51 protein-coding genes, 2 tRNA genes, 1 pseudogene and 1 riboswitch are annotated in these 56164 nt (G+C 69.7%); of the genes and pseudogenes, 31 read left to right on the top strand and 23 right to left on the bottom strand.

What is annotated here, in order from left to right; translation table 11 throughout:
* The 3 genes from CLM62_RS00890 to CLM62_RS00900 form a co-directional block, all read left to right on the top strand.
* Positions 1-888, top strand: an 888-nt coding sequence (locus CLM62_RS00890; protein ID WP_143658890.1) for an AIM24 family protein, incomplete at its 5' end; no start/stop codon positions are given.
* Positions 889-893: 5 nt separating this feature from the next.
* Entirely contained in the window at positions 894-1571 is a 678-nt protein-coding gene (locus CLM62_RS00895; RefSeq protein WP_095747958.1) for an AIM24 family protein, read from the top strand.
* A gap of 19 nt (positions 1572-1590) precedes the next feature.
* Positions 1591-2343 carry an AIM24 family protein gene (locus CLM62_RS00900; RefSeq protein WP_095747959.1) on the top strand — a complete coding sequence of 251 codons (753 nt, stop codon included), beginning with the start codon at positions 1591-1593 and terminating at the stop codon, positions 2341-2343.
* A gap of 69 nt (positions 2344-2412) precedes the next feature.
* Here the strand turns inward: CLM62_RS00900 and CLM62_RS00905 are convergent, their stop codons facing one another.
* On the bottom strand, positions 2413-2928 hold the full coding sequence (locus CLM62_RS00905; RefSeq protein WP_095747960.1) for an NUDIX hydrolase: 516 nt from the start codon (positions 2926-2928) through the stop codon (positions 2413-2415).
* A complete protein-coding gene (locus CLM62_RS00910; protein WP_095747961.1) occupies positions 2925-4403 on the bottom strand; it encodes a zinc-dependent metalloprotease in 1479 nt (492 codons plus the stop codon). Before CLM62_RS00910 ends, CLM62_RS00905 begins: the two co-directional genes overlap by 4 nt.
* Positions 4404-4595: 192 nt before the next feature.
* Between CLM62_RS00910 and CLM62_RS00915 the strand changes: the two genes are divergently transcribed.
* From CLM62_RS00915 to CLM62_RS00930, 4 genes are all read left to right on the top strand, one after another.
* The gene (locus tag CLM62_RS00915; RefSeq protein WP_095747962.1) at positions 4596-5708 is read left to right on the top strand and encodes an SDR family oxidoreductase; all 1113 of its coding nucleotides are present in this window, start codon (positions 4596-4598) and stop codon (positions 5706-5708) included.
* A 107-nt stretch (positions 5709-5815) separates the two neighbouring features.
* Positions 5816-6277: a molybdenum cofactor biosynthesis protein MoaE gene (locus tag CLM62_RS00920; protein ID WP_095747963.1), complete on the top strand. Its 462-nt coding sequence runs from the start codon at positions 5816-5818 to the stop codon at positions 6275-6277.
* Positions 6278-6436: 159 nt separating this feature from the next.
* Positions 6437-6601, top strand: coding sequence for a hypothetical protein (locus CLM62_RS49640; protein WP_179381884.1), 165 nt, complete (start codon positions 6437-6439; stop codon positions 6599-6601).
* Between the two features lie 52 nt (positions 6602-6653).
* Complete coding sequence (locus CLM62_RS00930; RefSeq protein WP_095747965.1) at positions 6654-7748, top strand: PDZ domain-containing protein; 1095 nt, start codon at positions 6654-6656, stop codon at positions 7746-7748.
* 56 nt (positions 7749-7804) lie between these two features.
* Here CLM62_RS00930 and CLM62_RS00935 read toward each other — a convergent pair whose 3' ends face one another.
* Entirely contained in the window at positions 7805-8347 is a 543-nt protein-coding gene (locus CLM62_RS00935) for a PPA1309 family protein (RefSeq protein WP_179381885.1), read from the bottom strand.
* Between the two features lie 163 nt (positions 8348-8510).
* Here CLM62_RS00935 and CLM62_RS00940 point away from each other — a divergent pair, with 163 nt between their 5' ends.
* The 4 genes from CLM62_RS00940 (at position 8511) to CLM62_RS00955 (ending at position 13817) form a co-directional block, all read left to right on the top strand.
* A complete protein-coding gene (locus CLM62_RS00940; RefSeq protein ID WP_095748021.1) occupies positions 8511-11459 on the top strand; it encodes a UPF0182 family protein in 2949 nt (982 codons plus the stop codon).
* Positions 11460-11503: 44 nt separating this feature from the next.
* Positions 11504-11577, top strand: a tRNA-Met gene (locus CLM62_RS00945).
* Positions 11578-11804: 227 nt separating this feature from the next.
* Entirely contained in the window at positions 11805-13631 is a 1827-nt protein-coding gene (locus tag CLM62_RS00950) for an SEL1-like repeat protein (RefSeq protein WP_095747966.1), read from the top strand.
* A gap of 112 nt (positions 13632-13743) precedes the next feature.
* Positions 13744-13817: transfer RNA gene (locus tag CLM62_RS00955), tRNA-Met, on the top strand.
* Positions 13818-14072: 255 nt separating this feature from the next.
* Here CLM62_RS00955 and CLM62_RS00960 read toward each other — a convergent pair.
* Positions 14073-14290 (bottom strand): annotated as a pseudogene (locus CLM62_RS00960) (ATP-binding cassette domain-containing protein); the annotation flags it as partial.
* Positions 14291-14490: 200 nt separating this feature from the next.
* On the bottom strand, positions 14491-14907 hold the full coding sequence (locus CLM62_RS00965) for a Fur family transcriptional regulator (RefSeq protein ID WP_095747967.1): 417 nt from the start codon (positions 14905-14907) through the stop codon (positions 14491-14493).
* A gap of 358 nt (positions 14908-15265) precedes the next feature.
* Here CLM62_RS00965 and katG point away from each other — a divergent pair, with 358 nt between their 5' ends.
* Positions 15266-17482, top strand: coding sequence for a catalase/peroxidase HPI (gene katG / locus CLM62_RS00970; RefSeq protein WP_095747968.1), 2217 nt, complete (start codon positions 15266-15268; stop codon positions 17480-17482).
* A 128-nt stretch (positions 17483-17610) separates the two neighbouring features.
* Here the strand turns inward: katG and CLM62_RS00975 are convergent, their stop codons facing one another.
* Positions 17611-18003 carry a cyclic nucleotide-binding/CBS domain-containing protein gene (locus CLM62_RS00975; RefSeq protein ID WP_095747969.1) on the bottom strand — a complete coding sequence of 131 codons (393 nt, stop codon included), beginning with the start codon at positions 18001-18003 and terminating at the stop codon, positions 17611-17613.
* A gap of 200 nt (positions 18004-18203) precedes the next feature.
* Entirely contained in the window at positions 18204-19004 is an 801-nt protein-coding gene (gene hisN / locus CLM62_RS00980; protein WP_095747970.1) for a histidinol-phosphatase, read from the bottom strand.
* Between the two features lie 713 nt (positions 19005-19717).
* Here hisN and CLM62_RS00985 point away from each other — a divergent pair.
* A complete protein-coding gene (locus tag CLM62_RS00985) occupies positions 19718-20326 on the top strand; it encodes a TetR/AcrR family transcriptional regulator (RefSeq protein ID WP_095748022.1) in 609 nt (202 codons plus the stop codon).
* Between the two features lie 4 nt (positions 20327-20330).
* Here CLM62_RS00985 and CLM62_RS00990 read toward each other — a convergent pair whose 3' ends face one another.
* The 4 genes from CLM62_RS00990 to CLM62_RS01005 all read right to left on the bottom strand — a co-directional run bounded on the left by CLM62_RS00990 (position 20331) and on the right by CLM62_RS01005 (position 24059).
* On the bottom strand, positions 20331-20654 hold the full coding sequence (locus CLM62_RS00990; protein WP_086600180.1) for a multidrug efflux SMR transporter: 324 nt from the start codon (positions 20652-20654) through the stop codon (positions 20331-20333).
* 201 nt (positions 20655-20855) lie between these two features.
* Positions 20856-21866 carry a ribosome small subunit-dependent GTPase A gene (gene rsgA, locus CLM62_RS00995; RefSeq protein ID WP_095747971.1) on the bottom strand — a complete coding sequence of 337 codons (1011 nt, stop codon included), beginning with the start codon at positions 21864-21866 and terminating at the stop codon, positions 20856-20858.
* 4 nt (positions 21867-21870) lie between these two features.
* Positions 21871-23226 carry a 3-phosphoshikimate 1-carboxyvinyltransferase gene (aroA, locus tag CLM62_RS01000; protein ID WP_095747972.1) on the bottom strand — a complete coding sequence of 452 codons (1356 nt, stop codon included), beginning with the start codon at positions 23224-23226 and terminating at the stop codon, positions 21871-21873.
* Positions 23227-23336: 110 nt separating this feature from the next.
* The gene (locus CLM62_RS01005; RefSeq protein WP_095747973.1) at positions 23337-24059 is read right to left on the bottom strand and encodes a M50 family metallopeptidase; all 723 of its coding nucleotides are present in this window, start codon (positions 24057-24059) and stop codon (positions 23337-23339) included.
* Between the two features lie 50 nt (positions 24060-24109).
* Between CLM62_RS01005 and CLM62_RS01010 the strand changes: the two genes are divergently transcribed.
* The 10 genes from CLM62_RS01010 (at position 24110) to CLM62_RS01055 (ending at position 34149) form a co-directional block, all read left to right on the top strand.
* Positions 24110-24925 carry an SOS response-associated peptidase gene (locus CLM62_RS01010; protein ID WP_095747974.1) on the top strand — a complete coding sequence of 272 codons (816 nt, stop codon included), beginning with the start codon at positions 24110-24112 and terminating at the stop codon, positions 24923-24925.
* Positions 24926-24953: 28 nt separating this feature from the next.
* Positions 24954-25580: an alpha/beta family hydrolase gene (locus tag CLM62_RS01015; RefSeq protein ID WP_095748023.1), complete on the top strand. Its 627-nt coding sequence runs from the start codon at positions 24954-24956 to the stop codon at positions 25578-25580.
* A 313-nt stretch (positions 25581-25893) separates the two neighbouring features.
* Positions 25894-26574, top strand: a complete 681-nt coding sequence (gene sigR, locus CLM62_RS01020; protein WP_218835531.1) for an RNA polymerase sigma factor SigR — start codon at positions 25894-25896, stop codon at positions 26572-26574.
* On the top strand, positions 26571-26882 hold the full coding sequence (gene rsrA, locus CLM62_RS01025; protein WP_095747975.1) for a mycothiol system anti-sigma-R factor: 312 nt from the start codon (positions 26571-26573) through the stop codon (positions 26880-26882). Before sigR ends, rsrA begins: the two co-directional genes overlap by 4 nt.
* Positions 26883-26985: 103 nt before the next feature.
* Positions 26986-28350, top strand: a complete 1365-nt coding sequence (locus CLM62_RS01030) for an HD-GYP domain-containing protein (protein ID WP_095748025.1) — start codon at positions 26986-26988, stop codon at positions 28348-28350.
* The gene (locus tag CLM62_RS01035; RefSeq protein WP_095747976.1) at positions 28347-29594 is read left to right on the top strand and encodes an HD-GYP domain-containing protein; all 1248 of its coding nucleotides are present in this window, start codon (positions 28347-28349) and stop codon (positions 29592-29594) included. Before CLM62_RS01030 ends, CLM62_RS01035 begins: the two co-directional genes overlap by 4 nt.
* Positions 29595-29697: 103 nt before the next feature.
* Positions 29698-30678: a hypothetical protein gene (locus CLM62_RS01040; protein WP_095747977.1), complete on the top strand. Its 981-nt coding sequence runs from the start codon at positions 29698-29700 to the stop codon at positions 30676-30678.
* A gap of 72 nt (positions 30679-30750) precedes the next feature.
* Positions 30751-31401: a peptide deformylase gene (def, locus tag CLM62_RS01045; RefSeq protein ID WP_095747978.1), complete on the top strand. Its 651-nt coding sequence runs from the start codon at positions 30751-30753 to the stop codon at positions 31399-31401.
* A gap of 289 nt (positions 31402-31690) precedes the next feature.
* Positions 31691-32776, top strand: a complete 1086-nt coding sequence (gene cyc1 / locus CLM62_RS01050; protein WP_095747979.1) for an epi-isozizaene synthase — start codon at positions 31691-31693, stop codon at positions 32774-32776.
* Positions 32773-34149, top strand: coding sequence for a cytochrome P450 (locus tag CLM62_RS01055; protein ID WP_095747980.1), 1377 nt, complete (start codon positions 32773-32775; stop codon positions 34147-34149). Before cyc1 ends, CLM62_RS01055 begins: the two co-directional genes overlap by 4 nt.
* Positions 34150-34153: 4 nt before the next feature.
* On the opposite strand, the gene CLM62_RS01060 is transcribed toward CLM62_RS01055, so the two are convergent.
* Complete coding sequence (locus CLM62_RS01060) at positions 34154-35140, bottom strand: GlxA family transcriptional regulator (protein WP_095747981.1); 987 nt, start codon at positions 35138-35140, stop codon at positions 34154-34156.
* 92 nt (positions 35141-35232) lie between these two features.
* On the opposite strand from CLM62_RS01060, the gene CLM62_RS49645 reads away from it, so the two are divergent.
* The gene (locus tag CLM62_RS49645; protein WP_179381886.1) at positions 35233-35475 is read left to right on the top strand and encodes a hypothetical protein; all 243 of its coding nucleotides are present in this window, start codon (positions 35233-35235) and stop codon (positions 35473-35475) included.
* Here the strand turns inward: CLM62_RS49645 and CLM62_RS01065 are convergent.
* From CLM62_RS01065 to CLM62_RS01085, 5 genes are all read right to left on the bottom strand, one after another.
* Positions 35388-36398, bottom strand: a complete 1011-nt coding sequence (locus CLM62_RS01065) for a ribonucleotide-diphosphate reductase subunit beta (protein WP_095747982.1) — start codon at positions 36396-36398, stop codon at positions 35388-35390. The two genes, CLM62_RS49645 and CLM62_RS01065, sit on opposite strands and share 88 nt — an antisense overlap.
* A 55-nt stretch (positions 36399-36453) precedes the next feature.
* Complete coding sequence (locus tag CLM62_RS01070) at positions 36454-38838, bottom strand: ribonucleoside-diphosphate reductase subunit alpha (RefSeq protein WP_095747983.1); 2385 nt, start codon at positions 38836-38838, stop codon at positions 36454-36456.
* A gap of 125 nt (positions 38839-38963) precedes the next feature.
* Positions 38964-39110, bottom strand: a riboswitch (cobalamin riboswitch).
* 166 nt (positions 39111-39276) lie between these two features.
* Positions 39277-40905 (bottom strand): monocarboxylate uptake permease MctP, encoded by a 1629-nt coding sequence (mctP, locus tag CLM62_RS01075; RefSeq protein WP_095747984.1) that lies wholly within the window; start codon positions 40903-40905, stop codon positions 39277-39279.
* Complete coding sequence (locus CLM62_RS01080) at positions 40902-41156, bottom strand: DUF3311 domain-containing protein (protein WP_095747985.1); 255 nt, start codon at positions 41154-41156, stop codon at positions 40902-40904. The genes mctP and CLM62_RS01080 overlap by 4 nt, the downstream gene beginning before the upstream one ends.
* 223 nt (positions 41157-41379) lie before the next feature.
* Positions 41380-42144: a GntR family transcriptional regulator gene (locus CLM62_RS01085; protein WP_095747986.1), complete on the bottom strand. Its 765-nt coding sequence runs from the start codon at positions 42142-42144 to the stop codon at positions 41380-41382.
* Positions 42145-42536: 392 nt separating this feature from the next.
* Between CLM62_RS01085 and CLM62_RS01090 the strand changes: the two genes are divergently transcribed.
* The 4 genes from CLM62_RS01090 (at position 42537) to CLM62_RS01105 (ending at position 47277) form a co-directional block, all read left to right on the top strand.
* Entirely contained in the window at positions 42537-43823 is a 1287-nt protein-coding gene (locus CLM62_RS01090; protein WP_095747987.1) for an extracellular solute-binding protein, read from the top strand.
* Positions 43824-43927: 104 nt separating this feature from the next.
* Positions 43928-44914: a carbohydrate ABC transporter permease gene (locus CLM62_RS01095; RefSeq protein WP_095747988.1), complete on the top strand. Its 987-nt coding sequence runs from the start codon at positions 43928-43930 to the stop codon at positions 44912-44914.
* A gap of 5 nt (positions 44915-44919) precedes the next feature.
* Positions 44920-45762, top strand: coding sequence for a carbohydrate ABC transporter permease (locus CLM62_RS01100; RefSeq protein ID WP_095748026.1), 843 nt, complete (start codon positions 44920-44922; stop codon positions 45760-45762).
* A gap of 9 nt (positions 45763-45771) precedes the next feature.
* Positions 45772-47277 carry a glycoside hydrolase family 3 protein gene (locus CLM62_RS01105; RefSeq protein ID WP_095747989.1) on the top strand — a complete coding sequence of 502 codons (1506 nt, stop codon included), beginning with the start codon at positions 45772-45774 and terminating at the stop codon, positions 47275-47277.
* Positions 47278-47351: 74 nt separating this feature from the next.
* On the opposite strand, the gene nagB is transcribed toward CLM62_RS01105, so the two are convergent.
* A complete protein-coding gene (gene nagB, locus CLM62_RS01110; protein WP_095747990.1) occupies positions 47352-48137 on the bottom strand; it encodes a glucosamine-6-phosphate deaminase in 786 nt (261 codons plus the stop codon).
* A gap of 468 nt (positions 48138-48605) precedes the next feature.
* Between nagB and CLM62_RS01115 the strand changes: the two genes are divergently transcribed.
* Positions 48606-50072 carry a sensor histidine kinase gene (locus CLM62_RS01115; protein WP_095748027.1) on the top strand — a complete coding sequence of 489 codons (1467 nt, stop codon included), beginning with the start codon at positions 48606-48608 and terminating at the stop codon, positions 50070-50072.
* 175 nt (positions 50073-50247) lie between these two features.
* On the opposite strand, the gene CLM62_RS01120 is transcribed toward CLM62_RS01115, so the two are convergent.
* Positions 50248-50505, bottom strand: a complete 258-nt coding sequence (locus tag CLM62_RS01120; protein WP_006142322.1) for a WhiB family transcriptional regulator — start codon at positions 50503-50505, stop codon at positions 50248-50250.
* A gap of 320 nt (positions 50506-50825) precedes the next feature.
* Positions 50826-51794, bottom strand: a complete 969-nt coding sequence (locus tag CLM62_RS01125; protein ID WP_095747991.1) for a diacylglycerol kinase family protein — start codon at positions 51792-51794, stop codon at positions 50826-50828.
* Positions 51795-51910: 116 nt separating this feature from the next.
* On the opposite strand from CLM62_RS01125, the gene CLM62_RS01130 reads away from it, so the two are divergent.
* Positions 51911-52351: a hypothetical protein gene (locus CLM62_RS01130; protein WP_095747992.1), complete on the top strand. Its 441-nt coding sequence runs from the start codon at positions 51911-51913 to the stop codon at positions 52349-52351.
* A 53-nt stretch (positions 52352-52404) separates the two neighbouring features.
* On the opposite strand, the gene CLM62_RS01135 is transcribed toward CLM62_RS01130, so the two are convergent.
* The 3 genes from CLM62_RS01135 to CLM62_RS01145 form a co-directional block, all read right to left on the bottom strand.
* A complete protein-coding gene (locus CLM62_RS01135) occupies positions 52405-53529 on the bottom strand; it encodes an RNA polymerase sigma factor SigF (protein WP_095747993.1) in 1125 nt (374 codons plus the stop codon).
* Positions 53526-53939, bottom strand: a complete 414-nt coding sequence (locus tag CLM62_RS01140) for an anti-sigma regulatory factor (RefSeq protein ID WP_004925829.1) — start codon at positions 53937-53939, stop codon at positions 53526-53528. Before CLM62_RS01140 ends, CLM62_RS01135 begins: the two co-directional genes overlap by 4 nt.
* Before the next feature lie 270 nt (positions 53940-54209).
* Positions 54210-54470, bottom strand: coding sequence for a UBP-type zinc finger domain-containing protein (locus tag CLM62_RS01145; RefSeq protein WP_095747994.1), 261 nt, complete (start codon positions 54468-54470; stop codon positions 54210-54212).
* A gap of 63 nt (positions 54471-54533) precedes the next feature.
* Between CLM62_RS01145 and CLM62_RS01150 the strand changes: the two genes are divergently transcribed.
* Positions 54534-56129: a Na+/H+ antiporter gene (locus tag CLM62_RS01150; protein ID WP_095747995.1), complete on the top strand. Its 1596-nt coding sequence runs from the start codon at positions 54534-54536 to the stop codon at positions 56127-56129.
* Positions 56130-56164: the final 35 nt, after the last annotated feature.

The following is a 56164-nucleotide window of genomic DNA, read 5'->3' on the forward strand; positions in this document are numbered from 1 at the left end:
CCGACGATCGCCCAGGGCGCGCCCGCCGCGGGAGTCGGCATCACCCCGCCCGGCACCACCCCGCCCGGCTCCCCGCCGCCGGCTCCCGCCGCGCCGACAAGCCCGCACATGTTCACGCCCCCCGGCGCGGGCCCTCAGACGTTCACGCCCCCGGGCGCCCCCGCCGCCTTCCCCGGTCAGGGACAGCCGCCCTTCCCAGGCGCCACGGCGATCGCGCCCGTGCCGCCCGAGGCGAACGTACGCGTCGTCCTGACGAAGTACGCGGAAGCCCCCGTAGGGGACCGTTGGACCGAGCAGAACCCGCAGCTCGTGCGGGCCACGCTCACCAAGGGCGCCTCCATCCTCGCCAAGCAGGGCAGCATGGTCGCCTACCAGGGCGACATCGACTTCGCCCACAAGGGTTCCGGCCTGCTCGGCAAGCTCACCGGTGCGCTCACCGGCCAGGGCATGTCCCTGATGCGCTGCTCAGGGGAGGGCGAGGTCTTCCTCGCCGATGAGGCCAGCCGGGTGTTCGTCATCCGCCTCCAGGGGGAGCAGCTCTACACCAGCGCCCAGGGTGTGCTCGCCTTCGACGAGTCCCTGGACACCGAGATCCGCCGCATCGAGGGCGCGGGGCTGCCCGGCGGAGGCCTGTTCAGCATGCTCTTCTCCGGCACGGGAGCGGTCGCCGTGAAGACACGCGGCGTGCCGGTCGTCATCCCCGTGGGCCCGGCCACCTACGTCGACGGCAACGCCGTCATCGCCTGGTCCGCCGGTGCGCAGGCCGTCACCACGACCGCGCTGAGGCTGCGCCGGTCCGGATACTCCCGGCAGGCCTCCGAGGCCGTGAACCTCCAGTTCCGGGGCGCCCCCGGCAACTTCGTCGTCGTACAGCCCTTCGAGGTGTGAGGCCCATGGACTCCCAGACTCTGAGTGCGCACCGCGCCGCTGCGACCGGCGTCCGCATGAGTGTGCACAGCTCCAAGACGCTCAAGGTCACCATGGCCACCGGGCACGACCTGCTGGCCAAGGCCGGCTCGATGATCGCCTACGAGGGCTATGTGCAGTTCGACGCGCCGCCCGGCAGCCTCCGCCGTACGGCGGAGGCGATGGTCACCGGCGAGGGCGGCAGGCTGATGCTCTGCCGCGGTGACGGCGACCTCTACCTCGCCGACTACGGCGGCGACATCATCGTCCTGCACCTGGGCGGCGAGGCCCTCTCGGTCAACGGCGCCACGCTGCTGGCCTGCGACGCCTCGCTCGAGCTGACCATCGAACCGGTCAAGGGGCTCGCCAAGCTGTCCGGCTCGGGCCTGACCAACCTCGTCGTACGGGGCACGGGCTGGGTCGCGCTGGTCAGCCGGGGCGTTCCCATGGCCCTGGACTGCGCCGAACGGGAGACGTACGTCGACCCGGACGCGCTCATCGCCTGGACGACCGGCATGGACATGAAGGCCCGCCGCACCGTCAAGGCGAGCGCCCTCATCGGCCGGGGCAGCGGCGAGGCCTTCCAGATCGGCTTCAAGGGGCAGGGCTTCGTGGTCGTCCAGCCGAGCGAGGACACCGGCGACCGATTCAAGATCCGGGGCTGAGAGGAGCACCAGGCACATCATGCACAGCACACTCTTCGCACACGTCCCGGTGGAGTCCACCGGCCGGTACACCCTGCAGAACCCGCAGCTCCTCAAGACGGACGTCACCCAGGGCAGCAGCGCCGTGCTCGCGCGGCAGGGCGCCATGGTGGCCTTCGAGGGGCATGTGGAGTTCGACAGCCAGTACCGCAACCGCAGCTGGCGCAACGTCGAACGGATGACCGGCGAGCGCCTGGAACTCATGCGCTGCAAGGGCAACGGCACCGTCTACCTCGCCAACCTCGCCCAGCACCTGCACATCATGGAGGTCGGCCGCGGCATCACCGTCGACAGCTCGTACGTGCTCGCCTTCGACGGCTCCCTCGGAGTCGGCATCGTCGCGGTCGACAGCGCGGTGGAGGTGGCCTCGGCGGGTGCCTACAACCTGGAGTTGTCCGGCTCCGGGCAGGTCGTCCTCATGACCTCGGGCGAGCCGCTGGTGCTGGAAGTGACCCCGGAGAAGAACATCTGCTGCGACGCGGACGCGGTGGTCGCCTGGTCCACGTCCCTGCGCACTCAGCTACAGGCCCCCACCTCCACGTCCGCCGTGTGGCGCCGCAGGGGCTCCACCGGCGAGGGCTGGGAGATGCAGTTCTCCGGGACGGGCCACGTCCTGGTGCAGCCCAGTGAGCTGCTGCCGCCGCAGCATCTGCGCACATCGGGGGTGCTCGGCCAGTTCGGCATGGGCAGCGGCGGCCTGCGCGGGAACTCCCTCGGGGGCAGCAACAGCTGACCGTTCGGGAGGGTCCAGAAGGCATGCGTAAGGGGCGACCGCAATGGCGGCCGCCCCTTACGCATGCCTTCAGAACCTCACGCGCGTCGCTTCCACCAGTCGTACGACAGACTCGTCCGCTACGCCCGCGACCTCGTCGTAGGCGAACCAGCGCAGGTCCAGGGACTCGTCGCTGATCGCCTCGACGGCCCCGGCCGGAGCCAGCGCCGCGTACTGGACATCGAGGTGCCAGGCGCAGGGCGTGTGATGCCGGTCCAGGCGCACCGGACCGCCGGGCAGCAGGCTCAGTCCCGCGATGCCCGACTCCTCGGTCCCCTCACGCAGGGCGGCGGCCGACAGCGTGTCGTCGCCCGGCTCGCAGTGGCCGCCCATCTGCAGCCACATCCGCAGCTTCCTGTGCAGGGTCAGCAGCACCCGGCCGCGCTCGGCGTCGATCACCAGGGCGCTCGCCGTGATGTGCCCGTCCGTGCAGGCCTTCCACATGCCGTCCGGGTGCGCCGCGAGGTGGTCCAGGTAGACCTGGCGCAGCTCTCCTAGGTCCTCGTGATTCTTCAGGACGAGGACCGTGTCGTCGTACAGGCTCACTCGGTGTCGTCGCCCTTGTCCGCGTCCTTGGGGTCCTTGTGGCCCTTGGGATCCTTGGCGCCGTCGTCCTTCTTCCTGAGGTCGGGCTTGTCCGCCGCCTCGCCGAGCATCTTGTCCAACTCGGAGAAGTCCAGCTGCTCGCGGTGCACGAAGCCGTCCGGGTCGTCCAGGTCGGACGCCGTGGGCAGCATGTCCGGGTGGGCCCACAGGGCGTCCCGGCCATCGACACCGCGCGCGTCCGTGAGGGAGGCCCACAGACGGGAGGCGTCGCGCAGGCGGCGCGGGCGCAGCTCCAGCCCGATCAGCGTGGCGAACGTCTGCTCGGCCGGGCCGCCCGAGGCGCGGCGGCGGCGCAGGGTCTCGCGCAGCGCGTCGGCCGACGACAGGCGCGGCTTCGCGGCCGCGTGGACCACCGCGTCCACCCAGCCCTCCACGAGCGCAAGAGCCGTCTCCAGACGGGCCAGGGCCGCCTTCTGCTCTGGCGTGTCCTCCGGCTGGAACATGCCCTGCTGGAGGGCGTCCTGCAGCTGCTCCGGGTTCTGCGGGTCGAACTGGCCGACCACGTCCTCCAGCTTGGCCGTGTCGACCTTGATCCCGCGCGCGTAGCCGTCGACCGCGCCGAACAGGTGGGAGCGCAGCCACGGCACGTGCGCGAACAGGCGCTGGTGGGCGGCCTCGCGCAGGGCGAGATACAGCCGCACCTCCTCCTTCGGCACGCCGAGGTCCTTGCCGAACGCCTCGATGTTCACCGGCAACAGCGCGGCCCGGCCGGCCGGGCCGAGCGGCAGGCCGATGTCGGTGGAGCCGAAGACCTCGCCCGCGAGCACGCCGACGGCCTGACCGATCTGCGTGCCGAACATGGCGCCGCCCATCGAGCGCATCATGCCGATCAGCGGGCCGGCCATGGCCTGCATCTCCTCCGGCAGGACATCGCCCATGGCGGTGCCGACGCGCTCGGCGACCGGGTCGACGAGCTCCTTCCACGCGGGCAGAGTCGCCTCGACCCACTCCGCGCGGGACCAGGCCACGGAGGAGGCCGCGCCGGACGGCAGGGACGTCGCGTCGTCCAGCCACAGGTCGGCCAGGCGGACGGACTCCTCGACCGAGCTGCGCTCGGCGGGGCCGACGCTCGCGTCCTTGGTGCCGTCCGCGGTGCCCTGGGAGACGGTCTGGCGGGCGATCTGCTTGGCCATGTCCCAGTTCACCGGGCCGCCCTCGTACGAGAGCATCTGGCCCAGCTGCTGGAAGGCGGCGCCCAGGTCGGTGGGGTTCAGCGAACCGAACATGGCAGCGAGCGGATTGTCGGCACCTGGACTGCCCGGGCCACCGAAGCCACCGGCTCCGGGCAGCCCGCCGAAACCGAACGGGTTGGCCGGGCCCTGACCACCACCGCTCTCCTGGTCCTTCTTCTTGCCCTCGTCGCCGTCGTCCGGCTCCTCCGGCGGAAGGCCGAATCCGAATGGGGTGTCACTCACGGGATTCCTCGGCTGGTAAGGCCGCCGGTAGTCTCCGACGGCGCGACTGCCCGATAACACCACCCAGCGTAGACACCATGGGCGGTTCGGGCCTCGGTGCTTCGCCGACTCTTGGCCTGCGGCAGGATGGATGCCACCTGGTACGTACGCGTCACTCGCGTACGTACTGAAGACAACCGCTGGAGACGCCCGGTGAGTTCCCCAGATCCGCAGGTTCGCGCAGCGCGAAACCAGTCAACCAGTCCCGCCGCCCGAGGGCCCGTCGTCGCCGTCACCGGCGCCGCGTCCGGCATCGGCGCGCTGCTCACCGAGCGGCTTGTCGCGTCGGACGAGATCAAGCAGGTCATTGCGCTGGACGAGCGGCGCGGTGACTGTGCGGCGGCGCAGTGGCACATCCTGGATGTGCGGGATCCGGCCATCGCGGAGAAGCTGCGCGGGGCCGATGTGGTGGTCCATCTGGCGCTCGATCTGGATCTGGAGACCGATCCCGCCGCCCGTACGGCCTACAACGTACGGGGGACACAGACCGTGCTGACCGCTGCCGCCGCGGCGGGGATCCACCGGGTCGTGCTGTGCACCTCCTCGATGGTCTACGGGGCGCTGCCGGACAACGAGCTGCCGCTGTCCGAGGACGCGGAGCTGCGGGCCACGGCGGAGGCGACCGGGGTCGGGGACCTGCTGGAGATCGAGCGGCTCGCGCGGCGCGCTCCGCGGGCGCATCCGGGACTTAACGTGACCGTTGTGCGGCCCGCGGTGCTGGTGGGGGGTACCGACACCGCGCTGACCCGGTACTTCGAGTCGCCTCGGTTGCTTGTCGTCGCCGGGTCGCGGCCGGCCTGGCAGTTCTGCCATGTCGAGGATCTGTGCAGTGCTCTGGAGTACGCCGTTCTGGAGAAGGTCGACGGGGAGCTCGTCGTCGGGTGCGACGGGTGGCTGGAGCAGGAGGAGGTCGAGGAGCTGAGCGGGATCCGGCGGATGGAGCTGCCGTCCGCTGTCGCCCTGGGGGCGGCGGCTCGGCTGCACCGGATCGGGCTCACGCCGTCTCCCGCGGGGGATCTGGCTTACACGATGTACCCGTGGGTCGTGAGTGGGAGCCGGCTGCATGACGCGGGGTGGCGGCCGCAGTGGACCAATGAAGAGGTGCTGGCGGAGCTGCTGGAGGAGGTTTCCGGGAGGCATACGGTGGCCGGGCGGCGGCTTGGCCGGAAGGACGCGACCGCGGCGGGGGCTGCGGGTGCGACGGTGGCTCTGCTGGGTGCGGCGGCTGTGGTGCGGCGGGCTCGCAAGGCCCGGCGGCGGATCTGAGGGGGTAGGCGGTGACGCCGTCCTGTAGGAGCCTCCGAACGGCCACGCGCGTGTGCCGGGTGACATCGGTATTTCCCGTGCTCCCCGGCTTGCGGCACGATGGGGGCATGGCATCCATCAGTGATCATCCCGGCGAGCAGGCCGCACAAGACCCCATCAAGCTTCTCGCCATCCGGGAGACGGCCCTCTCCTTGGACGAGGTCTTCCGGGCCGTCGGGGACGATGCCGCAGGGGGGACCGCGTTGTTCGTCGGGACCGTGCGGAATCACGACGGGGGTGCCGATGTCGACGAGCTCGGGTATTCGTGTCATCCCAGTGCCGAGGCCGAGATGCGGCGGATCGCCGAGAAGGTCGTCGCGGAGTATCCGGTGCGGGCGCTCGCCGCGGTGCATCGGGTCGGTGACCTCAGGGTCGGGGATCTCGCCGTCGTCGTCGCCGTTTCCTGTCCCCACCGTGGGGAGGCCTTCGAGGCCTGTCGGAAGCTGATCGACGACCTCAAGCACGAGGTGCCCATCTGGAAGCACCAGAAGTTCTCCGACGGCACCGAGGAGTGGGTCGGCGCATGCTGACTCCCTGGGTGTGACCTGCTGACTTCTTCGGTGCGCCTGCCGAACCCTTGCTCACCCCTCCGGTTGCGTAACCCCACCCCCGGCGTGAGCGTTGTCAGTGCAGATGACTAATCTGCTGATCAGTCAGTTGCGGTGGCTCAGGTGGGGTTGGAGGTCGGCATGGGGGCGCTCGTCTGGTTGCTGATTCCGCTTTTGGCTGCGGTCGGCGGCGGCTTGTGGGGCAGTTGGGCCAACCGGACGCGCAGGATACGAAGCGACGGCCCCGAGCTGGACGGGTATGCCCGGTTCCGCGAGGCCATGGAGAAGTCCCACACCGGCATGTGACCGGACGCCGCCCTGACGGTGTGCTGACAGGAGCGTCCCGTACTGTCGTGGCATGCCACGCCGCACCGCGACGATGCTCGCCTCCACTCTGATGCTGATCGCACTCCTGTGCGCGGGAGTGTTCATCAACGTGCCGTATGCGGAGATGTCACCGGGCCCGACGGTGAACACTCTCGGGGACCACGACGGCGAGCCGGTGCTGCAGATTTCCGGGCGGAAGACCTATGCGGCGAGCGGTCATCTGAACATGACCACCGTGCGCGTCACCAGCGCCGACTACAAGATGAACCTTGTCGAGGCCGTGTACGGGTGGCTTGCCCATGACAACAAGGTCGTGCCGCACGACACCCTCTACCCCGACGGCAAGACCGAGGAGCAGTCCACCCAGGAGAACGCCGAGGAGTTCAGCCAGTCCCAGGAGAGCGCCAAGGTCGCCGCACTGAAGGAGCTGGACGTCCCGGTGAAGTCCTGGGTGATCGTCTCGACCGTCGTCAAGGACTCCCCGGCCGAGGGCAAGCTGCACGCCGGTGACGTGATCAAGGCCGTCGACGGTACGACGGTGAAGGAACCGGCCGACGTCGCCGAGCTGGTGACCAAGCACAAGCCCGGCCAGGACGTCGTCTTCACCATCGTGCCCGCGAAGGAGCAGGCCGCCGCGGAGAAGGAGAACAGGACGGCGACCAGGACCGAGGAGGTGACCATCAGGACCGCGACGTCCGACGACGGTGGCGAGAAGCGTGCCATCGTCGGGATCTCCGCGGGGACGGATCACACGTTCCCGTTCACCATCGACATCAAGCTGGCCGATGTCGGCGGGCCGAGCGCCGGCCTGATGTTCGCGCTCGGCATCTACGACAAGCTCACCCCGGGCAGCCTAACCGGCGGCAAGTTCGTCGCCGGCACCGGCACGATCGACGACGCGGGCAAGGTCGGCCCGATCGGCGGCATCGAGATGAAGACCGTCGGCGCGCGCGAGAGGGGCGCCCAGTACTTCCTCACGCCCGCCGCCAACTGCGCGGCCGCCGCGAGCGACACCCCCAAGGGGCTCACCCTCGTCAAGGTCGACACGATCGACGACGCCCTCGGCGCCCTGAAGGACATCCGCTCCGGCGACACCGCCGGCCTGCCGAAGTGCACCACCGGGTAGTGCCGAAGTGCACCACCGGACGAGGTGCACCGCCGGACAGTCGCGCGGACCTGCATCTACTCCTCGAACGTCGCCGCCAGCGCCTCCGCCAGACCCGGCACCAGGTCGGATCCCGTGAGGACCTCCGTCGGGGAGTCCTTCTCGCGCAGCCGGAGAGCCGACTCGCGGGCGCCGTCCCGCAGTACGGCGACCGTCATACGGACCTCCTGGCGGTCCGGGTGCTCGGCCACCCACTGGGCCAGCTTCTTGTCGCTCAGCCCCTCCGGGACGGACGCCTCGGCGGACGGCGGCAGCATCAGCCGCTCCACCGTGAGCGCGCAGCCGACCACCGCGTCGGGCCAGGCGATGGTGCCGAGGAACTCGTCGAGCGGCTTGCCCGTTGGAATCTCGTCCTGCTCGATCGGGGTGAGGCCGGTGATCTTCTGCTCCTCCTCGAGGCCGAGCTGGGCCGCGAGGGCGGGTTCCTGGGATCGCAGCCGGGCGGTGTCTACGAGGGCGAAGAGGCGGGCGGGCTGGTCCCAGCCGAGGCCGGAGGCGTACTCGTCGATCTCGAGGACCGCCCGGGTCAGCGGGCTCGCCGCCATGGGAGTGTTGGACATGGTCACAATCCTGCCTCGTTCCCGGCCCGAATCGGGAACCGAGTAAAGCGTGAGTAAGTTGCATAGATGAGGGCCTACGATCACGTGGCCCACGGACGGCCCGTGACGACGCGGGCCTGACGGACCAACAGCGAACTTCGAGGTGCGCACCTTGGCTTTCCAGATGCCGGACCGCGGCGGAGGCCCGACGGGGCCACGGATCAGAGTGGGCCGCCCGTCCCGGCGTGTCCGGACCCTGCTCATGACGCTGGGCGTCCTTGCCGTTCTCGGCATGGCGTTCACCATGTTCGCGGGGTTCTGGACGGACTGGCTCTGGTACCGGTCGGTGAACTACTCGTCCGTGTTCACGACCACCCTGTGGACCAAGATCGGGCTCTTCTTCGTCTTCGGTCTGCTGATGGCCCTCGCGGTCGGCTTCAACATCTGGCTGGCGCACCGGCTGCGGCCGCCGCTGAGCGCCATGTCGATGGAGCAGCAGAGCCTCGACCGCTACCGGATGGGCATCGCGCCGTACAAGAAGTGGCTGCTGTTCGGGATCACCGCCCTGGTGGGCCTGATCGCCGGCGCCTCCGCCTCCAGTCAGTGGCGGACCTGGCTGATGTGGGTCAACGGCGTCTCGTTCGGCGAGAAGGACCCGCAGTTCCATCTCGATGTGTCGTTCTTCGCCTTCGATCTGCCCTGGTACCGGTTCCTGCTCGGCTTCGGCTTCGCCGCCGCGATCCTCTCCGTGATCGCCGCCGCGCTCACCCACTACCTGTACGGCGGGCTCAGGATCACCTCCCCGGGCGCGCGCGCCACCGCTGCCGCGACGGGGCACCTGTCGGTGCTGCTGGGCATCTTCGTCGCCCTCAAGGCGGTCGCGTACTGGCTCGACCGGTACGGACTGGCGGTGAAGTCCAGCGACTTCAAGGCCACCGACAACTGGACGGGCCTCAGGTACGTCGACGCCAACGCCTATCTGCCGGCCAAGACGATCCTGTTCTGCATCGCGGTCATCTGCGCCCTGCTGTTCTTCGCCACCCTGTGGCGGCGCACCTGGCAGCTGCCCGTCATCGGCTTCGGTCTGATGGTGCTCTCGGCGATCCTCATCGGCGGTCTGTACCCGGCGATCGTCCAGAAGTTCCAGGTCCAGCCGAACGAGCAGGCCAAGGAAGCGCCGTACGTCGAGAAGAACCTCAAGGCGACGCGCGACGCGTACGGCATCGACGACTCCAAGGTCTCCGAGTACTCGGGCAAACCCAGCACCACGGACAAGACCAAGCTGCGCGACGACGCCGCCGACGCGGCGAGCATCCGCATCATGGACCCGAACATCGTCTCGCCGACGTTCCAGCAGCTCCAGCAGATGCGGAACTACTACGCGTTCCCGACCAACCTGGACGTCGACCGCTACAGCAAGGACGGCCAGGACCAGGACACGGTCATCGGTCTGCGTGAGCTGAACCTCAACGGCATTCCGAAGAACAACTGGATCAACGACCACTTCCGCTACACCCACGGCTACGGCGTGGTCGCCGCCAAGGGCACCACCGCCGACACCGAGGGCCGCCCGGTCTTCACCGAGTCCGACCTGCCGTCCAAGGGCGACCTGGGGACGTACCAGCAGCGGATCTACTACGGCGAGAAGACCACCACGTACTCGATCGTCGGCGGCCCCCAGAAGGAGATCGACTACTCCGACGACAGCGGCGAGAAGACCTACAGCTACAACGGCGACGGTGGGGTCAACCTCTCCAACCCGATAAACAGGGCCGCGTACGCCGCGGCGTTCAGCGAGCCGCAGATCCTCTACTCCGGAGCGATCGGCGACGGTTCGCGGATTCTGTACAACCGCACGCCCAAGCAGCGTGTCGAGGCGGTGGCCCCCTGGCTGACCATCGACGGCGACGCCTATCCGGCGGTGGTGGGCGGCAAGATCCAGTGGATCGTCGACGCGTACACGACGACGAACGGATACCCGTACTCCTCGCGTACGACTCTCGGTGATACGACGGCCGACTCCTTGACCGCGACCAACAACGCGCGCGCGGTGGTGGCCCAGCAGAACCAGGTCAACTACATCCGCAACTCGGTGAAGGCGACCGTCGACGCGTACACCGGCGAGGTCAAGCTCTACCAGTGGGACACCAAGGACCCGGTCCTCAAGACCTGGATGAAGGCGTTCCCCGGCACGGTGGAGCCGAGGAGTGACATCTCGGAGTCGCTCATGGCTCATCTGCGGTACCCGCAGGACCTGTTCAAGGTCCAGCGTGAGCTGCTCACCCGCTACCACGTCGCGGACGCGGACACCTTCCTCAGCGGCAGCGAGGTGTGGCAGGTGCCGGACGACCCGACCAACAAGTCGGGCAACGCGGTGCCGCCGTACTACCTGAGCATGAAGATGCCCGACCAGGCGGCACAGGCGTTCTCGCTGACGACGACCTTCACGCCCAACGGCCGGGACAACCTCAGTGCGTTCATGTCGATCGACGCCGAGGCGGGCACGCCCGACTACGGCAAGATCAGAATCCTGAAGTTGCCGACAAGTACGACCGTCGACGGACCTAAACAGGTCCAGAGCCAGTTCAACTCCGAACAGGACATCGCCGAATCGATCAGGCTCCTGAGAGGCGGCGACTCCGAGGTCGAGTACGGCAACCTGCTGACGGTGCCACTCGACGGAGGACTGCTCTACGTGGAGCCGGTCTACGTACGCGGTGGTGGACTGAAGTACCCGCTGCTGCGCAAGGTGTTGGTGTCCTACGGAGGCAACACCGCCTTCGAGGACACGCTCGACGAGGCCCTCAACAAGGTCTTCGGAGCGGAGGGCCCGACCACCGAGCCACCACCGGACGAGGGCGAGACGACCCCTCCGCCACCGACGTCCACCAACCCGACGGTCCAAGAAGCGCTGAACGACGCCCAGAAGGCCTTCGAGGCCGGCCAGCAGGCTCTGAAGGACAACAACTGGACGGCGTACGGCGAGGCGCAGAAGGACCTGGAGGAGGCGCTGCGGCGGGCCGAGGACGCGCAGAACCAGGCCGGCGGGACCGGCGGCAGCAGCCCAAGTCCCAGCGGTAGCCCCAGTCCCGGCGGCAGTCCGAGTCCCGCCGGCAGTCCTGACAGCAGCTGATCGAAAAGCCCACCTCGCGCCGTGATACGGTTGCAGAACAACGGCGCGGGGTGGAGCAGCTCGGTAGCTCGCTGGGCTCATAACCCAGAGGTCGCAGGTTCAAATCCTGTCCCCGCTACTGAAGTCGACGACGCGTCGTACGACAGCGAAGGCCCGGATCCTGAAAAGGATCCGGGCCTTCGTGGTGTGCGAACGCATGTGCCGACGTAGGGGACGGCCGTGCCGCCGAGGGGAGTTGAGGGATCTGTGTTTGACTTGTCTCTCTGTGGGCATGTCGACAAAACGCTGAAGTGACCTCACTGGCTGCGGTATACCAGGTGTACCCAGGTTGCAGGTGGTGCGACGATGGACGTTATGGGGGACAAGGCGACTCTGTTCGAGACAGGGCGATTTGTGCAGCCTTCCCAGCAGGACGAGGCCGGGGAGGTGGCCGACGACGCCGCCGAGGAGGTCCGTCGGCGGATCGCGGCCGAAGCCGGCGACATCGAGGCGATGAGCGTCCTCGGAGCCATGCTGCTGCGCCGCGGCGATCTCGACGGAGCCGAGCCCCATCTGCGTGCCGCCACCGCCGCCGGTGACCGTGCCGCCGCCAACAACCTCGGGGTCCTTCTTCACCAGCGTGGTTACGCCGACGAGGCCGCCGGGTGGTGGCGCATCGCCGCCGTGGCCGGGTCCGCCGCGGCCGCGCACGCGCTGGGCCGTCATCACCGCGAGCGGGGCGACGAGCCCGCCGCGGAGTACTGGCTGCGCCAGTCCGCCGAGCAGGGGCACTCGCTGGGGGCCTACGCGCTCGCCGATCTGCTGGAGCACCGCGGCGACGCCGGGGCCGAGCGGTGGATGCGGGCCGCGGCCGAGCGGGGGCACCGGGAGGCGGCGTACCGCCTGGCACGCGCGCTCGATCGCCGGGCGGCGGACGAGGAGGAGGCACCCGCCTCCGGACCTGGAGCCGACGACGGTGCCTCCCTGCTGGGCGAGGCCGAACAGTGGTACCGGCAGGCCGCCGCGCGCGGACACCGGCGGGCCGCGCTGCACCTCGGGGCGATCCTGGAGAAGCGCGGCCAGCTCAAGGAGGCCGGGCGCTGGTACCTGACGTCCGCCAAGGACGGGGAAGCGCGCGCCGCCTGCGCGCTCGGGTTTCTGCTGCGGGACGCGGGAGACACCGAGAGCGCGGCCGTGTGGTGGCTCAGAGCCGCGCAGGACGGGGACGGCAACGCGGCCAACGCGCTGGGCGCGCTGCACGCCGAGCGCGGTGAGCCGCAGACCGCCGAGCGGTGGTACCGAGCCGCGATGGACGCCGGGGACGACAATGGCGCGTACAACCTCGGGCTGCTCTGCGCCGAGCAGGGGCGCACCGCGCAGGCCGAGCAGTGGTACCGGCGGGCCGCGTACGCCGGGCACCGCGAGGCGGCCAACGCGCTGGCGATCCTGCTGCTCCAGGGCGGGGATGCGGCCGGGGCGGAGCCGTGGTTCTCGAAGGCCGCCGAGGCGGGAAGTGTCGACGCCGCGTTCAACCTGGGGATCCTGTTCGCGGGGCGGGGCGAGGAGTCCGTAGCACTGCGGTGGTACGAGCGGGCCGCGGCCGCCGGGCACACGGAGGCGGCGCTGCAGGTCGGCATCGCGCGGCTGCGGCACGGGGACGAGCCCGAGGCGGAGCGGCATCTGCGGTGTGCGGCGGGGGGCGGTAGCGCCGAGGCCGCGTACCGGCTGGCGACCGTGCTCGACGCGCGGCGGCCGCCGGCGCCCGCGCACGAGCTCGGGGAGACCGTGCACGAGAAGACCGAGTGCGAGGAGTGGTACGAGCGGGCCGCTGGTCAGGGGCACCGGCGGGCGCAGGTCCGGGTCGGGATGCTGGCCGCCGCGCGCGGCGACGTGGTGGAGGCGGCTCGTTGGTACCGGCAGGCGGCCGAGGCCGGGTCGCGGAACGGGGCGTTCAATCTGGGGCTGCTGCTGGCCCGGGAGGGGAGTGAGCCGGAGGCGGCGGTGTGGTGGACGCGGGCGGCCGACGCCGGGCACGGGCGGGCGGCGCTGCGGCTGGCCCTGGTCTACGCGCGTCGGGGAGAGCTGGCCGAAGGGCAGCGGTGGGCCGACCGGGCGGTGTCCCTCGGGCCGGGCGAGGTCGCGGAGCGGGCGGCTCGGTTGCGGGACGCGCTTCGGCAGGAGCTGTCGGCGTGACCCCGCGCTGGGCCGAGGGCCGGTTTGACGGACCGTCCTGACCTGGGCCGATGCAGGGCAGGTAATCGATTTGCTTCTGTCCGCGTCCTTGACGTAATGTTGCATTCATCGACGCGGGGTGGAGCAGCTCGGTAGCTCGCTGGGCTCATAACCCAGAGGTCGCAGGTTCAAATCCTGTCCCCGCTACTGAAGGCCGAGGGCCGGAATCCGAAAGGGTTCCGGCTCTCGGTGCGTTCAAGGCGTTCAGGTCAGGCGCGGTGGCCCACCGCCTCCTCGTACAAGGATCTGTTCACCGTCTGTGACTCCGGGAGCGGGTCTCCCTCTGCCACGCCCTGGGCGACGTACGCGGACTGCAGGCGGTCCGTCGTGCCCGCGCGGATTTCCCAAGATCATGGCGGCGGCCGGGCGAGCCACACGGCGGAGCCGCATATCGGGCCGCAGCGTGGTACGGATCTCCACCGTGCCCGTGCTCGGCCGGAGCAGCCCCGCCGCTTGCGCAGCAGCGTGGACTTGCCGCAGCCGGAGGGGCCGACGACGCAGACGAACTCGCCCGGGGCGACGGTCAGGTCGAGCGGACCGAGGGCGTCGACGGTGTGCGGGCCGCGGCCGAAGGTGCGGGTCAGTTCGGTGGCGTGGAGTTTTGGGCGCGGATCTCCCACGGTTGCTCTCGCGGAGTTCGGTACGGGGCGGGGGGTGCCGCACGACGATATGACGGTCCGTCAGATCCAGGAAGCCCGTACGGCGCATGGAGTCGTCTTCGTACGGAGTCTTCGTGCGGAGTCTTCGTACGCAGCACGAAGCCCCGGCTCCCAAGAGGGTGCCGGGGCTTCAGTGAGTGTCGCGGGGTGTGCCGGCCTTGCTAGGCCGCCGCGCAGTTCGGGCAGACGCCGCGGTACGTCACCTCGACGTCCGAGACCGTGAAGCCGAAGCGCTCCGAGTCGGGGAGGTCGGCCAGCGGGTTGCCGCTCGGGTGGACGTCTCGGATCGCGCCGCACTGGGCGCAGACGAGGTGGTGGTGCGGCCGGTGGGCGTTGGGGTCGTACCGCTTGGCGCGCTTGTCGGTGGCGACCTCGAGGACCTCGCCGAGGGAGACCAGCTCGCCCAGCGTGTTGTAGACGGTCGCCCGGGAGATCTCCGGCAGCTTGGCGACGGCCCGCGCGTGGACCTCGTCGGCCGTCAGGTGGACGTGATCGCCGTCGAGGACCTCGGCCACGACGCGCCGCTGCGCGGTCATCCGCCAGCCGCGGCCGCGCAGTCGTTCCAGAAGGTCACTCATAAAGACCAGCCTAACAGGAGGGGAACCAGATCCCGAACGAATGTGACTTTGGAGCATTGCTTGACTTAGACATTGTCCATTGTAGGATCGAGATCGGCTTTGGCCAAGGCGACAGGAACAGGCAGCAGTAACGTGGGCACCATGAGCGAATCCCAGGCTCCGACGACCGTCGAGGAGCTGCGCGGTGCCGGCCTGCGAGCGACGGAAGCCGGTCGGCGAGGCCCTCTGCCTGACGGTGTCCCATGGCCGGGGCTTCTCGAACGACGACGCCGCGGTCATCCATCGGGGTCTGCGCCCCGACCGTTCCACCGCCCGCAGTTGCTGAGCACCGTGATCCGCCCAATCCCGAAGGATTCCCATGACTGAGAACCATGACGCGATCGTCACAGACGACAAGTCGGAGGAGGCGGGCGGCTGCCCCGTCGCGCACGGTCGCGCGCTGCACCCCACCCAGGGCGGTGGAAACCGCCAGTGGTGGCCGGAGCGGCTCAATGTGAAGATCCTCGCCAAGAACCCCGTCGTGGCCAACCCCCTCGGTGAGGAGTTCGACTACGCCGAGGCGTTCAAGGCCCTCGACCTCGACGCCGTGAAGCAGGACATCGCCGAGGTGCTGACCACCTCGCAGGACTGGTGGCCGGCCGACTTCGGCAACTACGGCCCGCTGATGATCCGTATGGCCTGGCACAGCGCCGGCACCTACCGCATCAGCGACGGCCGCGGCGGCGCCGGAGCCGGGCAGCAGCGTTTCGCCCCCCTCAACAGCTGGCCGGACAACGGCAACCTGGACAAGGCCCGCCGTCTGCTGTGGCCGGTCAAGAAGAAGTACGGCCAGAACATCTCCTGGGCCGACCTCATGATCCTCACCGGCAACGTCGCCCTGGAGCAGATGGGCTTCGAGACCTTCGGCTTCGGCGGTGGGCGCGAGGACGTCTGGGAGCCGGAGGAGGACGTCTACTGGGGTCCCGAGACCACCTGGCTCGACGACAAGCGCTACACCGGCGACCGTGAGCTGGAGAACCCGCTCGGCGCGGTCCAGATGGGCCTCATCTACGTCAACCCGGAGGGCCCGAACGGCAACCCGGACCCGATCGCCGCGGCCCGTGACATCCGCGAGACGTTCCGCCGGATGGCGATGAACGACGAGGAGACGGTCGCCCTGATCGCCGGCGGCCACACCTTCGGCAAGACGCACGGCGCGGGCCCGGCGGACGCCGTCGGCGCCGACCCCGAGGCCGCCTCCATGGAGGAGATGGGCCTGGGCTGGAAGAGCACCCACGGCACCGGCAAGGGCGGCGACGCCATCACCTCCGGCCTGGAGGTGACGTGGACCGAGACGCCCACGCAGTGGAGCAACAACTTCTTCAAGAACCTGTTCGAGTACGAGTACGAGCTCACCCAGAGCCCGGCCGGCGCGAACCAGTGGGTGGCGAAGAACGCCGAGGCGATCATCCCCGACGCGCACGACGCGTCGAAGACGAAGCTCCCGATGATGCTCACCACCGACCTGTCGCTGCGCTTCGACCCGATCTACGAGCCGATCGCCCGCCGCTTCTACGAGAACCCGGCGGAGTTCGCGGACGCCTTCGCCCGGGCCTGGTACAAGCTGACCCACCGCGACATGGGCCCGAAGTCGCTGTACCTCGGCCCGGAGGTCCCGGAGGAGACCCTGCTGTGGCAGGACCCGCTGCCGGAGCCCGAGGGTGAGGTCATCGGCGCCGCCGACATCGCGGCCCTCAAGGCCAAGCTCCTCGACTCGGGTCTGACCGTCTCCGAGCTGGTCAGCACCGCGTGGGCGTCGGCCTCGACCTTCCGTGGCAGCGACAAGCGCGGCGGCGCCAACGGCGCGCGCATCCGCCTCGAGCCGCAGCGCGGCTGGGAGGTCAACGACCCCGAGCAGCTCGCGACGGTCCTGCGCACCCTGGAGAGCATCCAGCAGGAGTTCAACACCGGCGCCAGGAAGGTCTCCCTGGCCGACCTGATCGTGCTCGGTGGCTGCGTGGGCGTGGAGCGGGCCGCCAAGGACGCCGGCTACGACATCGAGGTGCCCTTCACCCCGGGCCGTGTCGACGCGACCGAGGAGCACACCGACGCGGAGTCCTTCGCCGCGCTCGAGCCGACCGCCGACGGGTTCCGCAACTACCTCGGCAAGGGCAACCGTCTGCCGGCCGAGTACCTGCTGCTCGACAAGGCGAACCTGCTGACGCTGAGCGCTCCCGAGATGACGGTCCTGGTCGGTGGCCTGCGCGTCCTGGGCGCGAACCACCAGCAGTCGCAGCTCGGTGTCCTCACCGAGACCCCTGGGGCCCTGACCAACGACTTCTTCGTCAACCTGCTCGACCTGGGTACGACCTGGAAGTCGACGTCGGAGGACCAGACCACGTTCGAGGGTCGCGACGCCGACACGGGCGAGCTGAAGTGGGCCGGCAGCCGTGCCGACCTGGTCTTCGGCTCGAACTCCGAGCTCCGTGCGCTCGCGGAGGTCTACGCGAGCGACGACGCGAAGGAGAAGTTCGTGAAGGACTTCGTCGCCGCGTGGGACAAGGTGATGAACCTGGACCGGTTCGACCTGGTCTGATTTCTACCTGGCCTGATTTCGGCCTCGCCTGATTTCGGCCTCGTCCGATCAGGTCTCGGCGGGCCGGATCCCCTGGGCAGGGGGTCCGGCCCGCCGGTGCGTTCAGGCCATGCGTTCAGGCCATGCGGTCAGGCCGGTGCGTGCTGTCGGGCCGGGGCCCAGCAGCGGATGATGTCGCGGACCGAGACGATGCCGACAGGCTCGCCGCGGTCGAGCACGATGAGGTGGCGGAAGCCGCCGTGCGCCATGGCGCGGGCCGCCTCCTCCAGGGTCCAGGCCGGGGCGGCGAAGACGACGTCGGTGGTGGTGTGGGCGTGGACGGGCTCCGTGTCCGGGCTCTGGCCCAGGCCCACGGAGTTGAGTACGTCGCGTTCGGTGAGAATGCCGATGCCGCCGGCGTCGGGGTCGAGGACGATGGCCGCGCCGACCCGGCGGGCGGACATCAGGGCGGCGGCCTGGCGGAGGGTGTGGGTGGGGCCGATGGTGAGGACCACTTGGCTCATGGCGTCGCGGACGAGCATGGGTTGGAGGCACCTCCTACGAATCCCCGGACTCTCGGACTCTCGGACTCTCGGATGTCGGGCCTCTCGGACTCCGGTGTCCGCTAGTTCAAGGATTCACAAATTCACAAATGAGGGTCCTCTCAGAGTGACAGGTAAGGCGGAGGTCAACAAGAGGGCGCGTGCGGTCGTTTGAGGGCGCAGGCGCTCATCTGTTTATCTCAGTAGCGCTGGTTGAGATATCCCAGCAGCTCGTCGTGGAGCAGGCCGTTCGAGGCGGCCGCGTTGCCGCTGTGCGGGCCCGGGCGGCCGTCGAGACCGGTGAAGGTGCCGCCGGCCTCCGTCACGACGATCGCGTTCGCGGCCATGTCCCACAGGGAGAGTTCCGGCTCGGCGCAGATGTCGACCGCGCCCTCGGCGACCAGCATGTACGGCCAGAAGTCGCCGTATGCGCGCGTGCGCCACACTTCGCGGGTCAGGTCCAGGAAGCCGTCCAGCCTGCCCTGCTCCTCCCAGCCGCTGAGCGAGGAGTACGCGAAGGAGGCGTCCGTGAGCTTCGAGACACGGGAGACGTGCAGGCGTGAGGCCGAGCTGAGGCTGCGGCCGGTGAAGGCGCCGTGGCCCTTCGCGGCCCACCAGCGGCGGCCGAGGGCGGGGGCGGAGACGACGCCGACGACGGGCTCGAAGCCGGTCTCGCCCGCCTCCATGAGGGAGATGAGGGTGGCCCAGACGGGGACGCCGCGTACGTAGTTCTTGGTGCCGTCGATCGGGTCGACGACCCAGCGGCGGGGGCCGGTGCCTTGGATGCCGTATTCCTCGCCGAGGATCGCGTCGCGGGGGCGGGCGCGCCCGAGTTGGCCGCGGATGAGTTCTTCCGCGGCCTTGTCCGCTTCGCTGACCGGGGTCATGTCCGGCTTCGTTTCGACCTTGAGGTCTAGGGCCTTGAAGCGGGCCATGGTGGCCGCGTCTGCCGCGTCCGCGAGGACGTGGGCGAAGCGGAGGTCGTCGAGGTAGTCGGGCATGTAGCGAACGGTATCTGTCGTGGCTGGTACGGGGCTACGGGGGGCCTTGGGGAGGGGTGTGCGGGGATGGTGCCCGAGGGTTGTTCAGGCACCCCGCGTTCTCGGTCGCGCGGGGTGGGGGCTGGGCGGGGGTGGGGTGCGCAGCCCGGCGCCGACGGGGTGCCGCCCTCTGCGGGTCGCGAGCCGCCCCAGCGGCACGACTGCCCGCAGCTTGACAGCGGGGCGGGGTGGCGCTCGCAGCCTGACGGCAGCGACTGCCCGCGGCTTGACGGCAGCGGCTGCCCGCTGCCTGAGGGCGGCTGGGTGGGTGGGGGTGCTGCGCAGGCTGACGGCGGCGGCTGCCCACAACCTTGAAGGCGGCTGCCCACAGCCTGACGGCAGCGGCTGCCCGCGGCTTGAGGGTGGCGGCTGCCCGCAGCCTGACGGCAGCGGCTGCCCGCGGCTTGAGGGTGGCGGCTGCCCGCAGCCTGACGGCAGCGGCTGCCCGCGGCTTGAGGGTGGCGGCTGCCCGCAGCCTGACGGCAGCGACTGCCCGCGGCTTGACGGCAGCGGCTGCCCGCAGCGTGACGGTGGCGGCTGCTCGCAGCCCTACGGTGTTGGTCAACCGTAGCCCGGCGGGCGTCGCGCGCCCCCGTGTGCCGCCGCGAACCCTTGACAGTGCCTCTGTGCGCGTCAAATCTGGGGCGCAGAGCCGATCGCCCAGGGAGGCGATGATGCCTGCAGCGCGGGAATCCCTGCTGGACGCCGCTTACACGGCGCTGGCGCGCCGGCCGTGGTCCGCTGTGCGGATGGTGGACGTGGCCGCGGCGGCCGGAGTGTCCCGGCAGACGCTGTACAACGAGTTCGGGAGTAAGGAAGGGCTGGCCCGGGCCCTCGTCAGGCGAGAAGCGGACGGGTATCTCACCGGCGTCGAGCGGGCGCTGACCGCGCACGGCGACGTCCGGGAGCGGCTGACCGCGACCGCCGAGTGGACGGCGTCGACGGCCCGTGAGAACGCCCTCGTGCGAGCCATGCTCACCGGCTGCTGGAGCGAGCGGCTGCCCTCGCCGACGCTGAAGGCCGTGCCGTCCTCCTCGGCCGTCCCCGCGCAGCGCCGGGCGGACGGCCCGCTGCCGTCGCCCGGCGACTTCGTGGCCCTGGTGCGTGATCGGGCCGTGGCGGTTCTCTCCGGTCCCGGCGCGGTCAAGTCGGACATCGCCGAACTGGCCCGCTCCTGCGAACTCGTCGTCCGCCTCGCTCTGTCCTGCGTGGCGGCCCCGCCCGGCGAGGGCGGCGTGGCAGATCTCGTACGGAGCGCGCTCAACCGCCAGTTGACCGGCTGACGGCTCAGTGGGCGGAACCCGACAGCTGGAGTCCGATCACGCCGATGATCACCAGGCTGATCGAGACGATCTTCAGGGTCGAGACGAGGTCGCCGAGGAAGACCATGCCGTAGATCGCGGTTCCCGCCGCGCCGATGCCGGTCCACACGGCATACGCCGGGCCCACGTCGAGCTTCTTCAGGGCCAGGGTCAGCAGGCCGAAGCTGCCGAGGGCGAAGACGCAGAACGCGATCGTCGGCCAGAGTCTGGTGAAGCCGTGCGACAGCTTCAGACAGACGGCGAAACCGGTCTCGAGCAACCCGGCCACGATGACCAGCAGCCACGCCATGTGCTGTCCTCCCGTAAGTCCCCGTGTCCCAGCGTTTGTGACCGCTTCATCGGGCTCTGCTCAGGCTTCGATCCGGGCTCGGTGCGATTATGCCCTTACCGGACCTACGTCAAGACAAACAACGCGGAGGTCAGCAGCCTTCCCCGGACGCCTCCCCCGACGCATCCCCGGACGCCTCCCCATACGCCCCAGCGGCCTTCCTCAGTCGCCTTCCTTCCGCTCCCTCGTCGACAGGAGCCGGCGCAGCGAGTAGAGGCGGGCCGGATCCGCGTGGCCGTCGGCCACCCACTGGTCCAGCGCGCAGTCCTGCTCGTCGTGGCTGCACGCGCGGGGGCAGTTCTGCGTGCCGGGCTCCAGGTCGGGGAAGGCGTGGATCACCCGGGACGGATTTACGTGGTGCAGGCCGAACGACCGTACGCCCGGGGTGTCGACCACCCACCCCCCGTCGCCCGCCAGCGGCAGGGCCAGCGCCGAGGTCGTGGTGTGGCGGCCGCGGCCCGTCACCGCGTTGACGTGCCCCGTCGAACGCCGCTGCTCCTGAGGCACCAGAGCGTTGACCAGGGTCGTCTTGCCGACGCCCGAGTGACCGACGAAGGCGGTGATCTTGCCGTCGAGCTGCTCGCGCACCCGGGCCACCGCCGCCCCGCTCTCCAACTCCTCGCGGCTCGTCACCACGTACGGGATGTCCAGGTCGCCGTACAGCTCCAGCAGCTTGTCCGGCGGGGCCAGGTCCGACTTCGTCATGACCAGCAGGGGTTCCAGCCCGCCGTCGAACGCCGCCACCAGGCAGCGGTCGATCAGGCGGGGGCGGGGCTCCGGATCGGCCAGGGCGGTGACGATGGCGAGTTGGTCGGCGTTGGCGACCACCACGCGCTCGTACGGGTCGTCGTCGTCCGCGGTACGGCGCAGCACCGACGTGCGCTCCTCGATGCGGACGATCCTGGCGAGCGTGTCCTTCTTGCCGGACATGTCACCGACCAGCGCCACCCGGTCGCCCACGACCGCCGCCTTGCGGCCGAGCTCGCGGGCCTTCATCGCCATCACGATCCGGTCCTCGACGAGGCACGTCAGCCGGCCCCGGTCGACGGTGAGGACCATGCCCTCGGCCGCGTCCTCGTGCTTGGGCCGGATGTTCGTACGGGGCCGGTTGCCCTTGCGGTTCGGGCGGGAGCGGATGTCGTCCTCGTCGGTGTGCTTGCCGTAGCGGCGCATGACCTTATCCCTGGGTCCCCACGCCGCGCAGCATCCCGGTCCACAGGTCGGGGAAGTCCGGGAGGGTCTTCGCCGTCGTCGCCACGTTCTCGATCTGCACGCCCTGGACCACCAGGCCGATGATCGCGCCGGCCGTCGCCATCCGGTGGTCCTCGTACGTGTGGAAGATACCGCCGTGCAGCGGGCGCGGGCGGATGTGCAGGCCGTCGGCGGTCTCCGTGACGTCGCCGCCGAGCTCGTTGATCTCCTTGGTGAGCGCGGCCAGGCGGTCCGTCTCGTGCAGGCGCAGGTGCGCCACGCCGCGGAGAGTGGAGGGGGAGTCCGCGAGGGCGGCGACAGCGGCGATGCCGGGAGTCAGTTCGCCCACGTCGCCCAGGTCCACGTCGATGCCGTGAACGGAGCCCGAGCCGGTGAACACCAGGCCGAACTCGGTGAGTTCGCAGGAACCGCCCATTTCGGTGAAGATCTCGCGCAGCCGGTCACCGGGCTGGGTGGTGCGGGCCGGCCAGTCGGGGACGACGACCCGGCCGCCGGTCACCAGGGCCGCCGCCAGGAACGGCTGGGCGTTGGACAGGTCCGGCTCGATGGTCAGGTCGCGGCCGAGCAGGGCGCCCGGCGTGACCCGCCAGACGTTCGGTTCGCCGCCCGACTCCGGGGTGTCGACCTGGGCACCGACCGAGCGCAGCATGTCGACGGTCATCCGGATGTGCGGCATGGACGGCAGCGTGGAGCCGGTGTGGCGGACCTCGACGCCCTGGTTGAAGCGCGGGCCGGACAGGAGCAGGGCCGAGACGAACTGCGACGACGAGGACGCGTCGATCTCCACCGGGCCGCCGTCCAGCGCCCCGCCGCCGTGCACCGTCAGCGGCAGCGTGCCGCGGCCGTCGTCGTCGATGCGGGCGCCGAGGACGCGCAGGGCGTCGATCACGCCGTTCAGGGGACGCTCGTACGACCTCGGGTCGCCGTCGAAGCGGATGGGGCCGTCGGCGAGCGCGGCGACCGGCGGCAGGAAGCGCATCACCGTGCCGGCGTTGCCGACGTCGACCGTGGCCGGGCCGTGCAGGCCGGTCGGGAGCACGCGCCAGGCCTCTCCCGCGCTGTCCTGGCCGCCCACGACGGAGGAACTGGACGACACCGTCTCCTCGATCTCCACGCCCATCGCCCGCAGGGCGCCCGCCATCAGCAGGGTGTCACGGGAGCGCAGCGGGCGGCGCAGCCAGCCGGGCTCGGAGGCGAGGGCGGCCAGCACCAGGGCGCGGTTGGTGACCGACTTGGACCCGGGCACGTGGACCGTCGCGTCGACGGCTCCGCTCGCGTGCGGGGCGGGCCAGAGGGCGGTGTCTGCGGGGTTCTGGGCCATGGGCCCCACTCTATAAGGAGGCCATCGCTCGGGTGCGGCGGCGTTGTGGCTGGTCGCGCCCACGCGGTTGAGCCGTATATCGACACAGACCCACGCCCCAAAGGGCGCGTTCAGACCTCCAGCAGCCAGCGACCTCCGCCTATCAGCGAACACAGTGACACCGCATGGAACAGAAACAGCCAAAGCCCCGCCGGCGCATGCGTCAGCCGCGACAACTGATCCGCGTCCGAGTCACCCGCCCCTCCCCGCGCCCGCTTCGCCTGTAGTTCGAACGCCGGGCGCACCCCGCCGATCAGCAGGAACCACACCACCACATACGCGAACGCCGCCTGCACCTGCGGTCCCGTCAGCCAGGACACCACCACGAACGTGCCGCCGGTGATGACCACCGTCAGGGCGCCGTACGCGTTGCGGATCATCACCAGCATCGCCACCAGCAGGATGGTCGCCGCCCAGAGCAGCAGCGTGATGTGGCCGGCGGCGAGCAGGGCGGCGCCGCCCAGGCCGAGGAGTGGGGGAGCGGTGTAGCCGGCGGACGCGGTGAGGATCATGCCGAGGCCGTGCGGCTTGCCGCGGCTCACGGTCAGGCCGCTGGTGTCCGAGTGCAGCCGTATGCCGGTGAGGGTGCGGCCGGTGAGCAGCGCGACCAGGCCGTGGCCGCCCTCGTGCGCGATGGTGATGGCGTTGCGCGAGATGCGCCAGAAGTTGTGCGGGACGACCACGGCGAGCGCGGCGACGAGGGTCGCGAGCACCACCCACAGGTCGGGGTCGGGCTGGCTGCCGAAGACCTCGTCCCAGAGGGAGGCGAGCGAGTCGGATGCGGTGGTGTGCATGTTCGGCGGTAGCTCCCTGAGGTCTCGTCGAATCTGGCAGTGTGGCACGTATGTGCGGACGGTATGCGGCCAGTCGTAGGCCCGAGGATCTCGCAGGAATCTTTGAGATCGAGAAGTGGGAACCCGAGGAGACCCTGGCACCCGACTACAACGTGGCTCCGACCAAGGAGGTTCACGTCGTCCTCGACCGTCCTCTTAAGGACGTGGAGGATCCCAAACCGGTTCGGCAGCTGCGGAAGCTGAAGTGGGGGCTGGTGCCGAGCTGGTCGAAGACCCCGGAGGGCGCGGCCCGGATGATCAACGCGCGGGCGGAGACCGTGCACGAGAAGCCGTCGTACCGCCGTGCCTTCGCCACCCGGCGCTGCATCATCCCCGCCGACGGCTACTACGAGTGGGTCACCGGCCGGCAGGAGCGGGACCTGGAGGTGGAGGGGAGGAAGAAGCGGCCGCGCAAGCAGCCGTACTTCGTGCTTCCCGCCGACGGATCGGTCTTCGCGATGGCCGGGCTGTACGAGTTCTGGCGGGACAGGACGCTGCCCGACGATCACCCGCGGGCCTGGTGGGCGACGTGCTCCGTGATCACCACGGAGGCGGAGCAGAGCCCGCTCGGGGTGGCGCCCGCAGAGGGGCCGCACACGCTGGCCGAGATCCACCCTCGGATGCCGCTGATGCTGACGCCGGACCGCTGGGACGCCTGGCTCGACCCGTCCCGCATGGATCTCGACGACCTGCGCACACTGCTCGCGCCGCCGCCCGAGGGGCTGATGCGGGCGTACCCGGTGACGACCGCGGTGAGCAACGTCCGCAACAACGGGCCGGAGCTGCTCAAGGAGCTCGAGGGGCCCGAAGAGGGCACACTCTTCTGACGTGAACGCGAATGTGACCGAGATCAATGTGACCGAGATCATCGACACGGACGCCGGTGCCGCCCGCATCACCTGGCACAAGGCCAGGAGGGCGCGGCTGGTCCTGGCCGTGAGCCACGGCGCCGGCGGCGGCATCGAGGCACGGGACCTCCAGGCGCTCGCCGCCGTCCTGCCCGCCCACGGCGTCACCGTCGCCCGGGTGGAGCAGCCCTGGCGGGTCGCCGGAAAGAAGATGGCGCCCGCGCCGAAGACGCTGGACGTCGGCTGGCGGGGCGTCTGGCCCGCGCTGGCCGAGCCGGGGCTGCCGGTGATCTCCGGCGGCCGCAGCGCGGGGGCCCGCGTCGCCTGCCGTACGGCCGCCGAACTCGGCGCGCACGCGGTTCTCGCCCTCGCCTTCCCGCTGCACCCGCCGGGCAAGCCCGAGAAGTCCCGCGCCGAGGAGCTGCTCGGGGCCGGGGTCCCCACCCTCGTCGTCCAGGGCGGCAACGACCCGTGGGGGAGGCCGGCGGAGTTCCCCGAGGGATCGTACGAACTGGTCGAGGTGCCGTACGGCGATCATGGCTTCGCCGTGCCGAAGCGGGCGGACATCGGCCAGGAGGAGGCCCTGGCGATCATCACCGACGGGGTCGCGAGGTGGGCCGGGTCACTGGTGTGACGGCCCGGGAATGTTGCGGGGCGGGCCTGGTGTTGTGGCGGACAGAAGTGCTGAGAGCACCGGCACAGACGTCGTTGGAGAGGAAGTCCGCCGCATGGGTTCGACCTTCTGCCCGCCCGCCTCCCGCCACCACCCCGTGGACGGGCTGCGCCCGGCGGAGTCTGATTCGAGCCGTGGCAGCCGTACAGAATTGGACTGGACGGTGCTGCATGCGGCGAAGACCGCCCCTATTCGAGCGGCGGGCGGACCGGATCGTCGTCTATCCTCCGATTCTGGTGGGACCGGTCTCGGTTCTGCCCAGACACTGGAGGAGGTGGGTCCGGTCACTGGGACCGACGCAGGGACCGAACACGGTCAGGCGGAGCAGCCCGAGGGCCCGGGCAACAGCGAGTCGACCGCCGAGCGCAGCGCGCGCTTCGAGCGGGACGCGCTGGAGTTCCTCGACCAGATGTACTCGGCCGCGCTGCGCATGACGCGCAACCCGGCCGACGCCGAGGACCTGGTGCAGGAGACGTACGCCAAGGCGTACGCGTCGTTCCACCAGTTCCGCGAGGGCACCAACCTCAAGGCGTGGCTGTACCGGATCCTCACCAACACCTTCATCAACTCGTACCGCAAGAAGCAGCGTGAACCCCAGCGCTCCGCGGCCGAGGAGATCGAGGACTGGCAGCTGGCGCGTGCCGAGTCGCACATGTCGACGGGTCTGCGCTCCGCGGAGTCGCAGGCGCTCGACCACCTGCCCGACTCGGACGTGAAGGAAGCACTTCAGGCGATCCCCGAGGAATTCCGCATCGCCGTCTACCTCGCGGATGTAGAGGGCTTTGCGTACAAGGAGATCGCGGACATCATGGGGACACCCATCGGTACGGTGATGTCCCGGCTGCACCGGGGCCGCCGTCAACTGCGCGGCATGCTCGAGGACTATGCCCGTGAGCGCGGGCTGGTCCCGGCCGGCGCCGGAGAGTCGAACGAAGCGAAAGGCTCGGGCTCATGAGCTGCGGAGAGCCGCACGAGACGGACTGCGGTGAGGTACTCGATCATCTGTACGAGTTCCTCGACAGTGAGATGCCGGACGTCGATCGCGACAAGTTCAAGCAGCACTTCCAGGAGTGCTCGCCGTGTCTGGAGAAGTACGGCCTGGAGCAGGCCGTGAAGAAGCTGGTCAAGCGGTGCTGCGGGCATGACGACGTGCCCAGCGACCTGCGCTCCAAGGTCCTGGGGCGGATCGACCTGATCCGCTCCGGCCAGGCGGTGCCCGAACATGATGTGACGGCCGCGCCGCCGACTCCGCAGGAGTCCTGAGCCCGTCACCCGAACGTGCTAATCGGCGGGTCAACAGCCCGCAGGCCCCCCTGTCGCCGTCCTAGGCTCCGGACCCGGATCGGACATGGCCGGGGAGGGCGCGATGGAGGTTCCGGCACGGGCACGTGCGTACGTCTCCTGCGTGGTCGTCGGCGCGCTGATCTGCGTGTTACCGCTGCCGACGGTGCGAACGCCCTGGTGGGCGGTGCTGCTGTTCGCCGTGTTGTACGGCGGCTGCGAACAGGTCGCCGCCCGGTGGCGGTTCGCCGGAACCTTTTACCCCGTGCTGCTCGCCGCGGCTTTTCTGCTGCCGCCGTCCGCCGCCGCGCTGGTACCACTTCCGGGCGCCTTGCTGTCCCCCGTCGAGCAGCGGCCGCGGTGGCTGCGCAGGCTCTGGCGGGCGGCGCAGCTCTCCGTCGCTGTGTGGGTGGCGGCGCGGGTGCACGGCGCGCTGGGCGGGCGGGATGCCGTCGGCGCCTGCGACGTGCCGTTCGCGCTCGGGCCGGCCGGGGCGGCGGTGCTGGCCTTCTGCCTGGTGCTGAGCGTGCTGGACGGCGGGATCCGGGCCCTGGCGGTGGGGGCACCGCCCGCGCCTTCGGGGCAGCGGGGGAGGGTTCCGGTACGGCGGGCCTGGCGGGGCTTGTTCCCGCGGTTGCTGGCGCCGATCGCCGTGCACGGGCTCGCCGGGCTGATGATGGCCGTGCTGTGGCGGAGTCCGTACGGACCGGTCGCCGCGTTGCTCGTCATGCTGCCGATGTGTGTGTCGTGGTGGGCGTTCGCGCAGTACCACCGGGAGCGTGGGGCCCACCGGGCGACGATCCGGGCGCTCGTGCAGGCCGTCGACATCAAGGACGGGTACACGCGCGGGCACAGTGAGCGCGTCGGGCAGGCGTCGATGATGATCGCCCGCGAGCTGGGGATGCCCGACGAGCGGGTCGAGGTGCTGCGGTTCGCCGGGATCCTGCACGACGTGGGGAAGCTGGGGGTTCCCACGCGGTTGCTCCGCAAGGACGGGCCGTTGACGCCCGAGGAGCGGCGGGTGATCGAGCTGCATCCCGAGTACGGGCACGAGATGGTGCGGGGGATCTGCTTTCTCGGGGAGGCGCGGGCGGCCGTACTGCATCACCACGAGCGGTTGGACGGGAGCGGGTATCCGTACGGGCTGCGGGGGAGCCAGATTCCGGAGTCGGCGCGGGTGGTGGCCGTCGCTGACGCGTTCGACGCGATGACGTCCACGCGGTGCTACAGCCGGGCGCGTCCGGTCGACGTCGCTCTGCGGGAGCTGGAGCGGTGTGCGGGCGCTCAGTTCGATCCGCTGATGGTGCGGGCGTTGGTGCGGGCGCTGAGTCGGCACGGATGGCATCCGGCGGTCACGGCGGACGACGTTCCCCCACCCCGCCCTCTCCCGCCGGACCCGCCCGTTTCCAGCCGGACACACCCGGACAGCGTCGGCCGGAGCACACCATGACGGCCGGGCGACCTCAGGTGATCCTCCGCCTCATCCACGCCTGCGCCGGCCTCCTCGCCGCCCTCTCCCTCGCCATCACCCTCTGGACCGGTCTCGAGGAGCCCGGCATCGCCCTCGCCTTCGGCGTCCTGATCACCGTGGGAGAGCTCAGCCGGTGGACCGGCGCCCGCGTCCGGGAGGCCGCGCCGCTCGGGGCCGCGGGGGCGCTGTCGTACGCCCTGCTGGGGGAGGACACCGGGCAGGCCACCCACCACGGCGGCCTCCAGGTCGTCACCGTCGTCCTCGCCGCCTCCCTCCTCGGATGCGTGCCCTACATCGGGCGGGGGCCGGGTCCGACCCTCGACCATCTCGCCCGGCGCCTGCTCACCGTCGGATTCGCCGCCGTGTGCTTCCAACCCCTGTACAACCAGGGGATGTTCAGCGGATGGGGCGGCCACGCCTACGCCCTGCTGCTGCTCGCGCTGCTCGCCCTCACCGCGCTGTGCGACGCCGTGCTGGCCGCCGCGCTGGCGCACGCCCGTACCCGATGGCCCTTCTGTCCGCTGCTGCGGGAGGAGCTGCGGGCGCTGCTCGGCATCGGGTCCGCCGTGTGCGCGACCGGGGCCGTGATGGCGCTCGCGGTCGCCGTCGTGGGGCTGTGGGCGCTGCCCGTCTTCTCGCTCCCTCTTCTGCTCACCCAGGTGTCCTTCCGCCGCTACGCCGCCGTGCGGGCCACCTACCGGCAGACCATCGCCTCCCTCGCCCGCGCCACCGAGGTCGCCGGATACACCCCGGCCGGGCACGCCCGGCGCGTGGCCGCACTCAGCCAGGCCGTGGGGCGGGACCTGGGACTCACCGAGCCGGAGCTCACCGTCCTGGAGTACGCGGCCCTCATGCACGACATCGGGCAGCTGAGCCTGGTCGATCCCGTGCCGGCGGGGGCCACCGCCGGGCTCCCCGTCGACGAGCAGCGGCGCATCGCCCTGCTCGGCGGTGCCGTCGTCCGGCAGACCGGGGTCGACGCCGCGGTCGCTGTGGTCGTGGAGCGGCAGGCCGACCCCTGCGGGGAGCAGCCGGTCGCCGCGCGGATCGTACGGGCGGTGAACGCGTACGAGGAGAAGGCGCGGGCCGCCGGGCCCGGCGGGCCCCTGAAGGCGCTGGAGGAACTGCGCCTGGCGACGGGCGGCGAGTACGCCCCGGAAGTCGTGGAGGCACTGGCCCGGGTGCTCGCAAGAGACTGTCTGACCCTGCCCGCGGTTGGGTAACCCATGGGTAATGAGCGTCCTTCCAGCCGTACGTGGTTGGATGCGAGAAAGAGGTGTCCGGGGGCACAGCCAGCCCACTGAACGGAACTGGCAGGCGGGAATCGTGAGGATCTTCGGCAAGGGACGGCACCGGCCCTCCGCCACTTGGCGGCAGGCCACAGACCGCGCGTTCACGCTGATCGGCGACGGCCGGTACGAGGACGCGGGCGCGCTGCTCACGAGGGCCGCCGATCTGGAGCCCTGGCTGTCGGAGTCCTGGTTCAACCTGGCCCTGCTGCACAAGTTCCGGCACGACTGGGAGCAGGCCCGGGCGGCGGGCCTGCGGGCCGTCGCGCTGCTGGACCGGGAGACCGGGGCGCCCGACTGGTGGAACGTCGGCATCGCGGCCACCGCGCTGCAGGACTGGCCGCTGGCGCGGCGGGCCTGGCAGGCGTACGGGTTGCGGGTGCCGGGCGGGGCCACCGCTTCGGGTGAACCCGTGGGCATGGACCTCGGCAGTGCGGCCGTACGGCTGTCCCCTGAGGGGGAGGCCGAGGTGGTGTGGGGGCGGCGGCTCGACCCCGCCCGCATAGAGGTGCTCTCGATCCCCCTGCCGTCCTCAGGGCGGCGCTGGGGCGAGGTCGTGCTGCACGACGGGGTGCCGCACGGGGAGCGCACCACGGCCGCCGGGCACGCCTATCCGGTGTTCGACGAGATCGAGCTGTGGGCGCCTTCTCCCGTGCCGACCTGGGTGGTCCTGCTGGAGGCCGCGACCGAGGCCGACCGGGACGCCCTGGAGCAGCTCGCGGCTGACGCCGGGTTCGCCGCGGAGGACTGGTCGTCGTCCGTGCGGCTGTTGTGCCGGATGTGCTCGGAGTCCCGGATGCCGTCCGACGAGGGCGACGGTGAGCATCTCGATCCGCATGATCACAGTGAGCCGGGGCATCCCGGGCCGCTGGGGCATCGGACGGATGGGCAGTTGTGGGTGCCGGAGCGGGAGTGCGGGGTGGCTGCGCCGGCTTCGCTGGTTCGGGGGTTGTTGGACGGGTGGGTCGCGGACAGTCCGGATTCCCGGGACTGGCGGGACCTGGAAGAGGTCTGCTGAGGGGCACGCGCGGAGCGCCGTACCCTGTATCAGCATCACACCCCCCGTTTTTGAGGAAGGCATACGTCGGTCATGGCGCAGCAGGACACCGATCAGCAGCACGCGGGCGTGCTCCCCGTGGACGACGAGGGCTTCGTCATCGACACCGAGGACTGCGAGGAGCGTGAGAACGGCTGGCGGGAGCGCGGCACCTCGCGGCCCATCACGGTCGTCGGGAACCCGGTACTGCACAAGGAGTGCAGGGACGTCACCGAGTTCGGCGCGGAGCTCGACCAGCTGATCGCGGACATGTTCGCCTCGCAGCGCACCGCCGAGGGCGTGGGCCTGGCCGCCAACCAGATCGGTGTCGACCTGAAGGTCTTCGTCTACGACTGCCAGGACGACGAGGGCCGGCGGCACGTGGGCGTCGTCTGCAACCCGAGGCTCGTCGACCTGCCCGCCGACAAGCGCCGGCTGGACGACGCCAACGAGGGCTGTCTGTCCGTGCCGACGGCGTACGCGCCGCTCGCCCGCCCGGACTACGCCGAGGTGACCGGGCAGGACGAGAAGGGCAACCCGGTCAAGGTGCGTGGCACCGGTTACTTCGCTCGGTGTTTGCAGCACGAGACCGATCACCTGTACGGCTACCTCTACATCGACCGGCTCTCCAAGCGCGAACGCAAGGACGCGCTGCGGCAGATGGCCGAGAACGAGCCTCGCTACCCCGTCGTCGCCAACGACTGAGGTCCCCGTAGCCTCCTGACTTCCTTCCGTACGGCGTCTGTTTCGGAGTCCCCTTCCCGAACAGGCGCCGTTCGTCTGTCTGTCGCACGTCCGATCGTTTCCGCTCGCCGGGTGATCGAGAATCAGTCGCGCAAGGGGGAGGTCTCGGCACTGTGGGGTAGTGAATGGAGCAAATCCGTTCCCAGACCGGTCAGTTGTAGTGCTGAATGGAAGTGCGGGGATACGCAACGGCGCACGCCCGGCACAGCGGGAGGCGTGCGGTAACTGGCGGCTGAGAGGGGTTTGTTTCGTGCATGTTTTCCCACACGGCACCACATCGACACCGACGGCGGTCCCGGTCCCGCCATCGCTCTCACTTCCGGTGATCGAGGCAGCGTTTCCCAGGCAACTGCACCCGTATTGGCCCAGGCTCCAGGAGAAGACACGCACCTGGTTACTGGAAAAACGGCTCATGCCGGCGGACAAGGTGGAGGAATATGCCGACGGCCTGTGCTACACCGACCTCATGGCGGGGTACTACATCGGCGCCCCCGACGACGTCCTCCAGGCGATCGCGGACTACAGCGCGTGGTTCTTCGTCTGGGACGACCGCCACGACCGCGACATCGTGCACGGCCGCCCGGCGGCCTGGCGGCGGCTCAGGTTCCGGTTGCACGCGGCCCTCGACTCCCCCCGGAACCATCTGCACCATGAGGATCCCCTGGTCGCCGCGTTCGCGGACAGCATGGTGCGGCTGTACTCGTTCCTGCCGCAGACGTGGAACACCCGGTTCGCCCGCCACTTCCACCAGGTGATCGAGGCATATGACCGAGAATTCCGCAATCGGACCGAGGGAATCGTCCCCACGGTCGAGGAATATCTCGCCCTGCGCCGCCTCACCTTCGCGCACTGGATCTGGACCGATCTGCTGGAGCCGAGCGCGGGCTGCGAACTCCCCGACGGCGTTCGGAAACACCCGGCATATCGGCGGGCGGCGCTGCTGAGCCAGGAATTCGCGGCCTGGTACAACGATCTGTGTTCGCTTCCCAAGGAAATAGCGGGCGACGAGGTGCACAATCTCGGAATCAGCCTCGTCAAACACCACGGGCTGACTCTGGAAGAGGCGGTCGCGGAGGTCCGGCGGCGCGTCGAGCAATGCATAGAGGAATTCCTCGTCGCCGAACGGGACGCCTTACGTCTCGCCGACGAACTCGAGGACGGCACGATCCGCGGAAAGGAACTCGGCGCAGCCGTGCGCGCCTGCGTCTGCAATATGCGGAACTGGTTCAGCACCGTCTACTGGTTCCACCACGAGTCCCGCCGGTACATGGTCGACAGCTGGGACGACCGGTCCACGCCCCCGTACGTCAACAACGAAACGGCAGGTGAGAAATGACCGTCGAGTCTGTGAACCCCGAAGCCCAGGAGTCCCTGGCGTCGAAGCTGCGTGAGCCGCCCTTCGCGGGCGGGGGCGTCCCCGTCCTCGGCCACGGCTGGAAGCTGGTCCGCGACCCGCTCGCCTTCATGGCCCAGCTGCGTGACCACGGCGACGTCGTACGCCTGAAGCTCGGCCCCAAGACGGTGTACGCCGTCACCACGCCGGCCCTCACCGGAGCCATCGCGCTGAGCAACGACTACATCATCGCCGGCCCGCTGTGGGAGTCGCTGGAGGGCCTGCTCGGCAAGGAAGGCGTGGCCACCGCCAACGGCCCGCTCCACCGCCGCCAGCGGCGCACCATCCAGCCCGCCTTCCGGCTCGACGCCATCCCCGCGTACGGCCCGATCATGGAGGAGGAGGCGCACGCGCTGACCGAGCGCTGGAAGCCCGGCGAGACGATCGACTGCACCTCCGAGTCCTTCCGTGTCGCTGTGCGCATCGCGGCCCGCTGTCTGCTGCGTGGCGACTTCATGGACGAGCGGGCCGAGCGGCTGTGCGTCGCGCTCGCCACCGTCTTCCGGGGCATGTACCGGCGGATGGTGATACCCGCCGGGCCGCTCTACCGGCTGCCGCTGCCGCCCAATCGGCAATTCAATCGGGCGCTGGCTGATCTGCATCTCCTCGTCGACGAGATCGTCGCCGAGCGGAGGGCATCTGGTCAAAAGCCGGACGATTTGCTGACGGCGTTGCTGGAGGCGCGGGACGATAACGGCGACCCCATCGGGGAACAGGAGATCCACGACCAGGTCGTCGCCATCCTCACCCCGGGCAGCGAAACTGTCGCGTCCACGATCATGTGGCTGCTCCAGGTCCTCGCGGAACACCCGGAACACGGGGACAAGGTGCGCGCGGAAGTCGAATCCGTCACCGGCGGCCGCCCGGTCGCATTCGAGGACGTCCGCAAGCTCAGGCACACGAACAATGTCGTCGTCGAGGCCATGCGTTTGCGACCCGCGGTATGGATTTTGACGCGACGGGCGGTGCGGGACACGGAACTCGGTGGATACCGCATCCCGGCCGGAGCCGACATCGTGTACAGCCCGTACGCGATCCAGCGCGATCCGCGTTCGTATGCGGACAACCTGGAGTTCGACCCCGACCGCTGGCTTCCGGACCGGGTCAAGGACGTGCCGAAACACGCCATGAGCCCGTTCAGCACGGGCAATCGCAAGTGCCCGAGCGACCACTTCTCGATGGCTCAGCTGACGCTCATCACGGCGGCGCTGTCGACCAGGTACCGCTTCGAGCAGGTGGCCGGGTCCAACGACGGGACCCGGGTGGGCATCACGCTGCGCCCGCACCGGCTGCTGCTGAAGCCCGTGCCGAGGTGACGGGTCAGGCGGCGTCACCGGCTTCGGCTCCGGCCTCGGGGCCCCGGAAGGTGCGCCGGTAGGCGTTCGGGGTGGTCCCCACCGCCCGGACGAACTGGTGGCGCAGCGCGGCCGCGTTCCCGAACCCCGTTCGACCGGCGATCGCGTCCACCGTCTCGTCCGTCGCCTCCAGCAACCGCTGGGCCAGCAGCACGCGTTGGCGCAGGATCCAGCGGTAGGGAGTCGTTCCTGTCTCCTGCTGGAAGCGACGGGCGAAGGTGCGCGGGGACATGTGCGCGAGGTCGGCGAGCTGCTCGACGGTGACCTCCTCGTCGAGGTGCTGGTCCATCCACACCAGCACCTCGCCGACCGTGTCGCACTGGGACCGCGGCAGCGGGCGCTCGATGTACTGGGCCTGCCCGCCGTCACGGTGCGGCGGCACCACCATCCGCCGGGCGATCTTGTTGGCGATCTCCGGCCCCTGTTCCTTGCGCACGATGTGCAGACAGGCGTCGATGCCGGCGGCGGTGCCGGCCGAGGTGATCACCGGGTCCTCGTCGACGTACAGCACGTCGGGCTCGATGATCGCCTTCGGATAGCGCCGGGCCAGCTCCTCCGCCTGCCGCCAGTGCACACTGCACCGCCGCCCGTCGAGCAGCCCGGCGGCACCGATCGCGAACACGCCGGAACAGACGCTGAGCACCCGGGCGCCCCGGTCCACGGCCCGGACCAGGGCGTCGAGCAGCTCCGGCGGATACTCCCGGCTGACGTAGTCGCTCCCGGCCGGCACGGCGATCAGATCGGCCTCGTCCAGCCGGTCCAGGCCGTACGGCGTGGAGACCGTGAGGCCGCCGACATGTGTGCGGAGCGAGGGGCCCTCCGCCGAGACGACCGCGAAGTCGTACACCGGCAGGCCCTCGTCGCGGCGGTCGATGCCGAAGACCTCGCAGACGACGCCGAGTTCGAAGGGATGCACGCCGTCGAGCAGGACGGCGGCCACGTTGTGCAGCATGCCGCCAGTGTGCCTCGGATCTGGCAGTAAATCGAGGGTCTACGGCAGTCCTGCCACTGTCGGTAAGGAGTGTCCGGCGCGAGAGTGGTGTCATGACTACCGCACAGACACAAGGACTGATCGGAATGCTCACCGTCCTCGGGATCCTCGTCCTCCTGGTCCTCCCGTCAGTGATCGGCATCCTGCGCGACCGGCGCATCGACCGTCAGATCAGGGAGGCCCAGGAGGCCCGCGAGGCCCACGAGAATCAGAAGTCCTCGTCCAGGTCCACGGTGCCCTCCACCGCGACCTGGTACGCCGACGGACGCCGCTCGAAGAAGTTGGTCAGCTCCTGAACGCCCTGGAGCTCCATGAAGGAGAAGGGGTTCTCGGAGCCGTACACCGGAGCGAAGCCGAGGCGCGTCAGGCGCTGGTCGGCCACGCACTCCAGGTACTGCCGCATCGAGTCGGTGTTCATGCCCGGGAGGCCGTCACCGCACAGGTCGCGCGCGAACTGCAGCTCGGCCTCGACGGCCTCCCGCAGCATGTCGGTGACCTGCTGCTCGAGCCGGTCGTCGAACAGCTCCGGCTCCTCCTTGCGGACGGTGTCCACGACGTCGAAGGCGAAGCTCATGTGCATGGTCTCGTCGCGGAACACCCAGTTGGTGCCGGTAGCGAGGCCGTGCAGCAGACCCCGGCTGCGGAACCAGTAGACGTAGGCGAAGGCGCCGTAGAAGAACAGCCCCTCGATGCACGCGGCGAAGCAGATGAGGTTGAGCAGGAAGCGGCGGCGGTCCGCCTTCGTCTCCAGACGGTCCAGCTTCTCGACCTCGTTGATCCACTTGAAGCAGAACTCGGCCTTCTCGCGGATGGAGGGGATGTTCTCGACGGCGTCGAAGGCCGCGGACCTGTCCTCCGGGTCGGGCAGGTAGGTGTCCAGGAGCGTCAAGTAGAACTGGACGTGGACTGCCTCCTCGAAGAGCTGCCGGCTCAGGTACAGCCGTGCCTCGGGAGAGTTGATGTGCTTGTACAGCGTCAGCACCAGGTTGTTCGCGACGATCGAGTCGCCCGTCGCGAAGAAGGCGACCAGGCGGCCGATGAGGTGCTGCTCACCATGTGACAGTTTCGCGAGATCCGACACATCGGAGTGGAGGTCGACCTCCTCCACCGTCCAGGTGTTCTTGATGGCGTCCCGGTAGCGCTCGTAGAAGTCGGGGTAGCGCATGGGGCGCAGAGTCAGCTCGAAGCCCGGGTCGAGCAGGTTCGTGTTACGCATCATCACTGTCGGCGCGAAGCGCCGTCCTCCAGGGTGGTGGTCGGGTGGCGGGTGGGAATTACTGGCAGGCCTCGCAGGACTCGGGGTTCTCCAGGGAGCAGGCGACGGCCTCGTCGGGCGCCGGCTGCTGTACGGGGATGGTCTTTTCGGGCTGGGCCTGGGCTCGGGCGGCGCGGCCGATGCGGGTCGCCGGGCGCGAGCGCAGGTAATACGTCGTCTTCAGGCCCGACTTCCAGGCGTACGCGTACATCGAGGAGAGCTTGCCGATGGTGGGCGTCTCCAGGAAGAGGTTCAGCGACTGGGACTGGTCCAGGAACGGGGTGCGGGCCGCCGCCATGTCGATCAGGCCGCGCTGCGGGATCTCCCACGCGGTGCGGTACAGGGCCCGTACGTCCTCGGGGATCCAGGCGAAGTCCTGCACCGAGCCGTTCGCCTCGCGCAGCGCCTCTCGGGTGCGCGCGTCCCACACGCCCAGCGCCTTCAGCTCCTTCACCAGGTAGGCGTTGACCTGGAGGAACTCGCCGGACAGCGTCTCGCGCTTGAACAGGTTGGACACCTGCGGCTCGATGCACTCGTACACGCCCGCGATCGAGGCGATGGTGGCGGTGGGCGCGATCGCCAGCAGCAGCGAGTTGCGCATGCCGACGGAGGCGATCCGCTCGCGCAGGGCCGCCCAGCGCTCCGGCCAGGTCAACTCCGTGTCGTAGTGGTCGGGGTGGAGGACACCCCGGGCCGCGCGGGTCTTCTCCCAGGCCGGTAGCGGGCCGCCCCGCTCGGCGAGGTCGGCGGAGGCCTCGTACGCGGCGAGCATGATGCGCTCGGCGATCCGCGTGGAGAGCCGCTTGGCCTCCGGTGAGTCGAAGGGCAGGCGCAGCTGGAAGAAGACGTCCTGCAGGCCCATCGCGCCGAGGCCGACCGGCCGCCAGCGGGAGTTGGAGCGGCCCGCCTGCTCGGTCGGGTAGAAGTTGATGTCGACGACCCGGTCGAGGAAGGTGACGGCGGTACGGACCGTCTCGTCCAGCCGCTCCCAGTCGATGTCGCCGCCGGAGACGAACGCACCCAGGTTCACCGACCCCAGGTTGCAGACCGCCGTCTCCCCGTCGTCCGCGACCTCCAGGATCTCCGTGCAGAGGTTGGAGGAGTGCACCACGTGGCCCGGCTCGGCCGTCTGGTTGGCGGTGCGGTTGGCTGCGTCCTTGAAGGTCATCCAGCCGTTGCCGGTCTGCGCGAGGGTGCGCATCATGCGGCCGTACAGGTCACGGGCGGGGATGGTCTTCTTCGCCAGCCCCTTCTTCTCGGCCGACCGGTACGCCGCGTCGAACTCCTCGCCCCACAGGTCGACCAGCTCCGGCACGTCGGACGGCGAGAACAGCGACCACTGCCCGTCGGCGTCGACCCGGCGCATGAACTCGTCCGGGACCCAGTGCGCGAGGTTGAGGTTGTGCGTACGGCGGGCGTCCTCACCGGTGTTGTCGCGCAGCTCCAGGAACTCCTCGATGTCGGAGTGCCAGGTCTCCAGGTAGACCGCCGCCGCGCCCTTGCGCCGGCCACCCTGGTTCACGGCGGCGACCGAGGCGTCGAGGGTCTTCAGGAACGGGACGATGCCGTTGGAGTGCCCGTTGGTGCCGCGGATCAGCGAACCGCGGGAGCGGATGCGGGAATAGGCGATGCCGATGCCGCCGGCGTGCTTCGAGAGGCGGGCCACCTGGTGGTAGCGGTCGTAGATGGAGTCCAGCTCGTCCTTGGGGGAGTCCAGGAGGTAGCAGGACGACATCTGCGGGTGGCGGGTACCGGAGTTGAAGAGCGTGGGGGAGGAGGGCAGGTAGTCGAGACGGCTCATGAGCCGGTAGAGCGCGGCGACTTCGTCGAGGGACCTGCTCCCCGATTTCGCATTGAGCACAGTGTCCTCCGCCAGACCCGCGGCGACGCGCAGCATGAAGTGCTGGGGCGTCTCGATCACCTTGCGGGTGATCGGGTGCCGCAGCAGATAGCGGCTGTGCAGGGTGCGCAGGCCGAAGTAGCCGAAGCGGTCGTCGGCGTCCGTGTCGATCAGCGCGTCGAGGCGCTCGGCGTGCACCCGTACGAACTCGGCCGTACGGTCGGCGATGAGCCCTTCCCGGTGCCCCACGGCGACGGACTCGGTGAAGGACGTGACGCCCTGCGAGGCGGCCTCGGCGGCGATGCCGATCGTCAACAGGCGGGCGGCCAGCCGCGAGTAGACCGGGTCCTCGGAGATCAGGCCGGCGGCCGCCTCGGTGGCCAGCTCGCGCAACTCCGTCTCGTCGGCCCGAGCGGACCGGCCGCGCAGCGCGGCGGCGGCGACCCGGCCGGGGTCGGCGTCGGGCAGGTCGGCGGTCAGCTCGGTCAGGGTCCGCAGCAACGCGGTCCCGGGACCGTCGGTCTCCATGGCCACTGAAACCGGTTCGGCTGGCGCGATGGTCACGTGGGGGCTCTCCCTCGCTCGGCACAGGGGCCTGGTGGAGGGCAGGCGGCGGCAACACGAGCGCACGCGGCGTCGCGTCCACCGGCCCATTCCACGAGGCCCGGACGTCAGAACACCCGGACCGGACGGCCGGGCGCGCTGTCGGCAGGTCCTCGGACTGACGCCCATACGCGTACATAGGCGCATGGGTACACCGTTGCGGGACAGTTCCGGATTCGCACCGGATTCCCCTGCGGCGACAGCGAGCACGAGCATACATCTTGTGCCGCGCGAGGACAGCACCCCCATATGTTGTGTCGCGGTGGTTTCGGAGCGTCAACTCGTAGGTGAGGAGAGTGAGGTGCCCCGTGCCCTTGCGGCACACGGCCGGCAACGGCGACGGGCCGCCGGATCGAATCCGGCGGCCCGTGCTTCAGATACGTCGTTCTCGCGTACGGCTCAGTGCGCGGCGCCCGCCGTGGCCGGCGGCAGCTCCGTCTGGACGCCCGGGTCGCCCGCGTCGGCCGTGTAGTCCGACGGCTTGGTCTCGTCGACGCCCTCCGGGGCCTTCAGCGCCTTCAGGACGAAGGTCAGAACGACGGTGACGACCACGTTCAGCACGAACGCCGTCAGACCGATGTAGCCGATCTCGCCGATACCGGGGATCTCCTTCGCGGAGCCGCCGAAGTGCTTCTGCGTCGGCGAGGCGACGCCGTACGCGGCGACCGTGCCGTAGACCATGCCGACCGCCCAGCCCGCGAGCAGCGCCCAGCGGTGGAACCAGCGGGTGAACAGGCCACCGACCAGAGCCGGGAAGGTCTGCAGGATCCAAATGCCGCCGAGGAGCTGGAAGTTGATCGCGACCGTCTTGTCCATCGTCAGGACGAAGGCCAGCGCGCCCACCTTCACCAGGAGCGAGACCAGTTTGGATACCTTGGTCTCCTGCTCCGGCGTCGCGTCCGGCTTGATGAAGTCCTTGTAGATGTTGCGGGTGAAGAGGTTCGCGGCCGCGATCGACATGATCGCCGCCGGCACCAGCGCGCCGATGCCGATCGCCGCGAAGGCCACACCCGCGAACCAGCTCGGGAACATGTCCTCGAACAGCTGCGGAATCGCCAACTGCCCGTTGCTGACCTTGATTCCGGCCGCGATCGCCATGAAGCCCAGCAGCGCCAGCAGGCCCAGCATCAGGGAGTACAGCGGCAGGATCGTGGTGTTGCGCCGGATCACCTCACGGCTGCGCGAGGACAGCGTCGCCGTGATCGAGTGCGGGTACATGAACAGCGCCAGCGCCGAGCCCAACGCCAGGGTGGCGTACGTCCACTGACCGGCCTCCGCCGGGACCAGCGCACCGCGCGGCGCGCCCGTCGCCGGGTTGGTCTGGCTGTACGCGTCGCTCGCCTTGGCGAAGATCTCGTCGAAGCCGCCGAGCTTGATCGGGATGTAGATGATCGCCACCGCGATGACGATGTAGATCAGCGTGTCCTTCACGAACGCGATCAGCGCGGGGGCCCGCAGACCCGACGAGTAGGTGTACGCGGCCAGCACGCCGAAGGCGATCAGCAGCGGCAGGTCCTTGATGAACCAGTTGGTGTCCTCGCCACCGCCGACGCCCATCACGTCCAGCACGGCCTGGATGCCGACCAGTTGGAGCGCGATGTACGGCATGGTCGCCAGGATGCCGGTGACGGCCACCGCCAGCGACAGCCCCTTCGAGCCGAAGCGGCCGCGCACGAAGTCCGAGGTCGTCACGTATCCGTGCTTGTGCGAGACCGACCACAGGCGGGGCAGGAACGTGAAGATCAGCGGGTAGATCAGGATGGTGTACGGCACCGCGAAGAAGCCGGCCGCGCCCGCCGCGTAGATCGCCGCCGGTACGGCGACGAAGGTGTACGCCGTGTACAGGTCGCCGCCGAGCAGGAACCAGGTGACCCAGGTGCCGAACGAGCGGCCGCCGAGACCCCATTCGTCGAGGCTGTGCTCGTTCTCGGCCTTGCGCCAGCGGGCGGCCAGGAAGCCCATGACCGTGACGGCCAGGAAGAAGAAGATGAAGACGGCGAGTGCGACGCCGTTCACGCCGTCGTTCACTTTCCGGCACCTCCCCGGCGCGCGCGCTGGTCACGCTGCCACAGCTTGTACGCGATCATCGTGAGCGCCGTGGAGATCAGCACCCAGGCCATCTGGTACCAGTAGAAGAACGGGATGCCGATGAAGGCGGGGTCCGTCTTGGCGTAGGAACCGACCCACAGCATCGCCACGAAGGGCGCGAAGAGGCAGAGGGCGATGACCACACGCACCGGCGTCACCACCGGTGGTTTCACTTCTGACGCATCAGACATACGGCGGTTCCGTCCCCTCACTGATCACCTGTGCAACGCGCAGGAAATCTAAGCGACAGTTCCGCTTTATGGAACCCCCATCCGTATAACGGATGTGCAGTGCCGATGCCGCTTCAGCAGCAGCGGAACCCCTGCCGCGGGTCCGCCTCCTGCCGGTCCGTGCGCATCCGCTCGCCGGGGGATAACCCCTGGACCCCCAGCCGATCCGGCACTCAGCCCAGCTTTACTCCGCAGGCCGTTTCAGCCGCGCCACGAACTTGTACCGGTCCCCCCGATAGACGGACCGCACCCACTCCACCGGCTGCCCGTCCCGGTCCAGCGAGTGCCGGGACAGCATCAGCATCGGCAGGCCCACGTCGGTGCCGAGCAGGCCGGCCTCGCGCGGGGTGGCCAGCGAGGTCTCGATGGTCTCCTCGGCCTCGGCGAGATGGACGTCGTACACCTCGGCCAACGCCGTGTAGAGGGACGTGTACTTGACCAGCGACCGGCGTAGCGCCGGGAAGCGCTTCGCGCTCAGGTGCGTTGTCTCGATGGCCATCGGCTCGCCGTTCGCCATCCGCAGCCGCTCGATGCGCAGCACCCGCCCGCCGGGCGTGATGTCGAGCAGCTCGGCGAGCCGGTCGTCGGCGGTGATGTAGCCGATGTCCAGCAGCTGCGAGGTGGGTTCGAGGCCCTGGGCGCGCATGTCCTCGGTGTACGAGGTGAGTTGGAGCGCCTGCGAGACCTTCGGTTTGGCGACGAAGGTGCCCTTGCCCTGGATGCGCTCCAGGCGCCCCTCGACCACCAGCTCCTGGAGGGCCTGGCGCACGGTCGTGCGCGAGGTGTCGAACTCGGCGGCGAGCGTGCGCTCGGGCGGCACCGGCGTGCCCGGCGACTGCGTCTCCGTCATGTCGAGCAGGTGCTTCTTCAAGCGGTAGTACTTGGGCACGCGCGCGGTACGGACACTCGCTCCACCCTCGTTCTCCGCACTGCTGACGTCGGTGCTCATGCTCTGCCTTCCCGGCTCCGGGTGCCGAAGCGACCGACATCCCATCGGCCACGGCTCACATCGTGGCACGGCAGCGTACCGGGATGTCCCCCGCACGCTTCGTGATCCCCTCTGTATACCGTCGGGACTTCCTTCTGGTCTAGTCCACCGATGGTTTCCATGCTACCGCCCAGTGGTCTGCCCGATCTGTCGGACTTCGTAATGAAGGGTTCCTGTATATCGCGGTCCCGTAACGGACGGTCGAAGCGCACGAGAACACCCTTGACAGCCCCATTGGTCTGGTCCAGGCTCCCCCTACTGGTCTACACCATTGGTCCAGTCCCGGCCCCGAGGGCAGACCCAGGTCAGCCGCAGGGAGGCAGGGGGGTTATGGCATCCCTGAGGAGGATGGCGTGAAGCGCAAGCTGACAGCCGCGATCGGTATCGCGGGAATGATGGTCTCCATCGCGGCGTGCGGGGGCGACGGTGGCAGCGGGGGTTCGGACGACAGCGGGGCGGACGCCAAGGAGCTGACCGTCTGGCTCACCGTCGACGCGCAGAACAACTGGCCGGAGCTGGTGAAGGCCGCCGACGCGGCCGTCACGAAGGCGCACCCCGGCATCAAGATCAACCACGAGTACTACGGCTGGCCGGACAAGAACGCCAAGCTGGACGCCGTCCTCGCCACCGACAAGGCCCCCGACGTGGTCGAGATGGGCAACACCGAGATGCTGAGCTACATGGTCAAGGGCGCCTTCGCCCCCCTCGACCCGGCGAAGTTCGACAGCTCCTCCGCCTGGCTGGACGGCCTCAAGGCCTCGGTGACCTACGACGGCAAGACCTACGGCGTCCCCTACTACGCCGGCGGTCGCGTCGCCAACTGGCGCAAGGACGTGTTCGCCTCGGTGGGCGTCAAGTCCGCCCCGAAGACGTACGACGAGCTGACCGCCGCCCTGGACAAGGTCCAGAAGAAGCAGGGCGACAAGTTCAGCGCCTGGTACCAGCCCACCCGTGACTGGTACGCGGCCATGTCCTTCGTCTACGACGCCGGCGGCTCGATCGCCGTCGAGTCGGGCGGCGAGTGGAAGGGCAACCTCTCCTCGCAGGAGTCGATCAAGGGCCTGAAGGAGTTCCAGAACGTCGTCGACACGTACATGTACGGCGACAAGACCAAGGACGAGTCCGACCGTTACATCGTCTACGGCCAGGGCAAGTCCGGCATGATCTTCGCTCCGGCCTGGGAGGGCGCGACCGCGGCCGCCCCGGAGAACGACAAGACCGGCAAGCTCAAGGGCAACGTCGAGAACTTCGTGATGCCCGGCCCGTCCGGCAAGAACCTCCCCGTCTTCCTGGGCGGCAGCGACCTCGCCGTGCCGGTGAAGTCGGACGCGCAGGCCGTCGCCGCCGAGTGGATCAACGCGTTCACCGGCCCCTCCGGCCAGAAGGGCCTGATCGCCAAGGGCAACCTGCCCAACAACAAGACCGACCTCGCCACGCTGAAGAGCGACCCGGAGACGGCGGTCCCGGCCACCGCGGCCGAGTCCAACTGGTTCGTCCCGATGGCACCGGGCTGGGGCCAGGTCGAGAAGGCCCAGGTCCTGCAGACCATGCTGCAGAACATCGGCACCGGCAAGAAGTCGGTCGAGGCCGCAGCGAAGGAAGCGGACGCCGCGATCAACAAGGTCATCAACACCAAGTGACCGCCGGCGGGGCCCTGTTGTGAGGCGGGGCCCTGCCTGCCGTACGACCTGCCCGTGGGGGCTCCGCTTTCGTACGACCCGAGGGACCGCTGAGGAGCGCGCGGATGACTGCCGCAGACACGACCACCCCTGCCAAGGTGCCGCCGCCGCGGCAGGCGCCGCCACCACCTCTTTTGGCCGCGCCCCCCAGGAAGCGGCCGTCGAGCGGGACCGGTACCCCCTGGCTGCTGCTCGCGCCCTGCCTGCTGATCCTGGCGCTCGTCCTCGGCTATCCGCTGGTCCGCCTGGTCACCCTCTCCTTCCAGAAGTTCGGGCAGTCCCAGCTGTGGGGCTTCCAGCCGGCCGAGTCGGTCGGGTTCGACAACTTCACCAAGGTGCTGGGCGACGGCGAGTTCTGGGCGGTCGTCGTACGGACGATCGTCTTCGCGGCCGGCTGCGTGATCTTCACGATGGTCGTCGGCATGCTGATCGCGCTGCTGCTCCAGCGGGTCTCCGGTTGGGTGAAGACGCTGGTCAACATCGCGCTGGTGGCCAGCTGGGGCATGCCGATCATCGTCGCCACCACGGTCTTCAAGTGGCTGTTCGACGCCGACTACGGCATCCTCAACGCGCTGCTCAGCAAGTTGCCGGGTGTGGAGATGATCGGCCACAACTGGTTCGCCAGCGGGCCGCAGGGCCTGGCCGTGATCATGCTGCTGGTGGTGTGGGGAGCCGTGCCCTTCGTCGTGATCACGCTCAGCGCCGGCCTCACCCAGGTCCCCAAGGAACTGGAGGAGGCGGCCCGCCTCGACGGCGCGGGCGCGTGGGGCGTCTTCCGGTACGTCACCCTCCCCATCCTCAAGCCGATCATCGTGATGCTCACGACCCTGTCGGTCATCTGGGACATGGGCGTCTTCCCGCAGGTCTTCGTGATGCGTAACGGCCACCCGGAAGCCGAGTTCCAGCTCCTGACCACCTACTCCTACGACCGCGCCTTCGTGGTCAACGACTACGCGCAGGGCTCGGCGATCGCCCTGCTCACCGTGGTGCTGCTGCTCGGCGTGGTCGCCGTCTACATGCGCCAGATGCTGAAGATCGGAGACGTCGAATGACCAGCATGAGTACGCTGACGACTCCCGTGCGCCGGAAGTCGAAGGCCGGCTGGAACCTCCTCGGTCTCCTCGTCTTCGTCACCGCCGGCTTCCCCGTCTACTGGATGCTCAACACGGCGTTCAAACCGGCCAAGGACGCCATCGACCCGGACCCGAGCGTGCTGCCCACGGGTCTCACCCTGTCCAACTTCGGCCGGGCGCTGGACATCGCCGACTTCTGGGGACCGGTCGGCCGCAGCCTGGTCGTGTCCCTCGCGGTCGTCCTGATCGGCATGGTCGTCGGCATGCTGGCCGCGCTCGCCATCTCCCGCTTCGCCTTCCGCGGCCGGAAGATCGTCATCGTCGGCATCCTCGCGGTCCAGATGGTCCCGCTGGTCGCCATGATCATCCCGGTGTTCCTGCTGCTCAACGACCTGGGCCAGTACGACAGGCTGACCGGCCTGATCATCACGTACCTGACCTTCATCCTGCCGTTCACGGTGTGGACGCTGAGGGGCTTCATCGTCAACATCCCGAGGGAGCTGGAGGAGGCGGCGATGGTCGACGGCTGCTCCCGCACGAGCGCCTTCATCCGGGTGGTGTTCCCGCTGCTGGCCCCCGGCATGGTCGCCACCTCGGTCTACGGCTTCATCCAGGCCTGGAACGAGTACCTGTACGCCCTCATGCTGCTCAGCCAGAAGAACCAGACGGCGACCGTCTGGCTCGGCAACTTCACCACCAAGCACGGCACCGAATACGCCCCGATGATGGCCGGATCGACCATGATGGCCCTGCCGATCGTCGTCCTGTTCCTCCTCGTCCAGCGCAAGATGGCCGCGGGCCTGACCGCGGGCGCCGTGAAGGGATAACGCCACCCGATGACGACACTCGCCCGCGGTACGACTGCATCTAATTCGGAAAAAGACGGCCTGACGCGCGATGCCCTGACCGTCCTCCAGCCCGGCTTCCCGGGCACCACAGCCCCCGACTGGCTGCTGCGCCGCCTCGGCGAGGGCCTCGCCTCGGTCGGCCTGTTCGGCCGGAACATCGCCACTTCCGAGCAACTGGCCGCCTTGACCGCCCAGTTGCGCGCCGAACGCGACGACGTCCTGGTCGCCATCGACGAGGAGGGCGGCGACGTCACCCGCCTGGAGGTGCGGACCGGCTCCTCCTTCCCCGGCAACCACGCGCTGGGCGCGGTGGACGATGTGGAGCTGACCCGGGAGGTGGCGTTCGAACTCGGCCGCCGCCTCGCCGCCTGCGGGGTGAACCTCAACTGGGCCCCCTCGGCCGACGTGAACTCCAACCCGTCGAACCCGGTGATCGGCGTACGGTCCTTCGGCGCCGCCCCCGACCTGGTCGCCCGGCACACGGCGGCCTACGTTACCGGCCTCCAGTCGGCAGGAGTCGCCGCCTGCACCAAGCACTTCCCCGGCCACGGCGACACGGCGGTCGACTCACACCACGCGCTGCCGCGCATCGACGCGGGACCTCAGGTGCTGTCGGACCGCGAACTCGCCCCGTTCCGCGCGGCGATCGCCGCCGGCAGCCGTGCGGTGATGACCGCGCACATCCTGGTCCCGACCCTGGACCCGGACCGCCCGGCCACGCTCTCCCGCCCGATCCTGGCCGACCTCCTCCGCGGCGACCTCGGCTACGACGGCCTGATCGTCACCGACGGCATGGAGATGCAGGCCATCGCCGGCACCTACGGCATCGAACGCGGCAGCGTCCTCGCCCTCGCGGCCGGCGCCGACGCCATCTGCGTGGGCGGCGGCCTGGCGGACGACGAGACGGTACGGCGCCTGCGCGACGCCCTGATCACGGCCGTACGCTCCGGCGAACTCCCCGAGGAACGCCTGGCGGACGCGGCGGAACGGGTTCGGGCCCTGGCCCGGTGGACGGCGTCGGCGGGGGATGCCCTTGCGGGCTCCGCCGGCAGCGACATCGGCCTCCACGCGGCCCGCCGCGCCCTGCGCCTCACCGGTGCCGAGCACTTCACCCCCCTCACCGAACCGCCCTACGTCGCCGCCCTCACCCCGATGGCGAACTTCGCCGTGGGCGACGAGACCCCGTGGGGCGTGGCCGCGGAGCTCTCCCGCCTGCTCCCCGGCACGGAAACGGGCACCTTCACCGATGAGGACACCGCCCGCACGGCGTTGCGGGCGGCCGGCCCCCGCCGCATCGTGGCCGTCGTACGCGACGAACACCGCCACCCCTGGATGGCGGCGGCCCTCGACGCCCTGCTCGCGGCCCGCCCCGACACGATCGTCGTCGAAATGGGCCTCCCACAGGCCACCCCGCGAGGCGCCCTCCACCTCGCCACCCACGGCGCGGCCCGCGTCTGCGGCCGGGCGGCGGCGGAGATCATCGCGGGCGCGTAGCCCTTACGAAGAAGGCGCCGGACCCTTGTTCAGGGAGCCCGGCGCCTTTCCCGTGCACTGCGTGCCGCACGCTTCTAAATCCCCTGCCAGTCCGGCTTGTTGGCATACGTGTAGCGAAAGTACTCAGCGAGCTTCAACTTGGACGCGGCGGCCTCGTCGACCACCACCGTCGCGTGCGGGTGCAGCTGGAGCGCGGAGGCCGGGCACACGGCCGCCACCGGTCCCTCGACGGTCGCGGCGATCGCGTCCGCCTTGCCCTCGCCGGTCGCCAGCAGCACCAGGTGCCGTGCCTCCAGGATCGTCCCGATGCCCTGCGTGATCACGTGGTGCGGCACCTGCTCGATGTCCCCGTCGAAGAAGCGCGCGTTGTCGATCCGGGTCTGCTCGGTCAGCGTCTTGATCCGCGTCCGCGAGGCCAGCGACGAGCACGGCTCGTTGAACCCTATGTGCCCGTCGGTCCCGATCCCGAGCAACTGCAGATCCACCCCGCCGGCCTCGGCCAGTGCCCTGTCGTACGCCTCGCACGCCCCCGGCACGTCCTCGGCCGTGCCGTCCGGCCCCATGAACGCGTCCATCCCGATCCCGAGCGGTTCGAGCACCTCGCGCCGCAGCACCGAGCGATACGACTCCGGGTGCTCGGCCGGCAGCCCCACGTATTCGTCGAGCTGCGCGATCCGCGCCCGCGAGGCATCCACGGCACCGGCACGCACCTTGTCCGCCAGCGCCTCGTAGATGGGCAGCGGCGTGGAGCCGGTGGCCACGCCGAGCAGGGCGTCGGGCTTGCGCCGGAGCAGCTGTGCCATGGCCTCGGCGATCAGTTCGCCGCCCGACCTGGCGTCCGGAACGATGACAACTTCCACGCTGGGCCTGCCGATCTCAAGACATGTGGTTTAGACCAATCTAGCAGAATCGGTCTCTCCGGCCGAGATGCTGCCACCCACGTCTGTCCACGTTCCCCTGGGTCGGTGAACCTCTCGCGGAAATTGCCATGGCCATCTGGCCCCCACGGCAACCCAAACGGGTTAGGCTGCGTGAGAAAGCCCCAACAACGAACAGCCTCCAACGCATGGACACACATAGTGGTCTAGTCCAGAATGCGTAAGGACATCCGTCCTCCCCGCACAGGAGGGCGGACCGAGGATCCGGAGCTCTCTGCCCTGACTGCCCCGGCTCCTCATCCTTCGGCCGACCGGGACCGCACACCCCACGGCCGATATTGCTCCGGGCTGCGGTGCCGGGAGGGTTGAGGGTCCCTCTCAGGCGCCGCGGCCCGCGGGTGTTTTTCGGGCCGTTCCACATGCCCAGGTACGCTCGCACACGTGCCCTCCATGAACGAGCTGGTCCGCCAGCACACCGCCCTCGACGTCTCCGACCTCGAGTGGCTGCACCTGCTGGTCTCGGAGTGGCAGTTGCTGTCCGACCTCTCCTTCGCCGACCTGGTCCTGTGGGTCCCCACCCGCGACGGCACCCGGTACGTCTCGGTCGCCCAGATGCGTCCCAACACCGGCCCCACCTCGTACCAGGACGACATGGTCGGCCACCTCGTCCCGCGCGGCCGCCGCCCCATGCTGGACGCCGCCCTGGACGAGGGCCGGATCGTGCGCGAGGGCGACCCGGAGTGGCGCGAGGAGGTCCCGGTCCGCGTCGAGTCGATTCCCGTACGACGGGAGGGCCGCGTCCTCGGCGTCATCGCCCGCAACACCAACCTCCTCACCGTGCGCACCCCGAGCCGCCTGGAACTGACGTATCTCCAAAGCGCCTCGGACCTGGCGCAGATGATCGCGGCCGGCTCCTTCCCGTTCGCGAACCAGCAGGTCGACATGGACGCCTCGCCCCGCGTCGGCGACGGCCTGATCCGCCTCGACGCGGACGGCCTCGTCCAGTACGCCTCCCCGAACGCCCTGTCCGCCTACCACCGCCTCGGCCTCGCCGCCGACCTCGTCGGCCACCACCTCGGCAAGACCACCGCCGAACTCGCCCCGACCCACGGGCCGGTGGACGAAGCGCTCGCCAAGGTCGCCAGCGGCTGGGCGCCGAGGGAGTTCGAGATCGAGTCGCCCGACGGGGTGATCCAGTTCCGCGCGATCCCGCTCAAGCCCAAGGGCACGCGCATCGGTTCCCTGGTCCTGCTCCGGGACGTCACCGAACTGCGCCGCCGCGAGCGCGAGTTGATCACCAAGGACGCGACGATCAGGGAGATCCACCACCGCGTCAAGAACAACCTCCAGACGGTGGCGGCCTTGCTCCGGCTCCAGGCCCGGCGCATCGAGTCCGATCGCGGCCGCGAAGCCCTGGAAGAGGCGGTACGGCGGGTCGGCTCGATCGCGATCGTGCACGAGACGCTCTCCCAGAACCTGGACGAGCGCGTGGAGTTCGACGAGATCGCCGACCGCGTCCTCGCGATGGTCGCCGAGATCTCCCCGGGCAAGGTCGCCGGCCGGCGTACCGGCCGCTTCGGCATCCTGGACGCCGAGGTCGCCACGCCCCTGTCGATGGTCCTGACCGAGATCCTCCAGAACGCCCTGGAGCACGGCTTCCGTGAGGGCGACACCGGAACCGTCGAGGTCTCCGCGGTCCGCGGCGGCACCACGAAGGAGGCCCGCCTCCTGGTCACCGTCCAGGACGACGGCGTCGGCCTGCCCGAGGGCTTCGACCCGCACACCGGTGGCAACCTCGGGCTGCAGATCGTACGGACCCTGGTGGAGGGCGAGTTGGGCGGCACGTTCGACATGGTCCCGGCACCGGAAGGCGGCACGCGGGTGATCCTGGACATCCCGGTGCGGGCGCACAAGTAGCCGACAGCGGCTGCGCACAGCAAAGAGCCCCGGCCCGTTCAGGGGGCCGGGGCAACATGCTCGTTGCCAGCATTTGCTGCGCATCGGGGGTACTGCGCGCTGCGGCTCGGGGGCGGGAGGAAGCGTACTCGCTGTACGCGCCGCCAAGCTCAGGCTGTTTGCGGGGCGGGTGTTGTCAGGCGGAGGCCTGACGGGCCCGGTTGCGGGCGGCGCGGCGCTTCATGGCGCGGCGCTCGTCCTCGCTGAGACCACCCCAGACGCCGGAGTCCTGACCGGACTCGAGCGCCCACTGCAGACACTGATCCATAACGGGGCAGCGACGGCAGACGGCCTTGGCTTCCTCGATCTGCAGCAGCGCAGGACCGGTGTTGCCGATGGGGAAGAAGAGCTCGGGGTCTTCCTCGCGGCAAACGGCGTTGTGACGCCAGTCCATGGCTGCTACCTCTCCTTGGTATTACATGCAAGTTGCTTGTGAATGTGAACGCTTTCACGAATCCCTCAACAAGTGAAGGGCCGACCGCCAGGTTCCCTGGCGTGGGTCCTGTGAGTTGAAGAGGGGTTCTGGTGATCAGTGGAGGCCGGTGTTGCGGGCCGTCCCGATCGCCACGTAGAGACTCGCAAACCTCAGCGACGGATACAACCCCTTCCGGAAAGTTTTTTTTGATTCCTCGGTGTCGACTAGGTCACAGCCGTACTTCCATGGGGTGGATGCTGGCCTAAACGTTCGAGTGAAAGGACTTTAGCCCCTTCTGCTCACACAATCACACGCAGTGCACGGCGTACGCCTGTGAACGTCACGCTCGTACGCAGTCCGAGGTGGTCGCCGTCCATCTGGAGGGGGAGTGGCACCTTCGAATGCAAGGTGAACTCACTCAGGTCATGCAGCGTTGCGGCGTGCTTGCCATGGGGTCCCCGCTCGGGGGACGAAGTGAGCAACTGGGTGCCATACCGGGCAACCGCGGTCGTCGACAGGCGGCTGAGACCGAATACGTCGAGCCCGGTATCGAACGAGGCCTTAGGTGACGCGTAGATCGGGCGATTGCCCAGAAACGTCCACGGGGAGGTGTTCGAGACTATGGAGAGGACCAGATCGGTGATCGGCTCCTCGTCCGCCCGCTCCAGCGTTATCGTGCCGTGCCGACGGTTGGGCTCGCCGAGGAGCTGGCGCATCACCTGGCGTACGTAAAGAGCGTGCGTGGACTTCTTGCCGCGCTCGCGGTGCTGCTCGACCCGCCCGACCACGCCGGCGTCGAAGCCCAGACCCGCGTTGAAGGTGAACCAGCGCGCCGGCACCGCCTCGTCGTCCGAGCCGGGCGTGCCCGAGGCCAGTCCCAGTCCGACCGTGCGTTCGCGGCCCTCGCGCAGGGCGTCCAGCAGGGCGCCGGTGGCCTCCACGGCGTCGTTGGGCAGCTCCAGGGCACGGGCGAAGACATTGGTGGAGCCGCCGGGGACCACGGCGAGGCCGGGCAGGCGGTCCGGGTCGGGGCCGGCGTGCAGCAGGCCGTTGACGACCTCGTTGACCGTGCCGTCGCCGCCGAGAGCCACGACCAGGTCGACGTCCGCGCTCTCCGATGCCTGCCGGCCCAGGTCGCGCGCGTGGCCGCGGTACTCGGTGGTGACCACCTCGAGCTTCATCTCGCTCGCGAGCGCGTGGATCAGAACGTCACGCATACGTGCGCTTGTGGTGGTTGCCGCCGGATTGACCACGAGAAGTGCACGCATGGGTTGCAGAGTACCTACTGGGCGGTACCGGGCACAGGGCGAGGTAGGGATCGAGTAAGACCTCGGTGCGTGAACCTCACCACGGGGGCGTGCACGGCGAGGGCTACCCTGCTGGGGTGAGCAGTGAGAAGACCTCCACGACCCCCGAATCCGCCGGTCCGCGCCCGCGGCGCCTGACGTACGCCGCTGCGCTCGCCGCGCTGGAGGGGCTCGCGCTGTTGATCGGCGGGGTCTGGATCATCGTCCTCGGCCTCATGGGCGACGCGGACGACCGGCAGCAGGCCGTCACCGGCGGTGTGACGCTGATCGTCCTCGCGCTGCTGCCGCTGCTCGCCGCCCGCGGGCTGCTCGGCCGGCGCAGCTGGAGCCGGGGCCCGGCCGTGATCACGCAGATCCTGGCGCTGCCGGTGGCCTACAACCTGCTCCAGGCCGACAGCATGGCGATTCCGGCCGGAATCGCGCTCGCGCTCGTGGCCGTCACCGCGCTCGTCCTGCTCGTCAACGCCGAGACGACCCGGGCCCTCGGGATCCGGGGGCCCGGCAACGCGCGGGAGTAGCTTGCCGGAGTGATCAGCCGGAGTGATCCCTGCCGGGACCGACCCTTGTGGGATCACTCCTCCACCAGCAGCTTCTCCCGCAGCTGTGCCAGTGTCCGGGCCAGCAGCCGCGACACGTGCATCTGCGAGATCCCGACCTCCTGCGCGATCTGCGACTGGGTCATGTTGCCGAAGAAGCGCAGCAGGAGGATCCGCTTCTCGCGCGGGGGCAGGTCCTCGAGGAGCGGCTTGAGGCTCTCGCGGTACTCGACGCCCTCCAGCGCCTCGTCCTCGGCGCCGAGGGTGTCCGCGACCGCCGGGGACTCGTCGTCGGTGTCGGGGACGTCCAGGGACAGCGTGGAATACGCGTTGGCGGACTCCAGGCCCTCCAGGACCTCCTCCTCCGAGATGGCCAGCTTCTGGGCCAGCTCGTGCACCGTGGGGGAGCGGCCGTGCAACTGCGACAGCTCGGCCGTGGCCGTCGTCAGGGCCAGGCGCAGCTCCTGGAGCCTGCGCGGTACGCGCACCGCCCAGCCCTTGTCGCGGAAGTGCCTCTTGATCTCGCCGACGACCGTCGGGGTCGCGTACGTCGAGAACTCCACCCCGCGGTCCGGGTCGAAGCGGTCGACCGACTTGATCAGGCCGATGGTGGCGACCTGGGTGAGGTCGTCCAGCGGCTCGCCGCGGTTGCGGAAGCGGCGCGCGAGGTGCTCGACGAGCGGCAGGTGCATACGGACCAGCTGGTTGCGCAGCTCCGCGTACTCCGGGCTGCCGTCCTTCAGGGTGCGCAGTTCGAGGAACATGGCACGCGCCCCGCTGCGGTCCTGAGGGTCGCGCTGCGTGGCCTGCACGCTCCGCGCGGCCGTCTCGTCATCTCGCTCGTGCTCGCTCATCGTCCCGCCCGTAGCCCTTCCCCGAGCCCTCGCCTGGGCTCGGACAGGGGACACCCCGATCCGTCCGTCCAGAGGCGCGCTCTGCACGGCACCCTCCCGATCACCCTGGCCGCCGTCCGGGAAGCCGGTCTCCGCGGAGTCGTCCACCGGGTGCGGCCTGGCCTGCTCCGGGATGCCGTCGATGCCGTCGATGCCATCGATGCCGTCCATGCGTCGGGACGTGCTCGGACCGCCCGTGCCTTCGGCGGCCGGCAGCTCCCGTGTGCCGCGCTCTTCGTCCCGCACCGGCCCGTCCCCGTTCCTCACGCCGGCCCGGGTCCCGCGCCGCGCTGTTTGTAGAGGCTGATCGAAACGGTCTTGTCCTCGTCGACGGCCGACGAGACCTTGCCCGCGAGGGCCGACAGCACGGTCCAGGCGAAGGTGTCCCGCGAAGGGGCGTGACCGTCCGTGGTCGGCGCCGAGACGGTGACCTCCAGCGAGTCGTCGACGAGCCGGAAGACACAGCTGAGCACCGAGCCGGGCACGGCCTGCTGGAGCAGGATCGCGCAGGCCTCGTCGACCGCGATGCGCAGGTCCTCGATCTCGTCGAGGGTGAAGTCCAAACGCGCCGCGAGGCCGGCCGTGGCCGTACGCAGCACCGACAGGTAGGCACCCGCAGCCGGCAGCCGGACTTCCACGAAGTCCTGGGTCGCGGGCTCGCCTGCGATCTGGGACACCCTCACCTCCAAGGTGGTACAAGCTCTACGGGGCCGAGGGTCGCCCCCCGGGGTAACGCGATACGTCGTTCAGCGGTGACGCTATCGCGCTCTGAACTTTCCTGTCCCCAGGACCCCAACCCCTTGCTGTCACTCATAGTAAACACACGGATACGCTCCGTGGCTAGGGGGTTTGCGTGCCCAATTGGGAAGAGGGCGCGCCGGGTTGACGTACCCAGGCGTCAGACGGTCGAACCGTCCGGAACCCGAGCCGTCCTGGGCCTCCCAGGATCACACAAGTACGTGGTCGACGAAGCACCAGCGCCAGTTCTCACCGGGCTCGAAGGTCCGCATCACCGGGTGACCGGAGTCCTTGTAGTGCTCTGTGGCGTGCCGGTGCGGCGAGCTGTCGCAGCAGCCGACGTGACCGCACTGGAGGCACAGCCGCAGTTGTACCGGGTGCGTGCCGTCGGCCAGGCACTCCAGGCAGGTCTCGCTGAGCGGCTCGGGTTCGGGGTGCGGCAACGCGTCGGCATGCGTGCACTGTTTCATGATTGCCAGATTACGACGGCTGTGCGGATAATCCGCGCGGATGAGTGAGGGTGGGCGAGGATCATGGACGTGATGCCACTGCTGCTGCTGGTGGCGGGCAGTGCCACGATCGCGGCGGCAGCCCGGCGGACGCCTGTGCCGGCGCCGCTGCTGCTGGTCGCCGCGGGACTCGTGATCTCGTACGTCCCCGGGGTCCCGGAGTACACCCTCGACCCGCACGTGGTCCTGCCGCTGATTCTGCCCCCGCTGCTGTACACGGCGGCCACCGACAGCTCGTACCTCGATCTGCGCGCGCAGCTGCGGCCCGTGGCGCTGCTGTCGGTGGGGTACGTGCTCTTCGCGACCTTCGCCGTGGGCTGGGCCGCCTACCTGATCGTGCCGGGCCTGCCGCTGACCGCGGCGCTCGTGCTGGGCGCGGTTGTGGCGCCGCCGGACGCGGTCGCGGCGACGGCGGTCGCGCGCCGGGTGGGGCTGCCCTCCCGGGTCACCACGATCCTGCAGGGCGAGTCCCTGGTGAACGACGCCACCGCGATCACCGCCTACCGGGTGGCCCTGGCGGCGGCGGTCGGCGAGGGTGCCACCTGGGCCGGCGGTATCGCCGAGTTCCTGGTCGCGGCGATCGGCGGGATCGGCTTCGGGCTGGTGCTCATGGCGCCGATCCACTGGCTGCGCACCCACCTGAAGGAGGCGCTGCTGCAGAACACGCTGTCCCTGTTGATCCCGTTCGTCGCGTACGCGGCCGCCGAGCAGGTGCACGCCTCCGGTGTCCTCGCGGTCGTGACCGTCGCGCTCTACCTCGGGCACCGCGCGTGGCAGGTCGATTTCGCGACCCGCCTCCAGGAGGAGGCCGTGTGGAAGATGGTCGCGTTCGTCCTGGAGTCGGCGGTGTTCGCCCTGATCGGGCTGCAACTGCGTGTGATCATCGAGGGCCTGGGGGAGTACGAGGGCGGTCCCGCCGCCGGGTACGCGGTGGCCGTCTTCCTCGTCGTGGTCGCATCCAGGTTCGTGTGGGTGTATCCGGCGACCTTCCTGCCCCGCCTGCTGTCGAAGCGGATCCGGGAGCGCGAGGACAACCCGACCTGGAAGGGGCCGTTCGTCATCGCCTGGGCCGGGATGAGAGGCGTGGTCTCCCTCGCCATCGCCTTCTCGATCCCACTGACCATGCACGGCGGCGAACCCTTCCCCGAGCGCAACCTGATCCTCTTCCTGACCTTCACCACGGTCATCGGGACGCTGGTCCTCCAGGGCCTGACCCTGCCCCCGCTGATCCGCCTGCTGAAGCTGCCCGGCCGGGACGCGCAAGCCGAGACGCTCGCGGAGGCGAACGCCCAGGCGCAGGCCTCCCGGGCCGCCGAGCGGCGCCTGGACGAACTCCTCTCCGACGAGCACAACGCCCTTCCGGGACCGCTGGCCGACCGTCTGCGCGCGGTCCTGGAACGCCGCCGCAACGCCGTCTGGGAACGCCTCGGCCAGGTCAACCCCCTCACCGGAGAGAGCGTCGACGAGACCTACCGGCGACTGGCCCGGGAGATGATCGGTGCCGAGCGCTCGGTGTTCGTGAAGCTGCGCGACGGCCGGTACATCGACGACGAGATGCTGCGGACGTTGCTGCGCAGGCTGGACCTGGAGGAGGCGGCGGCCTACCGGGAGGCGGCGTAGGGCGCGCCTCGTGCGGCTCAGGGGAAGTCTTCGTG

It is taken from the genome of Streptomyces sp. SA15, assembly GCF_002291145.1.
Taxonomy (GTDB): domain Bacteria; phylum Actinomycetota; class Actinomycetes; order Streptomycetales; family Streptomycetaceae; genus Streptomyces.

What these genes read in the sequence shown, in the direction of transcription:
- CLM62_RS00895 (WP_095747958.1), top strand. Translation starts at nt 894, where the DNA reads ATGGACTCCCAGACTCTGAGTGCGCACCGCGCCGCTGCGACCGGCGTC.
- CLM62_RS00900 (WP_095747959.1), top strand. Translation starts at nt 1,591, where the DNA reads ATGCACAGCACACTCTTCGCACACGTCCCGGTGGAGTCCACCGGCCGG.
- CLM62_RS00920 (WP_095747963.1), top strand. Translation starts at nt 5,816, where the DNA reads ATGGCATCCATCAGTGATCATCCCGGCGAGCAGGCCGCACAAGACCCC.
- CLM62_RS49640 (WP_179381884.1), top strand. Translation starts at nt 6,437, where the DNA reads ATGGGGGCGCTCGTCTGGTTGCTGATTCCGCTTTTGGCTGCGGTCGGC.
- CLM62_RS00930 (WP_095747965.1), top strand. Translation starts at nt 6,654, where the DNA reads ATGCCACGCCGCACCGCGACGATGCTCGCCTCCACTCTGATGCTGATC.
- CLM62_RS00935 (WP_179381885.1), bottom strand. Translation starts at nt 8,347, where the DNA reads ATGTCCAACACTCCCATGGCGGCGAGCCCGCTGACCCGGGCGGTCCTC.
- CLM62_RS00940 (WP_095748021.1), top strand. Translation starts at nt 8,511, where the DNA reads ATGCCGGACCGCGGCGGAGGCCCGACGGGGCCACGGATCAGAGTGGGC.
- CLM62_RS00950 (WP_095747966.1), top strand. Translation starts at nt 11,805, where the DNA reads ATGGACGTTATGGGGGACAAGGCGACTCTGTTCGAGACAGGGCGATTT.
- CLM62_RS00965 (WP_095747967.1), bottom strand. Translation starts at nt 14,907, where the DNA reads ATGAGTGACCTTCTGGAACGACTGCGCGGCCGCGGCTGGCGGATGACC.
- katG (WP_095747968.1), top strand. Translation starts at nt 15,266, where the DNA reads ATGACTGAGAACCATGACGCGATCGTCACAGACGACAAGTCGGAGGAG.
- CLM62_RS00975 (WP_095747969.1), bottom strand. Translation starts at nt 18,003, where the DNA reads ATGCTCGTCCGCGACGCCATGAGCCAAGTGGTCCTCACCATCGGCCCC.
- hisN (WP_095747970.1), bottom strand. Translation starts at nt 19,004, where the DNA reads ATGCCCGACTACCTCGACGACCTCCGCTTCGCCCACGTCCTCGCGGAC.
- CLM62_RS00985 (WP_095748022.1), top strand. Translation starts at nt 19,718, where the DNA reads ATGCCTGCAGCGCGGGAATCCCTGCTGGACGCCGCTTACACGGCGCTG.
- CLM62_RS00990 (WP_086600180.1), bottom strand. Translation starts at nt 20,654, where the DNA reads ATGGCGTGGCTGCTGGTCATCGTGGCCGGGTTGCTCGAGACCGGTTTC.
- rsgA (WP_095747971.1), bottom strand. Translation starts at nt 21,866, where the DNA reads ATGCGCCGCTACGGCAAGCACACCGACGAGGACGACATCCGCTCCCGC.
- aroA (WP_095747972.1), bottom strand. Translation starts at nt 23,226, where the DNA reads ATGGCCCAGAACCCCGCAGACACCGCCCTCTGGCCCGCCCCGCACGCG.
- CLM62_RS01005 (WP_095747973.1), bottom strand. Translation starts at nt 24,059, where the DNA reads ATGCACACCACCGCATCCGACTCGCTCGCCTCCCTCTGGGACGAGGTC.
- CLM62_RS01010 (WP_095747974.1), top strand. Translation starts at nt 24,110, where the DNA reads ATGTGCGGACGGTATGCGGCCAGTCGTAGGCCCGAGGATCTCGCAGGA.
- rsrA (WP_095747975.1), top strand. Translation starts at nt 26,571, where the DNA reads ATGAGCTGCGGAGAGCCGCACGAGACGGACTGCGGTGAGGTACTCGAT.
- CLM62_RS01030 (WP_095748025.1), top strand. Translation starts at nt 26,986, where the DNA reads ATGGAGGTTCCGGCACGGGCACGTGCGTACGTCTCCTGCGTGGTCGTC.
- CLM62_RS01035 (WP_095747976.1), top strand. Translation starts at nt 28,347, where the DNA reads ATGACGGCCGGGCGACCTCAGGTGATCCTCCGCCTCATCCACGCCTGC.
- def (WP_095747978.1), top strand. Translation starts at nt 30,751, where the DNA reads ATGGCGCAGCAGGACACCGATCAGCAGCACGCGGGCGTGCTCCCCGTG.
- CLM62_RS01055 (WP_095747980.1), top strand. Translation starts at nt 32,773, where the DNA reads ATGACCGTCGAGTCTGTGAACCCCGAAGCCCAGGAGTCCCTGGCGTCG.
- CLM62_RS01060 (WP_095747981.1), bottom strand. Translation starts at nt 35,140, where the DNA reads ATGCTGCACAACGTGGCCGCCGTCCTGCTCGACGGCGTGCATCCCTTC.
- CLM62_RS49645 (WP_179381886.1), top strand. Translation starts at nt 35,233, where the DNA reads ATGACTACCGCACAGACACAAGGACTGATCGGAATGCTCACCGTCCTC.
- CLM62_RS01065 (WP_095747982.1), bottom strand. Translation starts at nt 36,398, where the DNA reads ATGATGCGTAACACGAACCTGCTCGACCCGGGCTTCGAGCTGACTCTG.
- CLM62_RS01080 (WP_095747985.1), bottom strand. Translation starts at nt 41,156, where the DNA reads ATGTCTGATGCGTCAGAAGTGAAACCACCGGTGGTGACGCCGGTGCGT.
- CLM62_RS01085 (WP_095747986.1), bottom strand. Translation starts at nt 42,144, where the DNA reads ATGAGCACCGACGTCAGCAGTGCGGAGAACGAGGGTGGAGCGAGTGTC.
- CLM62_RS01095 (WP_095747988.1), top strand. Translation starts at nt 43,928, where the DNA reads ATGACTGCCGCAGACACGACCACCCCTGCCAAGGTGCCGCCGCCGCGG.
- CLM62_RS01100 (WP_095748026.1), top strand. Translation starts at nt 44,920, where the DNA reads ATGAGTACGCTGACGACTCCCGTGCGCCGGAAGTCGAAGGCCGGCTGG.
- CLM62_RS01105 (WP_095747989.1), top strand. Translation starts at nt 45,772, where the DNA reads ATGACGACACTCGCCCGCGGTACGACTGCATCTAATTCGGAAAAAGAC.
- CLM62_RS01115 (WP_095748027.1), top strand. Translation starts at nt 48,606, where the DNA reads ATGAACGAGCTGGTCCGCCAGCACACCGCCCTCGACGTCTCCGACCTC.
- CLM62_RS01120 (WP_006142322.1), bottom strand. Translation starts at nt 50,505, where the DNA reads ATGGACTGGCGTCACAACGCCGTTTGCCGCGAGGAAGACCCCGAGCTC.
- CLM62_RS01125 (WP_095747991.1), bottom strand. Translation starts at nt 51,794, where the DNA reads ATGCGTGCACTTCTCGTGGTCAATCCGGCGGCAACCACCACAAGCGCA.
- CLM62_RS01145 (WP_095747994.1), bottom strand. Translation starts at nt 54,470, where the DNA reads ATGAAACAGTGCACGCATGCCGACGCGTTGCCGCACCCCGAACCCGAG.
- CLM62_RS01150 (WP_095747995.1), top strand. Translation starts at nt 54,534, where the DNA reads ATGGACGTGATGCCACTGCTGCTGCTGGTGGCGGGCAGTGCCACGATC.